Annotated in this window: 53 protein-coding genes and 4 tRNA genes (1 of these 57 cut by a window edge); 15 read left to right on the top strand and 42 right to left on the bottom strand. The window is 72.8% G+C overall.

What is annotated here, in order from left to right; genetic code table 11:
* From AB4Z02_RS12720 to AB4Z02_RS12665, 12 genes are all read right to left on the bottom strand, one after another.
* A protein-coding gene (locus AB4Z02_RS12720) for an ABC transporter ATP-binding protein (protein ID WP_441971330.1) crosses the window boundary here: on the bottom strand, positions 1–966 show its 5' portion. It extends 30 nt beyond the left edge of the window; the window shows 966 of its 996 coding nt (coding positions 1–966); its start codon is at positions 964–966; its stop codon lies off the left edge, out of view.
* Between the two features lie 313 nt (positions 967–1279).
* A complete protein-coding gene (gene rplL / locus AB4Z02_RS12715; protein WP_056882224.1) occupies positions 1280–1666 on the bottom strand; it encodes a 50S ribosomal protein L7/L12 in 387 nt (128 codons plus the stop codon).
* Positions 1667–1761: 95 nt separating this feature from the next.
* Positions 1762–2394 carry a 50S ribosomal protein L10 gene (gene rplJ, locus AB4Z02_RS12710; RefSeq protein ID WP_056882223.1) on the bottom strand — a complete coding sequence of 211 codons (633 nt, stop codon included), beginning with the start codon at positions 2392–2394 and terminating at the stop codon, positions 1762–1764.
* A 298-nt stretch (positions 2395–2692) separates the two neighbouring features.
* Entirely contained in the window at positions 2693–3469 is a 777-nt protein-coding gene (locus AB4Z02_RS12705; RefSeq protein WP_056882222.1) for a hypothetical protein, read from the bottom strand.
* Between the two features lie 176 nt (positions 3470–3645).
* The gene (gene rplA / locus AB4Z02_RS12700; protein WP_056882221.1) at positions 3646–4365 is read right to left on the bottom strand and encodes a 50S ribosomal protein L1; all 720 of its coding nucleotides are present in this window, start codon (positions 4363–4365) and stop codon (positions 3646–3648) included.
* Positions 4366–4477: 112 nt separating this feature from the next.
* Positions 4478–4915, bottom strand: a complete 438-nt coding sequence (gene rplK / locus AB4Z02_RS12695; protein WP_056882220.1) for a 50S ribosomal protein L11 — start codon at positions 4913–4915, stop codon at positions 4478–4480.
* A 92-nt stretch (positions 4916–5007) separates the two neighbouring features.
* Positions 5008–5895, bottom strand: coding sequence for a transcription termination/antitermination protein NusG (nusG, locus tag AB4Z02_RS12690; protein WP_441971326.1), 888 nt, complete (start codon positions 5893–5895; stop codon positions 5008–5010).
* 65 nt (positions 5896–5960) lie between these two features.
* Complete coding sequence (gene secE, locus AB4Z02_RS12685; protein WP_162253882.1) at positions 5961–6221, bottom strand: preprotein translocase subunit SecE; 261 nt, start codon at positions 6219–6221, stop codon at positions 5961–5963.
* Positions 6222–6289: 68 nt separating this feature from the next.
* Positions 6290–6362, bottom strand: a tRNA-Trp gene (locus tag AB4Z02_RS12680).
* A 162-nt stretch (positions 6363–6524) separates the two neighbouring features.
* Positions 6525–9074, bottom strand: a complete 2550-nt coding sequence (locus AB4Z02_RS12675) for an ATP-binding protein (protein ID WP_441971324.1) — start codon at positions 9072–9074, stop codon at positions 6525–6527.
* A gap of 143 nt (positions 9075–9217) precedes the next feature.
* Positions 9218–9358, bottom strand: a complete 141-nt coding sequence (locus AB4Z02_RS12670) for a hypothetical protein (RefSeq protein WP_156399770.1) — start codon at positions 9356–9358, stop codon at positions 9218–9220.
* Positions 9355–9660 (bottom strand): DUF4242 domain-containing protein, encoded by a 306-nt coding sequence (locus tag AB4Z02_RS12665; RefSeq protein ID WP_441971323.1) that lies wholly within the window; start codon positions 9658–9660, stop codon positions 9355–9357. Before AB4Z02_RS12665 ends, AB4Z02_RS12670 begins: the two co-directional genes overlap by 4 nt.
* Positions 9661–9936: 276 nt before the next feature.
* Here AB4Z02_RS12665 and AB4Z02_RS12660 point away from each other — a divergent pair, with 276 nt between their 5' ends.
* The 3 genes from AB4Z02_RS12660 to AB4Z02_RS12650 all read left to right on the top strand — a co-directional run bounded on the left by AB4Z02_RS12660 (position 9937) and on the right by AB4Z02_RS12650 (position 12956).
* The gene (locus AB4Z02_RS12660) at positions 9937–11247 is read left to right on the top strand and encodes an aminotransferase (protein ID WP_441971321.1); all 1311 of its coding nucleotides are present in this window, start codon (positions 9937–9939) and stop codon (positions 11245–11247) included.
* 93 nt (positions 11248–11340) lie between these two features.
* Entirely contained in the window at positions 11341–11841 is a 501-nt protein-coding gene (locus AB4Z02_RS12655; RefSeq protein ID WP_056882214.1) for a DUF5709 domain-containing protein, read from the top strand.
* Between the two features lie 89 nt (positions 11842–11930).
* Positions 11931–12956 carry an adenosine deaminase gene (locus tag AB4Z02_RS12650; RefSeq protein WP_441971319.1) on the top strand — a complete coding sequence of 342 codons (1026 nt, stop codon included), beginning with the start codon at positions 11931–11933 and terminating at the stop codon, positions 12954–12956.
* Here the strand turns inward: AB4Z02_RS12650 and AB4Z02_RS12645 are convergent, their stop codons facing one another.
* From AB4Z02_RS12645 to AB4Z02_RS12565, 17 genes are all read right to left on the bottom strand, one after another.
* Positions 12957–14030 (bottom strand): UDP-N-acetylmuramate dehydrogenase, encoded by a 1074-nt coding sequence (locus AB4Z02_RS12645; protein ID WP_056882212.1) that lies wholly within the window; start codon positions 14028–14030, stop codon positions 12957–12959.
* Between the two features lie 10 nt (positions 14031–14040).
* The gene (locus AB4Z02_RS12640; RefSeq protein WP_082589967.1) at positions 14041–14469 is read right to left on the bottom strand and encodes a MaoC family dehydratase; all 429 of its coding nucleotides are present in this window, start codon (positions 14467–14469) and stop codon (positions 14041–14043) included.
* Complete coding sequence (locus tag AB4Z02_RS12635) at positions 14466–14912, bottom strand: FAS1-like dehydratase domain-containing protein (protein ID WP_056882211.1); 447 nt, start codon at positions 14910–14912, stop codon at positions 14466–14468. The genes AB4Z02_RS12640 and AB4Z02_RS12635 overlap by 4 nt, the downstream gene beginning before the upstream one ends.
* 85 nt (positions 14913–14997) lie before the next feature.
* Positions 14998–15168, bottom strand: coding sequence for a 50S ribosomal protein L33 (rpmG, locus tag AB4Z02_RS12630; protein WP_056882210.1), 171 nt, complete (start codon positions 15166–15168; stop codon positions 14998–15000).
* 123 nt (positions 15169–15291) lie between these two features.
* A tRNA-Met gene (locus AB4Z02_RS12625) sits at positions 15292–15365 on the bottom strand.
* A 33-nt stretch (positions 15366–15398) separates the two neighbouring features.
* Positions 15399–15471 (bottom strand) — tRNA-Thr (locus tag AB4Z02_RS12620).
* A gap of 136 nt (positions 15472–15607) precedes the next feature.
* Positions 15608–16801 (bottom strand): acyl-CoA dehydrogenase family protein, encoded by a 1194-nt coding sequence (locus AB4Z02_RS12615; RefSeq protein WP_056882209.1) that lies wholly within the window; start codon positions 16799–16801, stop codon positions 15608–15610.
* A gap of 28 nt (positions 16802–16829) precedes the next feature.
* Positions 16830–17288, bottom strand: a complete 459-nt coding sequence (gene aroQ / locus AB4Z02_RS12610; protein ID WP_056882208.1) for a type II 3-dehydroquinate dehydratase — start codon at positions 17286–17288, stop codon at positions 16830–16832.
* Between the two features lie 84 nt (positions 17289–17372).
* The gene (locus AB4Z02_RS12605) at positions 17373–18107 is read right to left on the bottom strand and encodes an SRPBCC family protein (RefSeq protein WP_056882207.1); all 735 of its coding nucleotides are present in this window, start codon (positions 18105–18107) and stop codon (positions 17373–17375) included.
* A 4-nt stretch (positions 18108–18111) separates the two neighbouring features.
* Complete coding sequence (locus AB4Z02_RS12600; protein ID WP_056882206.1) at positions 18112–18966, bottom strand: FAD binding domain-containing protein; 855 nt, start codon at positions 18964–18966, stop codon at positions 18112–18114.
* Positions 18963–21455 carry a xanthine dehydrogenase family protein molybdopterin-binding subunit gene (locus tag AB4Z02_RS12595; RefSeq protein ID WP_441971317.1) on the bottom strand — a complete coding sequence of 831 codons (2493 nt, stop codon included), beginning with the start codon at positions 21453–21455 and terminating at the stop codon, positions 18963–18965. Before AB4Z02_RS12595 ends, AB4Z02_RS12600 begins: the two co-directional genes overlap by 4 nt.
* Positions 21452–21958: a (2Fe-2S)-binding protein gene (locus AB4Z02_RS12590; RefSeq protein WP_056882204.1), complete on the bottom strand. Its 507-nt coding sequence runs from the start codon at positions 21956–21958 to the stop codon at positions 21452–21454. Before AB4Z02_RS12590 ends, AB4Z02_RS12595 begins: the two co-directional genes overlap by 4 nt.
* Before the next feature lie 88 nt (positions 21959–22046).
* Positions 22047–23249: an XdhC family protein gene (locus tag AB4Z02_RS12585; protein ID WP_056882203.1), complete on the bottom strand. Its 1203-nt coding sequence runs from the start codon at positions 23247–23249 to the stop codon at positions 22047–22049.
* On the bottom strand, positions 23242–24369 hold the full coding sequence (locus AB4Z02_RS12580; RefSeq protein WP_056882202.1) for a vWA domain-containing protein: 1128 nt from the start codon (positions 24367–24369) through the stop codon (positions 23242–23244). The genes AB4Z02_RS12585 and AB4Z02_RS12580 overlap by 8 nt, the downstream gene beginning before the upstream one ends.
* Positions 24366–25259, bottom strand: coding sequence for an AAA family ATPase (locus AB4Z02_RS12575; protein ID WP_056882201.1), 894 nt, complete (start codon positions 25257–25259; stop codon positions 24366–24368). The genes AB4Z02_RS12580 and AB4Z02_RS12575 overlap by 4 nt, the downstream gene beginning before the upstream one ends.
* A 115-nt stretch (positions 25260–25374) precedes the next feature.
* On the bottom strand, positions 25375–25971 hold the full coding sequence (locus AB4Z02_RS12570; RefSeq protein WP_235531299.1) for a nucleotidyltransferase family protein: 597 nt from the start codon (positions 25969–25971) through the stop codon (positions 25375–25377).
* A gap of 2 nt (positions 25972–25973) precedes the next feature.
* Positions 25974–31487 (bottom strand): ATP-binding protein, encoded by a 5514-nt coding sequence (locus AB4Z02_RS12565; RefSeq protein WP_441971314.1) that lies wholly within the window; start codon positions 31485–31487, stop codon positions 25974–25976.
* A 143-nt stretch (positions 31488–31630) separates the two neighbouring features.
* Here AB4Z02_RS12565 and AB4Z02_RS12560 point away from each other — a divergent pair, with 143 nt between their 5' ends.
* From AB4Z02_RS12560 to AB4Z02_RS12515, 10 genes are all read left to right on the top strand, one after another.
* Positions 31631–33064 carry a cryptochrome/photolyase family protein gene (locus AB4Z02_RS12560; RefSeq protein WP_441971312.1) on the top strand — a complete coding sequence of 478 codons (1434 nt, stop codon included), beginning with the start codon at positions 31631–31633 and terminating at the stop codon, positions 33062–33064.
* Complete coding sequence (locus tag AB4Z02_RS12555; RefSeq protein WP_441971311.1) at positions 33061–33783, top strand: CPBP family intramembrane glutamic endopeptidase; 723 nt, start codon at positions 33061–33063, stop codon at positions 33781–33783. The genes AB4Z02_RS12560 and AB4Z02_RS12555 overlap by 4 nt, the downstream gene beginning before the upstream one ends.
* A 4-nt stretch (positions 33784–33787) precedes the next feature.
* Positions 33788–35212 (top strand): tryptophan-rich sensory protein, encoded by a 1425-nt coding sequence (locus AB4Z02_RS12550; RefSeq protein ID WP_441971309.1) that lies wholly within the window; start codon positions 33788–33790, stop codon positions 35210–35212.
* A gap of 279 nt (positions 35213–35491) precedes the next feature.
* On the top strand, positions 35492–36466 hold the full coding sequence (paaA, locus tag AB4Z02_RS12545) for a 1,2-phenylacetyl-CoA epoxidase subunit PaaA (protein WP_441971307.1): 975 nt from the start codon (positions 35492–35494) through the stop codon (positions 36464–36466).
* Positions 36463–36801: a 1,2-phenylacetyl-CoA epoxidase subunit PaaB gene (gene paaB, locus AB4Z02_RS12540; RefSeq protein ID WP_082589966.1), complete on the top strand. Its 339-nt coding sequence runs from the start codon at positions 36463–36465 to the stop codon at positions 36799–36801. Before paaA ends, paaB begins: the two co-directional genes overlap by 4 nt.
* 7 nt (positions 36802–36808) lie before the next feature.
* Positions 36809–37768 carry a 1,2-phenylacetyl-CoA epoxidase subunit PaaC gene (gene paaC / locus AB4Z02_RS12535; protein ID WP_441971305.1) on the top strand — a complete coding sequence of 320 codons (960 nt, stop codon included), beginning with the start codon at positions 36809–36811 and terminating at the stop codon, positions 37766–37768.
* A gap of 2 nt (positions 37769–37770) precedes the next feature.
* Positions 37771–38298 (top strand): 1,2-phenylacetyl-CoA epoxidase subunit PaaD, encoded by a 528-nt coding sequence (gene paaD, locus AB4Z02_RS12530; RefSeq protein WP_441971303.1) that lies wholly within the window; start codon positions 37771–37773, stop codon positions 38296–38298.
* Complete coding sequence (gene paaE, locus AB4Z02_RS12525) at positions 38299–39399, top strand: 1,2-phenylacetyl-CoA epoxidase subunit PaaE (RefSeq protein ID WP_082589964.1); 1101 nt, start codon at positions 38299–38301, stop codon at positions 39397–39399.
* 50 nt (positions 39400–39449) lie between these two features.
* A complete protein-coding gene (locus AB4Z02_RS12520; RefSeq protein ID WP_441971301.1) occupies positions 39450–40628 on the top strand; it encodes a thiolase family protein in 1179 nt (392 codons plus the stop codon).
* 1 nt (position 40629) lies between these two features.
* The gene (locus tag AB4Z02_RS12515) at positions 40630–41514 is read left to right on the top strand and encodes a 3-hydroxyacyl-CoA dehydrogenase family protein (protein WP_441971299.1); all 885 of its coding nucleotides are present in this window, start codon (positions 40630–40632) and stop codon (positions 41512–41514) included.
* Here AB4Z02_RS12515 and AB4Z02_RS12510 read toward each other — a convergent pair.
* Entirely contained in the window at positions 41502–42143 is a 642-nt protein-coding gene (locus tag AB4Z02_RS12510) for a TetR/AcrR family transcriptional regulator (protein WP_056882192.1), read from the bottom strand. The two genes, AB4Z02_RS12515 and AB4Z02_RS12510, sit on opposite strands and share 13 nt — an antisense overlap.
* 68 nt (positions 42144–42211) lie before the next feature.
* On the bottom strand, positions 42212–43459 hold the full coding sequence (locus AB4Z02_RS12505; protein ID WP_441971297.1) for an FAD-binding protein: 1248 nt from the start codon (positions 43457–43459) through the stop codon (positions 42212–42214).
* A 96-nt stretch (positions 43460–43555) separates the two neighbouring features.
* Here AB4Z02_RS12505 and AB4Z02_RS12500 point away from each other — a divergent pair, with 96 nt between their 5' ends.
* Positions 43556–44020 carry an SRPBCC family protein gene (locus AB4Z02_RS12500; protein ID WP_056882190.1) on the top strand — a complete coding sequence of 155 codons (465 nt, stop codon included), beginning with the start codon at positions 43556–43558 and terminating at the stop codon, positions 44018–44020.
* Positions 44021–44084: 64 nt separating this feature from the next.
* On the opposite strand, the gene AB4Z02_RS12495 is transcribed toward AB4Z02_RS12500, so the two are convergent.
* Both AB4Z02_RS12495 and AB4Z02_RS12490 read right to left on the bottom strand, forming a co-directional pair.
* Positions 44085–45149 (bottom strand): NAD(P)H-binding protein, encoded by a 1065-nt coding sequence (locus AB4Z02_RS12495; protein ID WP_441971296.1) that lies wholly within the window; start codon positions 45147–45149, stop codon positions 44085–44087.
* A gap of 176 nt (positions 45150–45325) precedes the next feature.
* A tRNA-Tyr gene (locus tag AB4Z02_RS12490) sits at positions 45326–45406 on the bottom strand.
* A gap of 89 nt (positions 45407–45495) precedes the next feature.
* On the opposite strand from AB4Z02_RS12490, the gene AB4Z02_RS12485 reads away from it, so the two are divergent.
* Complete coding sequence (locus AB4Z02_RS12485) at positions 45496–45996, top strand: YajQ family cyclic di-GMP-binding protein (RefSeq protein ID WP_056882188.1); 501 nt, start codon at positions 45496–45498, stop codon at positions 45994–45996.
* Between the two features lie 74 nt (positions 45997–46070).
* Here AB4Z02_RS12485 and AB4Z02_RS12480 read toward each other — a convergent pair whose 3' ends face one another.
* From AB4Z02_RS12480 to AB4Z02_RS12440, 9 genes are all read right to left on the bottom strand, one after another.
* On the bottom strand, positions 46071–47021 hold the full coding sequence (locus tag AB4Z02_RS12480; RefSeq protein ID WP_082589960.1) for a serine/threonine-protein kinase: 951 nt from the start codon (positions 47019–47021) through the stop codon (positions 46071–46073).
* A gap of 151 nt (positions 47022–47172) precedes the next feature.
* Positions 47173–49647 (bottom strand): aminopeptidase N, encoded by a 2475-nt coding sequence (pepN, locus tag AB4Z02_RS12475; protein WP_441971293.1) that lies wholly within the window; start codon positions 49645–49647, stop codon positions 47173–47175.
* 128 nt (positions 49648–49775) lie between these two features.
* On the bottom strand, positions 49776–49979 hold the full coding sequence (locus tag AB4Z02_RS12470; RefSeq protein ID WP_056882186.1) for a cold-shock protein: 204 nt from the start codon (positions 49977–49979) through the stop codon (positions 49776–49778).
* 236 nt (positions 49980–50215) lie between these two features.
* Positions 50216–51091, bottom strand: a complete 876-nt coding sequence (htpX, locus tag AB4Z02_RS12465) for a zinc metalloprotease HtpX (RefSeq protein ID WP_056882185.1) — start codon at positions 51089–51091, stop codon at positions 50216–50218.
* A 38-nt stretch (positions 51092–51129) separates the two neighbouring features.
* On the bottom strand, positions 51130–52638 hold the full coding sequence (locus AB4Z02_RS12460) for a proton-conducting transporter transmembrane domain-containing protein (protein WP_441971290.1): 1509 nt from the start codon (positions 52636–52638) through the stop codon (positions 51130–51132).
* Positions 52635–54110 carry a complex I subunit 4 family protein gene (locus AB4Z02_RS12455; RefSeq protein ID WP_441971288.1) on the bottom strand — a complete coding sequence of 492 codons (1476 nt, stop codon included), beginning with the start codon at positions 54108–54110 and terminating at the stop codon, positions 52635–52637. Before AB4Z02_RS12455 ends, AB4Z02_RS12460 begins: the two co-directional genes overlap by 4 nt.
* Entirely contained in the window at positions 54104–56008 is a 1905-nt protein-coding gene (locus AB4Z02_RS12450; protein WP_441971286.1) for an NADH-quinone oxidoreductase subunit 5 family protein, read from the bottom strand. Before AB4Z02_RS12450 ends, AB4Z02_RS12455 begins: the two co-directional genes overlap by 7 nt.
* On the bottom strand, positions 56005–56304 hold the full coding sequence (gene nuoK / locus AB4Z02_RS12445) for an NADH-quinone oxidoreductase subunit NuoK (protein WP_056882181.1): 300 nt from the start codon (positions 56302–56304) through the stop codon (positions 56005–56007). Before nuoK ends, AB4Z02_RS12450 begins: the two co-directional genes overlap by 4 nt.
* Positions 56301–56929: NADH-quinone oxidoreductase subunit J family protein (locus AB4Z02_RS12440; RefSeq protein ID WP_441971284.1), on the bottom strand; the 629-nt coding region annotated here is incomplete at its 5' end. The genes AB4Z02_RS12440 and nuoK, both read right to left, overlap by 4 nt.

Raw genomic sequence — 56929 nt, 5'->3', positions numbered from 1 at the left:
GTCCGCGCGGACGCCGGGGACGCCCGCGTTGTGCGACTGGAAGGACCCGGGCGGCGGGGTGACGCCGTTCTCGCGGCACCACTCGCCCGGCGGTCGCTCACCTCGGCGGGTGGTGCCGTCGCTGGTGCCCAGCTGCAGCGGGATGGGCGGGAGCGGGGGCAGCTCCTGGCCGGACTTCGCCTCGGCCGCGAGCTCGTCGGCGTCCTTCTCCTCGGACATCCCGATCGGGCCGATGGTCTGGGCGTTGAGGAACTGGCGGACCACCGGCTCCTCCGAGCTCAGCAGCATCTCCCGGGGCCCGAACATCGCCAGGTGCTTGTGGTAGAGCAGCCCGATGTTGTCCGGGACGGTGCGGGTGGAGTTGATGTCGTGCGTGACGATGAGGAACGTCGCGTCGATCTGGGCGTTGAGGTCGATGAACAGCTGGTTGATGTAGGAGGTGCGCACCGGGTCCAGGCCCGAGTCGGGCTCGTCGATGAGCAGGATCTCGGGGTCGAGGACCAGGGCCCGCGCGAGGCCGGCGCGCTTGCGCATACCGCCCGAGATCTCGCCCGGCAGCTTGGACTCGGCGCCGGACAGGCCGACGAGGTCCATCTTCTCCATGACGATCGACCTGATGTCGGACTCGCTCTTGCGGGTGTGCTCACGCAGCGGGAAGGCGACGTTGTCGTAGAGGTTCATCGAGCCGAAGAGCGCGCCGTCCTGGAAGAGGACCCCGAACAGCTTGCGGATCTCGTAGAGGTCGTGTTCGCGCAGCTGGGTCAGGTCGCGCCCCTGGATCATGATCGACCCGGCGTCGGGCTTGAGCAGCCCGACCAGCGTCTTGAGGAACACGGACTTGCCGGTGCCGGAGGGCCCGAGCATCACCGAGATCTCCCCGGCGGGGAGCGTGAGGGTCACGTCGTTCCAGATCACCTGGGACCCGAACCGCTTGGTCAGTCCCTCGACCTTGATCTCAACGCCCACTGCTCACCTCGTCGTGTTCCTGGGGTGGTGCTGCGCCGACCGCAGGTGGCGGTCGGCCGTTCGCAGGGAACAACGAGGGGCGCGGTCGGAGGTTACGGCCGGCCACGCACCAGCCGCGGACTGGCCGGGCCACGCGCCATACCCGTGACTTGTTGCCCGCCGAGCACCGGAACCGGCCCGAATCCACCCCCAGACGGTGCTTGCCGGGCAAGAAGTCGGGGCAGTCCGGGCATGCGAAAGGCGGGCCCGACCGGAGTCGGGCCCGCCTTTCGCGGAGTGCTGTGCTCCCCCGCCGGAGCGGGGAAGCCTCAGGTCACTTGAGGGTGACGGTGGCCCCGGCGCCCTCGAGGGCCTCCTTGGCCTTGTCCGCGGCAGCCTTGTCGACCTTCTCGAGGACGGGCTTGGGGGCGCCGTCGACGAGGTCCTTGGCCTCCTTCAGGCCGAGGGAGGTCAGCGCGCGGACCTCCTTGATGACCTGGATCTTCTTGTCGCCAGCAGCCTCGAGGATGACGTCGAACTCGTCCTGCTCCTCGGCAGCGGCGGTGTCGCCGCCGGCCGGGGCGCCGGCCGCAGCAACGGCCACGGGGGCAGCAGCGGTGACGTTGAAGGTGTCCTCGAACTGCTTCACGAACTCGGAGAGCTCGATGAGGGTCATTTCCTTGAAGGCCTCAAGGAGCTCGTCGGTGGAGAGCTTCGCCATGATGGGCGTCCTTTCGTGTGTTTCGTATGCCGTGAGTGGCGGTTTGGTGTGTGAGCCGAGCTCGACCGGGGTCACCGTGGTGGCCCCGAGCGGGATCAGCTCTCGTCGCCACCCTCGGCGACGTCTGCGGTTGCCTCGGCCTCGGGGGCCTCGGCGGGGGTCTCCTCGGCCGCGGCCTCGGCAGCGGGGGCGGCGGCGGCAGCCACCGGTCCCTCGGCCTCGACCTTGGCACGCAGCGCGTCGACGACCCGAGCGGTCTGCGACAGCGGTGCGGCGAAGAGGTAGACAGCCTGGCTGAGCGACGCCTGGAGGGCACCGGCCAGCTTGGCCAGGAGAACCTCGCGGGACTCGAGGTCCGCAAGCTTCGTGATCTCCTCGGGGGTGAGGGCCTTGCCGTCGAGGACGCCGCCCTTGATCACGAGGAGGGGGTTCGCCTTGGCGAAGTCACGCAGGCCCTTGGCAGCCTCGACCGGGTCGCCGTCGACGAAGGCGATGGCGGACGGCCCGACGAGCTGGCCGTCGAAGGCCGTGACTCCGGCCTCCTTGGCGGCAAGCTCGGTCAGCGTGTTCTTCACGACGGCGAAGGTGGCGTTTCCGCGCAGCGAGGTGCGCAGGGCGGTGATCTGCTTCACCGAGAGCCCGCGGTACTCGGTGAGCACGGCCGCGCCGGAGGTGCGGAACTTGTCCGACAGCTCGGCGATGGCGGCAGCCTTGTCAGCCTTGGCCATGTGGCCTCCCTTCCGTGTGTGCGACCGTCCGGAGTGAGTGCCCCACATGGGAAGAGCCCCGGGCACAGGGCACGGGGCTCGCACGCGGACCAGCTCGAGAGCGGGTCCTGCGGGTGAATCGTGGCCTGCGCTGGATGCCCACCTGGTGGGACCTTCGGTCACGTGCTGCCTCTTGCGGTGGCACGCGACAACCGAGCGGTCTTTGGTCAGGTGACAGCGTAGGCGCTCACCCCGGCCCCGACCAAATCGCGCCGCCCCCTCGGGATGCGAGGAGGCGGCGCGACGGAAGTCGGGACCGTCAGCTGGTGGGCATCTGGAAGGTGCCGACCTGGCTCGCCGGCGGCACGGCGATCTTGACCGTCTTGCCCCAGTCGGAGAAGGCGATGGTGATGGTCTGGCCCTCGGCCTCCACCGTCATCTTGGTCGGGCGGTCCTGGGCGTCGAGGGTGTAGCGGGCCTTGACCGGCTTGGCCGACGGGGCGGCGGTCTGGCCGCTGGAGCCGAGCAGGGTGTTGGGGTCGATGGTCACGTCGTAGACGTTCTCGTCGGCCGACGAGCTCACGACCGTCGCCTTGGAGCCCTTGAGCGCCTTGGCCAGCTGGCGCGGGTCGCCCATGTCACCGGTGAGCCCGGCGAACATCTTGCTCAGCGGGTCGTTGCCCTTGGGGTCGATCTTCACCCACGGCTTCTGCGAGCCCGGCAGGCCCTTCATGTAGATGACGCCTCCCGCCGACACGACCTCCAGGGTCTGGCCCTGGATCTCCATGGTCATGTCCTGCTCCATCTTGCCGCCGTTCATGGTGAACTCGCCCTTGGCGCTGCCCGAGGAGCCGAGGTCCATGGTGACGGCACCCGAGCCGGCCTTGACCATGGCGTCGGTCATGCGGGTCGCGAGCTCGGCACCGTCGACGGTGTCACCCGCCTTGAGGGAGGGCGCCGAGGTGGTGGAGCTGCTCGAGCTGCTCGAGGTCCCCGAGGACTTCGAGGCTGCGCCCGAGCCGGAGTCGGAGCTGCCGCAGGCGCTCAGGCCCAGGGCCGCTGCCAGCGCGACGGCAGCGATCGAGGTGGTCTTCATGCGTCCCCCAGGGAGTGTGGCACGGCGCGTCGTCGCCGCAGTGGTGTGGTGCGCACGCGGTGGCATGGGGCCGGTGGAGCTCGTGGTGCGTACCCCTCAACCATAACCGCCGGAGCTCGCAAGAGCCCGCCGTCCCCGGGAGGGGATGGCGGGCTCCGTACGGCGTGTGCGGGACGTCAGGCGGTGGCCTCGTCCTCGACCAGCAGGTTGCGCGTGCGGTTGTAGTCCAGCGGGATGCCGGGGCCCATCGTCGTGGTCATGGTCGCCTTGAGGATGTAGCGGCCCTTGGACGCGGACGGCTTGAGGCGCAGGACCTCCTCGAGCGCGGCGCCGTAGTTCTCGACGAGGGACTTCTCGTCGAACGAGGCCTTGCCGATGATGAAGTGGAGGTTCGCGTGCTTGTCGACGCGGAACTCGATCTTGCCGCCCTTGATGTCGGACACGGCCTTGGCGGTGTCCATGGTGACGGTGCCGGTCTTCGGGTTGGGCATGAGACCACGCGGGCCCAGGACCTTGCCGAGGCGACCGACCTTGCCCATCATGTCGGGCGTCGCGACGACGGCGTCGAAGTCGAGCCAGCCGCCGGCGACCTTCTCGAGCAGGTCGTCGGAGCCGACGTGGTCGGCGCCGGCCTCACGGGCGGCCTCGGCCTTGTCACCGTTGGCGAACACCAGGACGCGGGCGGTCTTGCCCGTGCCGTGGGGGAGGTTGACCGTGCCGCGGACCATCTGGTCGGCCTTGCGGGGGTCGACCCCGAGGCGCATGGCGACCTCGACGGTCTCGTCGTACTTGGCCTTGGCGTTGGTCTTGGCGAGGCGGACGGCCTCGAGGGGGGCGTAGGCCTTCGAGCTGTCGATGCTCGAGGCGGCCTCGCGGTAAGCCTTGCTGCGCTTCATTTCTGCTCCTGGATGAGGTGTTTCGGTGGAGTTGTGGTCTCGCGGACCAGCGCGGTCCTGCCACGGTCCCCGGTACGCCGCCGCAGCGGCGTACCGGGGGGGTTCGGTGGTGTTACTTGAGCTCGGTCTCGACGCCCATGGAGCGGGCGGTGCCGGCGATGATCTTCATGGCCTGCTCGACGTCGTTGGCGTTGAGGTCCTCCATCTTCATCGTGGCGATCTCGCGGACCTGGTCGGCCGACAGCTTGGCGACCTTGGTCTTGTGCGGCTCGCCCGAGCCCTTGGGCACGCCGGCAGCCTTCTTGATGAGCTCGGCCGCCGGGGGCGTCTTGGTGACGAAGGTGAACGAGCGGTCCTCGTAGACCGTGATCTCGACGGGGATGACGTTGCCGCGCTGGGACTCCGTCGCAGCGTTGTACGCCTTGACGAACTCCATGATGTTGACGCCGTGCTGACCGAGGGCGGGGCCGACGGGCGGGGCGGGCGTCGCGGCGCCGGCCTGGATCTGCAGCTTGATGAAGCCGGAGATCTTCTTGCTCTTGGGAGGCATGTCCTGGTGTTCCTTCTGTGGTGGTTGGGCCTACGCCGTGGGCGATGACCCGGTTGCAGTACCCCCGCGGACCGGGGGCAGGAGCCGCTCGCTCAGATCTTGGCGACCTGGTTGAACGACAGCTCGACCGGGGTCTCCCGGCCGAAGATCGAGACCAGCACCTTGAGCTTCTGGGTGTCGGCGTTGATCTCGGAGATCGTGGCGGGAAGGGTCTCGAAGGGCCCCTCCATGACGGTGACGGACTCGCCGACCTCGAAGTCGACGACGGCGGTCTCGCGCGGCTTGGCGGCGGAGCCGGACGCGGCCCCGGCGGCTGCCGAGCTCTCCAGGTCGGCAGGGGCCAGCATGGTGAAGACCTCGTCGAGGCTCAGCGGCACGGGCTGGTGGGCGTTGCCGACGAAGCCGGTGACGCCCGGGGTGTGGCGGACGGCGCCCCAGGACTCGTCGGTGAGGTCCATGCGCACGAGGACGTATCCGGGCATCCGGACCCGCTTGACGAGCTTCTTCTGCCCGTTCTTGATCTCGGTGACCTCTTCCATGGGCACCTGGGCCTCGAAGATGTAGTCCTCCATGTTGAGGGAGGTCGTGCGGTTCTCGAGGTTGGCCTTCACGCGGTTCTCGTAGCCGGCGTAGGAGTGCACGACGTACCAGTCACCGAACTTGCTGGCGAGGGCGTCCTTGAACTCCTTGACCGGGTCGGCCGGGGGCGCGTCGATGTCGGGGAGGTCGGCGGCGGCCTCGTCGGAGCCCTCGTCCGCGCTCGACCCGGCGTCGCTGAACGCGACGTCAGCGGCGGCATCGGTCGTCTCGTCGGCGGAGGCGTCGGTCGCCTCCTCGGAGGCGTCGTCGGCGGTGTCCACGGAGTCGTCGACAGAGTCCGTCCCGGCCTGCTCGAGCTCGGCGGAGGCGTCGGCGCCCTGGACGACCGTGTCCTGGTCGGTCTCCGGCTCCGCGTTGTCGGTGGTCCACTGGTCGGACACGCTGATGACCTACTTCCTTCTGGTGTTCACCGGGTGTGCCCCGGGTCAGTGCGGGAGGGCGGCGACTAGCCGCCGAAGACCCACAGGACGAGCTTGGTGAAGCCGAAGTCCACCGAGGAGACCAGCGCCATCACGAACGTCACGAACACGATCACGACGATCGTGTAGTTGACCAGCTCGCTACGCGTGGGCCGCACGACCTTGCGCAGCTCGTCGAGGATCTGGCTGACGAACAGGGACAGCGAGCGGAAGAACCGGGAGACCGGGTTGCCGCCGCGGCCGCCCTTGCGGCCGGTGCGACCAGAGCCGCGGGTCTGCGCGCTCACGTCCGTCACGATGTCTCTGCTTTCACTGTGTCTGCCCTGGGCCGGGGTCGGCCGCAGGTCCTGCAACGCAGGGCAGGAGGGACTCGAACCCCCAACCGCCGGTTTTGGAGACCGGTGCTCTACCAATTGAGCCACTGCCCTACGGAACACCTCGCGGGGGGCGGGGAGTTCCGAGGAAGTCCCTGGCCGCGCACCGGCGACCCGTTGGAGGGCACGCAGGAAGCATGGTCAGAGTCAACCGAGGAGCAAGCATACGTGAGCCGCGGCCTCGAATGCGAACTCGCTGCCGACGCGGCCGGCCGCTCACACGAGGCCGAGGTCCGCGGCCTGCCTGACCACGTCCCTGCGGGTGGCGAGGCCGAGCTTGGCCAGCACGGCCGAGACGTGGTGGTCCGCCGTGCGGGTGGAGATGTAGAGCCGCTGGGCGAGCTCGGAGTTGGTCAGGCCCTCGGCCACGAGCCGTGCCACGTCGAGCTGGCGGGAGGTCAGGCCGGCCGGGTTGGCCACCGTCGTCACGCGCCGGCGAGCCGGGACCTTCGCCAGGCCGCGCGCCCGAAGTACGTCGCGACCCCGCTGCGCGGTCGCCCAGGCGCCCATCGTCTCCAGGTCCGCCAGGGCGGCGACCGCGGTGCCCTCGTCGAGCGAGTCGAGGGCGGCCAGGGCCCGCTCGTAGGGCGCGCCGAGGGCACGCCAGTGCTCGGCTGCCTCGTCCGTGCGGCCGTCCAGCTGCAGCCTGGCGGGCTCGGCGACCCCGACCGCCCCCGGGTCGAGGCCCAGGCGCCCGAGCCAGAGCGCCAGCTGCCCCGACGCCCACTGCACGCCGGGAACCGACCCTGCGTCGCGCACCAGCGTCGCCGCCATCTCGAGCCTGGGGTCGCCGGACCCGAGCAGCCACGCCCGCTCTGCCAGCGCCGTCGTCACGGCGAGCAGCGCGAGGGGCTCGTCGATCTCCTGCGCGAGGCGCCAGGCCCGCTCGAGGTGGTCCTGCACACCGTCGTCCGGCGCGTCCCCGCGGCGCAGCGGGACCAGTGCGCTCACCAGGTGCGGCCACAGGCTCGCGATGGGTGCGCCGCCGTCGAGCACCGACCTCGCGTCCTCCAGGGCCGCCTCCCACCGGCCGCGCTCGAGCTGCAGCCGCGAGCGGACGCCGGTCTGCCACTGGTTGCAGATCGGGATGTCCCGCTCGACCGTGAACGGCAGCGACCGGTCGAGCAGCCGCTCGGCGTCGCGCAGGCGCCGCTGCTCGACGTCGATCGCGGCGAGCTGGGACCAGCCGGTCGACGCGGTCTCGTCGAAGCCGCGGCTCGCGGCCTCGGCCGACAGGTCGAGCAGGCGCTCGCGGGCGTCCGCGCTCCCGTCCACCAGGTCCGCCGCGGCGCCGACGATGTCGGCGCGGAGCCGCAGCTCCTCGTCGCGCCGCTCGGAGGCGATGGCCCGGACCACCGCACCGCTGGAACGAGCCTCCCTCAGCGCGTTGCGGCGGTAGGCGAGGAACATCTGCATGGCCCGCGCGGAGCCGTGGGTCGGCGACGAGGCATGGGCGACGGCCGCCTCGACGTGGCACTGCGCCTCGGCCCGCCGGGCGAGGTAGTACTCGATCAGCGCCCGGCGGTTGTGCGCCGCCGACAGCCCGTCCTGGTCGCCGACCTCCTCCCACAGCCGGCTCGCCTCGATGATCACCGCGAGCGCCTCCGGGAGCCGGCTCACCATGTAGAGCTGGAAGCTCAGCCGTTCGAGCAGCGCAGCCCGGTCCTGCGGGTCGGACGTGCTGGCTGCCGCGAGCTCCAGGAAGGACACCGCCTCCCGGTGGGAGCCGGCCAGCGCGGCGTCGAGGGCCGCCCGGTCGGCGTAGCGCAGCGTCCGCCCCTCGTCACCCGACGCGTGGGCGTGGTGGGCGAGCACGGCCGGGTCACTGCCGCCGAGGCGTTCGAGGGCCTCCAGCACCCGGGCGTGCAGGGATGCGGCCACCCCGGCCGGGATGGCCCCCTCCACCGCGAGCCGGGCCAGCTCGTGGCGGTAGACGACCCCGCGTCGTGACCTCCTCAGCAGCCCGGTGCCCTCGAGGCGGCGCAGCTGGGGGACGTCGACACCCAGGTGCGGGAACAACCTGTCGTCGACCCCGTCCGGGGCCGTGGCGAGCAGCTGGAGCACCTCGAGGTCGTCGGCGTCGACCGCGCTCGTACCCGCCAGCACCGCGTCGCGCACCGACGTCGGCAGCCGCTCGGCGGGGTGGCGCGCGATCTCGGTGACGAAGAACGGGTTGCCGGCGGTGAGGGCCCAGACGGTGACGGCGTCCAGGGGCGTGCCCTGCAGGAGGCCGCGTATGGCGTCGACGGACAACCCGGCGAGGTGGATCGTCGCGGCCGAGTCCAGCCTGGCCAGGTCGCCCAGCAGGGGACGCAGCGAGTGGCGCGGACCGATCTCTCCCTCGCGGTAGGTGATGACGAGCACCAGGGGCACCAGCTCGATCCGGCGGGCCACGAAGCGCAGGACGTCCACCGAGGCCTCGTCGATCCACTGCGCGTCCTCGATGACGACGGTCGTGGGCTCGTCGGCAGCCGCCGACAGCAGCCGCTCCCCGAGCGCGGCGAGCGCCACGGGGTCCTGGCCCGGCGCCGTACCGAGCTCGGACAGCACGTCCCGGACCGGACCCAGCGGGCGCGGGGTGTCGAGGGGGTCGCACAGACCCCGGGCGACCCGGGACCAGGGCTGGTCGGACGTCGCCGCGCGGACCAACGCGGACTTGCCCGCCCCGGCCTCCCCTGCGACGGCCACCACGCTGCCCTCGTCGGTGGCGCGGCGCAGGGCTGCCCTGAGCTGCTCCAGCTGCGGCTCCCTCTCCACGAGGTCCACCTCGTCAGGGTACGAGCCGCCGGAGCGTGGGAGGAAGGGGTTTTGAGGGGCACGACGAAGCCGGGGACGCCGGGGCACCTGGCCCCTGCCGTCCCCGGCCGTCGCGCCACCACCGGATCGCGACCCGGTGGTGGCGGGTGGGGTCACCTCGCGTCCGCCCGGCGGCGCTGACGGACGTCGAGGATGACCTGACGGGCGCTCCGCGGGCCGACCGGGCGAGCCGCCCCCCGCCGCCCACCGACGAGCACCTCGGTGAGGTAGGCGTGCATCTGCACCTCGTTCACGTCGTGGCCCCCGCTCGCTGTCGTTCGTGCTCCGTCGCGGTGTGGGCGCCGAACTCGGCCGCCACCTCGGCGACCAGGGTGCACGGAAACCCGCCGCGCCGGGCGTGCTCGCGCACGGTCTCGGCGTCGTCGGCCTCGTGGAGGCAGTAGATCTTGTCGCCGGCCACGAAGCTGGTGACCCAGGTGTACGGGACCCCCAGGGAGTCCACCGCCGCGTTGGAGGTCCGGGAGATCTCGGCGAGCTGCTCGGTCGTCAGGTCGCTGGCGCCCGGGAACACCCGCTCGATCATGAATCGCTTCATCGTCATTCCTTCGGTGAGTGAGCCGGCCCACTGCCGGCTGCCCTCCAAGAGTGGGATCGGGGCGGGGTGGGCGGCATCGGTGCCACCTGCCCATCTGCGCCGCTCCCCCTGCCCATGTCCGCACCGGTCCGGCGGGTGCGACCGGGTAGGCATGACCGGCGGACGGCGGGGTCAGGTGGGCATGACGAACCGGTGGCCCGCGTTGCCCACCGACGTCGGTGACCGGGCTGCGGACGGCGACTGCGTCCCGCCGCGCCGCTCTGGGACCATGGCAGCGTGACCGAGCAGACCGCCGCCGACCGCCCCCTCCCCCTCGCCGAGCGCTCCGCCGACGACCTCGCGTCGTTCGTCCGTGAGCAGCAGGTGGCGTATGCCGCGCTCAAGCAGCGCGGGCTGAAGCTCGACCTCACGCGGGGCAAGCCGGCCAGCGAGCAGCTCGACCTCGCCAACGACCTGCTGACCCTGCCGAAGGGCTGGACCGACGCCACCGGCACCGACACCCGCAACTACGGGGGCCTCGAGGGGCTGCGCGAGCTGCGGGAGATGTTCGCCGAGCTGCTGTGGGTCGAGCCCGAGCAGATCGTCGCCGGTGGCAACTCGAGCCTGACGATGATGAAGGACGCCCTCGTCGACCTGCTGCTGCACGGCGGCGTCGACTCCCCCCGGCCGTGGAGCAAGGAGGAGAAGGTCACCTTCATCTGCCCCGTCCCGGGCTATGACCGGCACTTCACGCTGCTGCAGTCGTTCGGGATCGAGATGGTGACCGTCCCGATGCGAGAGGACGGTCCGGACGCCGAGGCGGTCGCGGCGCTCGTCGCCGAGGACCCGAGCGTCAAGGGCATGTGGATCGTGCCGACGTACGCCAACCCGTCCGGGTCGGTCGTCAGCCAGGAGGTGGCTGCCCGGCTCGCGTCGATGGAGACGGCCGCCCCCGACTTCAAGATCTTCTGGGACAACGCCTACGCGCTGCACCACCTCACGGCCGACGAGGCCAAGAGCGCCGACATCCTCAGCCTCGCGGCAGCCGCGGGGCACCCGCACCGGCCGATCATGTTCGCGTCGACGTCGAAGATCACCTGGGCCGGCGCGGGGGTAGCGTTTCTCGCCGGGTCGGTCGAGACCGTGAAGTGGTACCTCGGCCACCTCGGCAAGGGCTCGATCGGCCCCGACAAGGTCAACCAGCTGCGCCACGCCCAGTTCTTCGGCTCCCCCCAGGGCGTCCGCGACCACATGGTCAAGCACCGCGAGATCATCGCCCCCAAGTTCGCCGAGGTGCAGCGCGTCCTCGACGAGCGCCTCGGCGGCCTCGACGTCGCGACGTGGACCCGTCCCACGGGCGGCTACTTCGTCAGCCTCGACGTGCTCGACGGCACGGCGTCCCGCGTCGTGCAGCTGGCCAAGGAGGCCGGCGTCGCGCTGACCCCGGCCGGCTCGTCGTTCCCGCTCGGCGACGACCCCCGCGACCGCAACATCCGCCTGGCGCCGACGTTCCCGCCGCTGGAGCAGGTCACGGCCGCGATGGAGGCCGTCGCCACCTGCGTCCTGCTGGCGGCTGCCGAGCAGGCCGGCGCAGCCCGCACCGCCTGAGAGGACCGGGCGCCGTACCGGGCGGTATGGCGCAGGAGGCCCCGACCGGGGCCTGGCCTTGCGGCTCCCCTCCCCCTGCCGCAGGGTGGTCACATGAGCGATCAGCCGGGAACCGAAAGCATCGAGGACGACCTCGGCAGCTACAGCGTGGACGACGCCGTCGACGCCGGCAGCGGCCAGGAGCAGCTGCTGGACTCCAGCGAGGGCGACAACGAGCCCTGGTCACCCCCGGACCAGCAGCCCCGCAACACCGAGTGGGGCACGACGGCCACCGAGCAGGGCCTCGACGAGACGATCGACCAGCGGGTCATGCAGGAGGTCTCCGACCCCGACTCGGCCTACGGCGCGCCGGACAACGAAGGCGGACTGGACCCCGAGCCGCGGGTCGGTGGCGACGACCCCGACAGCATCGACGCCAGCCAGGACTTCCTCGGCGACGCCGAGGTGGGCGAGGGCGCCGTCGGCCAGCTCGCGGACCCCGACGAGGGCACGCGCGAGGACGACGAGCCCGAGCTGGTGGGCGAGGAGCTCGGCTCCGGGGACGGGGACCAGAGCCCCGAGGAGCAGGCCATGCACGTGGTCGAGGGCGACTGACCCGGTCCACCACGCGGCAGCATGCCGAGGCGCCGACCCCGAGCGGGTCGGCGCCTCGCTGCGTCCTATGCGGTGCCACACTGCACCGCATGCCCCGGCCCGTCGACGCGCTCCCCAAGGCCCACCTGCACCTGCACTTCACCGGGTCGATGCGGGTGGAGACGGTGCGCGAGCTCGCCGCCAAGCACGGGATCCGGCTGCCGGACGCCCTCACGAGCGGCTGGCCGCCGCGGCTGAGCGCCCGCGACGAGCGGGGCTGGTTCCGGTTCCAGCGGCTGTACGACGCGGCCCGGGCCTGCGTCCGCGACGAGGCCGACCTGCGGCGGATCGTGCGCGAGGCGGCCCGGGATGACGCGGCCGAGGGGTCGCGCTGGCTCGAGCTACAGGTCGACCCGACGTCCTACGCGCCCTTCGTCGGCGGCATCACCCCGGCGCTGGAGATCGTCCTCGACGAGGCCGCGGCAGCTTCTCGGGAGGAGGCGACCCAGGTCGCCGTCGTCGTCGCCGCGAGCCGCATCCGCCACCCGTTGGACGCCCGCACGCTGGCCCGGCTCGCGGTGCAGTACGCCGGGGAGGGCCCCGGCTCGGTGGTCGGGTTCGGGCTGAGCAACGACGAGCGGCGCGGCGACACCGCCGAGTTCGCGGCCGCCTTCCGGATCGCCCGCCACGCGGGGCTGGCGCTCGTCCCCCACGCCGGCGAGCTCCTCGGCCCGGCGGCGGTCGAGGCGACCCTGGACGCCATCGAGCCCGACCGGCTCGGCCACGGCGTGCGGGTCGTGGAGGAGCCGCGCGTCCTCGAGCGCGTCGCCGACTCGGGCATCGCGCTCGAGGTGTGCCCCGGCAGCAACGTCGCCCTCGGGGTCTACGCCACCCCCGACGAGGTGCCGCTGCGCACCTTGGTGGAGCACGGCATACCCGTGGCCCTGGGGGCCGACGACCCGCTGCTGTTCGGGTCGCGGCTCGCGGCGCAGTACGACGCGGCGCGCGGGCTGGGCTTCTGCGACGAGGAGCTGGCGGACCTGGCCCGCGCCTCGTTGCGGGCCAGCCGGGCGCCCTCCGACGTGCGCGACGCCGCGCTCGCCGAGGTGGACGCCTGGCTGGACGCGCCGGCCTGACTAGAGCGCGTGGCCGACGAACACCGGCTCGTTGACGAGGGTGACGCCGAACGCGTCGTGGACGCCGTCGCGGACGGCCCGGGCGAGGTCGGCCACCTGGGCGGCGGTCGCACCGCCTCGGTTGGTGAGGGCCAGGGTGTGCTTGGAGGAGATGGCCGCCGAGCTGCCGGGGAGCGCGAAGCCCTTGGTGAAGCCCGCCTGCTCGATGAGCCAGGCCGCGCTGGTCTTGGTGCCGCCGGCGTCCGGGAAGCGCGGCGGGGTGGGCCCGTCCGGCCCGAGCCGGGTGGCGGCGCGGGACTCCAGCGCCGCGAACCGGGACGCCGACAGGATCGGGTTGGTGAAGAAGGAGCCGCACGACCACGTGTCGTGGTCGTCGGCGTCGAGCACCATCCCGCGGCGACGGCGCTGGGCCAGCACGGCCTCGCGGGCGTCGGCGAGCGGCACGCGGTCGCCCACGGCCACGTCGAGCTGGCGGGCCAGGTCGGCGTACCCCACCGGCTGGCTCAGGTCACCCGGGACGAGCTGGAAGAGCACGTCGAGGACGACGAAGCGCGAGGTGCCCTTGAAGATCGAGTGGCGGTAGGTGAACCGGCACTCGGCCGAGGCGAACGTGCGCACCCGCTGCTCGCCCCGGTCCCAGACCCGCACGGAGGCGATGGTCTGGGCGACTTCCTGGCCGTAGGCGCCGACGTTCTGCACCGGGGTCGCACCGGTGCCCCCGGGGATGCCCGACAGCGCCTCGATCCCCGACCACCCCTCGGCTACGGCCCGCGCCACGAGCTCGTCCCACGGCACACCGGCCGCCACGCGCACCATGGCGCCGCCGCACAGGTCGAACGACTCCACCTCCACCCCGTCGGAGGCGATGCGGACGACGGTGCCCGCGAAGCCCTCGTCGGCGATGACGACGTTGCTGCCACCGGTGACCACCAGCAGCGGCTCGTCGGCGTCGTCGACCTCGCGGACCGCGTCGACGACCTCGTCGGTCGTCGTGGCGGTGACGAGCCGGGCGGCCGGACCGCCCACCCTCATCGTGGTCAGGCCGGCCAGGGGGACGTCGTGCTCCTCACGCATGCAGCGGCGCTCAGTCGAGCTGGACGACGGCGACGCAGCGGCCGAGGACCTTGTCGCCCCCGCTGGTGGCGGTGAGCTCGACCGTGGCGCGGCGGGTCTGCTCGTCGACGGCCTTGACGACGCCGCCGACCTCGATGGCGCCACCGTCCTGGGGCACGACGACCGGCTTGGTGAAGCGGGTGCCGAACTCGACGACCCGGCCGCCGTCACCGGCCCACTCCTCCACGACCGACCCGGCCGCGCCCATGGTCCACATGCCGTGGGCGATGACGTCGGGAAGGCCCACGGAGCGGGCGAACTGCTCGTCCTGGTGGATGGGGTTCTGGTCGCCCGACGCCGCCGCGTAGGCGACGAGGGTGTCGCGGCCGACGGCGATGGTGCGGGACCCGATGGTGTCGCCGACGCTGGTGCCGGCCAGGGTGCGCACGGCCACGGTCACTCCCCTCCCCTGATGACGATGGTGGACGTCGAGGTGCACAGCGCCTCTCCGGCGCTCGTGGCGAGCTCGGTGCGGGTGGTGACCATCGAGTGGCCGCCCGCCGCACGCACCGAGTCGACGGTCAGGGTGCCGAGCACCTCGTCGCCGGCGGTGATCGGCCGGTGGTGGACGAAGCGCTGCTCGCCGTGGACCACGCGGCTGTAGTCGATGCCGGCCTCGGGGTCCTGCACGAAGACGGCGTCACACTGCTGGGCGATGGTCACCGCGAAGGTGGGCGGCGCGATGACCTCGGCGTAGCCAGCAGCCCTGGCCGCCTCGCTCGACGAGTGCACGGGGTCGGACGAGCCGACCGCGGCGGCGAACGCGGCGATGGCTTCCGCGCTCACGGGGTACGGGCCGCTGGGCGGGTAGCTGCGCCCCACGAAGTCTGCGTTGACGGGCATGGAGCCCACCCTATGGGGCGCGGCTGCGGACACGACAAAGCCGCCCGTGGACCGGGGTCCGGGGCGGCTGTCGAAGCGGTTCAGCTCAGCGGGTCTCGCGGTGGACCGTGTGCTTCCCGTCGCGAGGGCAGAACTTCTTCATCTCCAGGCGGTCGGGGTTGTTCCGACGGTTCTTCTTGGTGATGTAGTTGCGCTCCTTGCAATCCACGCACGCCAAGGTGATCTTGGGGCGGACGTCTGCGCTCTTGCTAGCCACGGGGCAACCTGCTCTCGGAACTGACGGTGGTGATGTCTGGGGCGCCGCGCCAAGACATCCGGGGACATCAGGCGGCGACACATCAGGGTACGCGGATTCAGGCTGATCCTGAAATCGCGGTTGTAGCGGGAGCGGGGCTCGATCCCGCGACCTCACGATTATGAGTCGTGCGCTCTAACCAGCTGAGCTACCCCGCCATGGGGTGCAGCGCCTTGCGACGCCTTTCCCAGAGCCCCCTGTCGGAATCGAACCGACGACCTTTTCCTTACCATGGAAACGCTCTGCCGACTGAGCTAAGGGGGCCTGCACACCCACGGCTCACGGAGCCGTGCGGAAGTGCGACGGTGAGACTACACGCTCGGGTGCCCGGACCGAAAATCGAGGTCCACGCACCGCTCCGGGCCCCTGCCGACGCCGGTCGAGCGCCCCTCCCGGGCGTCTACCGGAAGGCCTGCTGGCCCGTCATCGCCTGCCCGATGACGAGCGTGTGCATCTCCACGGTGCCCTCGTAGGTGAGCACGGACTCGAGGTTGTTCATGTGCCGGATGACGGGGTACTCGAGGCTGATCCCGTTGGCGCCCAGGATCGTCCGGGCGGTGCGGCAGATGTCGAGGGACTCGCGGATGTTGTTGAGCTTGCCGAGGCTGACCTGCTCGGGGCGCAGGGTGCCGGCGTCCTTGCGGCGGCCGAGGTGCAGGGCGAGCAGCTGGCCCTTGACGAGCTCGAGCGCCATGTCGGCGAGCTTCTGCTGGGTGAGCTGGAACCCGGCCAGTGGGCGGCCGAACTGCTCGCGCTCCATGGAGTAGCGGCGTGCGGTGTCGAGGCTGGAGCGCGCGGCGCCGAGCGATCCCCACACGATGCCGTACCGCGCCTCGGAGAGGCAGGAGAGCGGCCCCTTGAGGCCCCGGACCTCGGGGAGGACCGCGTCGGCGGGCAGCCTCACGCCCTCGAGGACCAGCTCGCTGGTCACGGACGCCCGCAGGCTGAGCTTGTGCTTGATCAGCGGCGCGGAGAAGCCGGGGGTGTCGGTCGGCACTACGAAGCCCCGGATGCCGCCGTGCTCCTCCCCCGCCTGCGCCCACACGACCGCGACGTCGGCGACGGAGCCGTTGGTGATCCACATCTTCGCGCCGTCGAGGACCCAGTCGTCGCCGTCCCGCCTCGCCCGGGTGCGCATGGAGGCCGGGTCGGAGCCGTGGTCGGGCTCGGTGAGGCCGAAGCAGCCGATCGCCTCGCCGGCGGCCATCCGTGGGAGCCACTGCTGCTTGTGCTCCTCGCTGCCCCAGCGGTGGATCGCGAACATCGCCAGCGACCCCTGCACCGACACCAGGCTGCGCACCCCCGAGTCGGTCGCCTCCAGCTCGAGGCAGGCCAGGCCGTAGTCGACGGCGCTCATGCCCGCGCAGCCGTAGCCGTCCAGGTGCATCCCGAGCAGCCCGAGGGCGCCCAGCTCCTTGGTCAGGCCGCGGACGTCGTCGAGCTCACCGCGCTCGAACCAGTCGGCGACGTGGGGCTCGACGCGCTGGTCGAGGAAGGTGCGCACCGTGCTGCGGACGGCCTTCTCCTCGTCGGAGAGGAGGTCGTCGATGCCGGCGAGGTCCATGGGGTCGAGCGGCTTGCGTGCGGTGGCCATGGCCCCCAGTCTGCCGCCTCGACGGACCTCAGGGGCGGTGCTGGACGAGCTCGGAGATGCGCGCGACGGCGTAGGCGTAGCCGCTCGGGCCGCAGCCGACGATGACACCGGTGGAGACGGCGGAGAGGTAGGAGTGGTGCCTGAACTCCTCGCGGGCGTGGACGTTGCTCAGGTGCACCTCGAAGACCGGCGCCTCGACCGTCGCGAGCGCGTCGCGCAGCGCGATGGAGGTGTGGGTGAGGGCGCCGGCGTTGACCACGAACCCGACTGCGGTCCGGCGCGTCTCGTGGATAGCGTCGATGAGCACGCCCTCGTGGTTGCTCTGGCGGAAGTCGACCGCGAGACCGGCGCGGCTGGCCGCCTTGCGGCACAGGGCCTCGATGTCGGCCAGCGTGTCGTGGCCGTAGACCTCCGGCTCACGCTCGCCGAGCAGGTTGAGGTTCGGTCCGTTGAGGACGACGACGGTGGGCTCGCTCGGGCCGGTCATGGGCCCAGCGTAGGTGAGCAGGCACGCCGCAGGGACCCCACCGTCGCGGTGGGACCCCTGGGGGTCGTGCGTCGTCGCGCGCTGTCAGCCCCTGCGCCTGCGCAGGCTGCGGACCACGACCACGAGGACCACCAGGGCCGCGACGGCGCCGGCGATCTGGGTGGCGTAGGACCTGAGCACGACGGGGAGGACCGTCGCCCCGAGGTCGAGGGACTCGGCCTCGCGCGCCGGTGTGGGCGTCTTGCCGGCCACCGGCGACGAGGGCACGGGCGCCGGCCCCGCCCCGGTGGACCCGTTGACGACGGGCGTCGCAACCGTCGGGGCGGCCGCCACCTCCTCGTCCGACGGGGATGCCGGCGCCGCTGCTGCCGGTGGCCCGGCGACCTTGCCCTCGATGCAGCCGACGAACTGGCCGAGCAGCTTGTCCGAGACGTCCTGCATGACGCCCCGGCCGAACTGCGCCGGCTTGCCGGTGACGTTGAGGTCGGTCTGCACGTCAGCCCTGGTCGTGCCGTCACCGGCGTCGGTGAGCTGGATCGTCACGGTGGCGCCGGCGGTGCCGTTGCCACGCTTGTCCTTCCCCTTGGCGTCGATGACCGCACGGTGCGCCTCGTCGTCGCGTTCCACGAAGGAGCCGCTTCCGGAGTACACCAGGGCGATCGGTCCGAGCTTGACCTTGACCGTCCCCGCGAAGCCGTCGCCGGTGACGTCGGTGACCGTCGCCCCGGGGAAGCAGCTGCCGACCTCCTGCAGGTCCATGAAGGTCGCCCAGGTGTGCTCGACCGAGGCCGGGACGGTGAACGAGTGGGTCAGCTCCACGGGCTCACGCCCCTGCCGCGGCGAGCACCGCGCGACGGGTGAGGACGGTCGCGAGGTGCTTGCGGTAGTCGGCGTCGCCGTTGAGGTCCGAGGGCGGGTTGGTGCCCTCGGCGGCTGCGGCGCACGCCTCCCGCACCGCGTCCTCCGTGGCCGCCTTCCCGACGAGGGCCTGCTCCACCGCGGTGGCCCGCAGCGGCGTCGAACCCATGTTGGTCAACCCGATCCGGGCCTCCGCGATCGCGCCGCCCTCGACCCGTACCGTCGCCGCGACGGCGACGATGGACCACTGGTGGGCCACGCGCACGAACTTCTCGTAGCGGCTGCCCCACCCGGTGTGCTTCGGGATGCGGATCGCGGTGAGCAGCTCGCCCTCGCCCACCGCCGTCTCGAAGAGGTCGCGGAAGAACTCGGCGGCCGGCACCGTGCGCTCACCGCCCGGCCCGGTGACCACCAGCTCGGCGTCCAGGGCGAGCACCGGGGCCCCGACGTCGCCGGCCGGGTCGGCGTGCACCAGCGCACCGCCCACCGTGCCGCGGTGCCGGATCTGCGGGTCGGCCACCTCCTCGATGGCGTCGGTGAGCACCCCCGCGTGCTGGCGGACGAGGTCGCTCGCCAGCACGTCGGCATACGTGGTCATGGCGCCGATGACGACGTGGTCGCCCTCGTCGCGGACCCCGCGCAGCTCCTCGATGCGACCGAGGTCGACCACCGTCTCCGGGGCGTTGAGGCGCATGCGCAGGATGGGAAGGAGGCTCTGCCCTCCTGCCATCACCTTGGCGTCGTCGCCGGCCTCGGCCAGCGCGCTGAGCGCGTCGGCCACCGAGGTGGGGGCGACGTAGTCGAACCGGGCCGGGATCACTGGTCCGCTCCTTCCGCGGAGGCGCTGCTACTGGGGTCCGGTGGGGCCTGGTTGGGTGCCCCCGCGTCGAAGTGCGGCTGGGCGTCACCGGTGGTGGCGTCGGCCTGGTCGGAGCCGGCGGACCGGATGGCTTTCCAGACCCGCTCGGGGGTGCAGGGCATCTGGATGTCGTTGATGCCCATTGGCCGCAGGGCGTCGACGACGGCGTTGACGACGGCCGGGGTGGAGGCGATGCAGCCTGCCTCGCCGACCCCCTTGGCGCCGAGGTCGTTGGTCGTCGACGGCGACACGGTGTTGTCGGTGACGAACGAGATCGTGTCGGCCGCGGTGGGCAGGGTGTAGTCGACGAACGAGCCCGACACGAGGGTCCCCTGGTCGTCGTAGACCGCCTCCTCCCACAACGCCTGCGCGATGCCCTGGACGAGACCGCCGTGCACCTGCCCCTCGACGATGAGCGGGTTCATGATGTTGCCGATGTCGTCGACGCAGACGTACTTGCGCATCGACACCTGACCCGTCTCGGTGTCGACCTCCATGGCGCACAGGTGGGTGCCGTGCGGGAAGGAGAAGTCGACGGGGTCGTAGGTCGCGTCGGCGTCCAGGGTGGGTTCGAGGCCCTCGGGCAGGTCGTGCGACGAGAACGCCGCCCAGACCACCTCGGCCATGGCCTTGCCCTTGTCGGTGCCCTTGACCTTGAACTGGCCGCCGGAGAACTCGATGTCGTCGACCGAGGCCTCCAGCAGGTGCGCGGCGTGCGGCTTGGCCTTCTCGATGACCCGGTCGGCAGCCATCACCAGGGCCTGTCCACCGACGACCAGCGAGCGTGAGCCGTAGGTGTCGAGGCCGCGGTTGGCGATCTGGGTGTCGCCGTGCAGGACCTCGACGTCCTCGAACGGGACGCCGAGCTTGTCGGCGATGATCTGGCTCCAGACCGTCTCGTGGCCCTGGCCGTGCGGCGAGGTGCCCGTGACCACCTCGACCTTGCCGGTCGGCAGCATCCGGACCGTGGCGTGCTCCCACCCGCCCGCGGCGTAGCGCAGCGCACCGAGCACCCGGGAGGGGGCGAGCCCGCACATCTCGGTGAAGGTGGAGACGCCCAGGCCCAGCTGGACCGGGTCCTTGCGGTCGCGGCGCTCCTGCTGCTCGCGGCGCAGCCCGTCGTAGTCGAAGAGCTCTCGTGCCCTGGCCGTCGCCGCCTCGTAGTTGCCGGAGTCGTAGGTCATCCCGGCCACCGTGGTGAACGGGAACTCCTCGTGCTTGATCCAGTTCTTCTCGCGGATCTCCAGCGGGTCCACGCCCACCTCGGCGGCGAGCTCGTCCATGAGCCGCTCGATGGCATACGTCGCCTCGGGGCGCCCGGCTCCGCGGTAGGCGTCGGTCCACGTCTTGTTGGTGAACAGGTTGGTGCAGTTGAACTGGTAGGCCGGGAACTTGTAGATGGCGTTGAACATGAACGCCCCGAGGACGGGGATTCCGGAGGTGACGAGCCCCAGGTAGGCGCCCATGTCGGCCAGGAGGTCGACCTTGAGCCCGGTGACCGTGCCGTCCTTGGTGGCGGCCAGGGTGAGCTTCTGCCACTGGTCGCGGCCGTGGTGCCCCGAGAGCAGCGACTCGCTGCGGGTCTCGGTGTACTTGACGGGCTTGCCCGTGTGCCGCGCCGCGAGGACGGCGATGACCTCCTCGGGGGTGTGCTGGAGCTTGCCGCCGAACCCGCCGCCCACGTCGGGGGCGATGACGCGGATCTTGCTCTCCGGGATGCCGAGCACCAGGGCGGTGAAGATGCGGACGAAGTGCGGGACCTGCGTGGCCGTCCAGATCGTCAGCTGCTCGCCGGTCGGGTCGCACACCACAGACCGCGGCTCCATGAACGCGGGGATGAGCCGCTGCTGGCGGTACTCGCGCTCGATGACGATGCCGTCGGCCCGCGCCTTCTCGATCGCCTCGTCGACGGGCCCGCCCGTCCCCGCACCTGCCGAGTCGAACTGCCAGAACGCGCTCTTGTTGGTACCCAGGCTGGGGTGCGCCAGCACCGCGTCCTTGGCGGCCTCCTTGAGGTCGAGGACCGGCGGCAGCTCGTCGTAGTCGACGTCCACCAGCTCGGCGGCGTCACGGGCAGCGGCGGCGGACCTGGCCACGACGACGGCGACGATCTCACCGGCGAAGGCCACGTGGTCCACGGCGATCGCCGGGTGCACCGGCGCCTTCTGGTCCTCGGTGATGGGCCAGGCGTTGGCCATGCCGCCCTGGATGTCCTTGACGTCCTCACCGGTCAGGACCGCCAGGACCCCGGGCGACGACTTCGCCGCCGAGGTGTCGATGCCGGTGATCGTGGCGTGCGCGAAGGGGCTGCGCACCATGGCCAGGTGCTGCATGCCCGGGAGCTGGATGTTGTCGGTCCACTTGGTCCGGCCGGTGATGAGGCGCTGGTCCTCCTTGCGCTTGCGGGCCGCACCGATCTCGGTCTTCGGCCGGTCCTCGACGGCGGTCACTGGGCACCGCCTGCAGTGGCACCTGCGGAGGCACCCGCGGTGGATCCCTCGTCAGCCGCCTGCTGCACGGCCTTGACGATGTTGTGGTAGCCGGTGCAGCGACACAGGTTGCCCTCGAGGCCGACGCGGATCTGCTCCTCTGAGGGGTGCGGGTTGTCGTTGAGGACGTCGATGGCCTGCATGATCATGCCGGGGGTGCAGTAGCCGCACTGGAGCGCGTGGCAGTCGTGGAACGCCCTCTGCATCGGGTGCAGCTCGCCGTCCTGGGCGAGGCCCTCGATCGTGGTCACCTCGTGGCCGTCGGCCTGGACGGCGAGGACGTTGCAGGACTTCACGCTGCGCCCGTCGAGGTGCACGGTGCAGGCCCCGCAGTTGCTCGTGTCGCACCCCACCACCGTGCCGGTCTTGCCCAAGGTCTCCCTCAGGTAGTGGACGAGCAGCGTGCGCGGCTCCACCTCGTCCTCGTAGCCGACACCGTCGACCGTGACGTTGATCCGGGTCATCCAACACTCCTTTGTGTTCGAGGGGCACCTGCCGGCGCCTCTGCGGATTACTGCTGCACTGCCCTGCTTCGACAACCCCGCGGACCGGCTAGGTCCTCGCCCCACCTCCCGCGTGCTCTGCCATGTCGGCTGACACCGCCGGCGGCTCCGGACCGGTGTCGGCGTGGTGGTGGATGGGCCCCTCGCGGTCGGCGAGGCGGTCGCCGCGCCCGCCCCACTGCAGGGCCACGATCTCGGCGGCGATGCTCACCGCGGTCTCCTCCGGGGTGCGGGCGCCGAGGTCGAGGCCGACCGGGCTCGACAACCTCCCGAGCTCCTCGTCGGTCAGCCCTGCCTCCCGCAGCCGCGCGAGCCGGTCGTCGTGGGTGCGGCGCGAGCCCATCGCCCCCACGAACGCCACCTCCGGCAGCCGCAGCGCGATCTCGAGGACGGGCACGTCGAACTTCGGGTCGTGGGTGAGCACGCAGACGACGGTGCGCCCGTCGATGCGACCGGCGTCGCGCTCGGCCTCGAGGTAGCGGTGCGGCCACTGCACGACGACCTCGTCGGCCGAGGGGAAGCGGCTGGCGGTGGCGAAGACGGGCCGGGCGTCACAGACCGTCACCTCGTAGCCGAGGAAGTGACCCACGTGGGCGACGGCCGCCGCGAAGTCGATGGCGCCGAAGACCAGCATGCGTGGGCGCGGGGCGAACGAGGAGACGAAGACGCGCATGCCCTCGCCGCGCCGTTCGCCGTCCGGACCGTAGGTGAGCGTCTCCGTGCGCCCTGCCGCGAGGAGACCCCGGGCGTCGTCGGTGACGGCATCGTCGGCGCGCGTCGAGCCGAGCGACCCGCTGTCGCCGGGCTCGGAGCCCTCCGGTCGCACCACCAGCCGGCGCCCGAGCCACGAAGGGTCGGGGTGGTCGATGACGGTGGCGACGGCCACCGGCCGTCCGGCCTCGACGTCCTCGGCGACCCCACCGAGCTCGGGGAACGTCTCGCGGCTCACCTTCTCGACGAAGACGTCGAGGATGCCGCCACAGGTCAGGCCCACGGCGTACGCGTCGTCGTCGCTGACGCCGTAGCGCTGCAGGACCGGCGTCCCGTCGGCGACGACCGCCGAGGCCAGCTCGTAGACGGCGCCCTCCACGCACCCGCCGGACACCGATCCGACCGCCTCGCCACCCGGGCCGACGAGCATGGACGCGCCTGCGGGGCGCGGGGCGGAGCGCCAGGTCGCCACGACGGTGCCGACGCCGACGGTGGCCCCCGCCTCCCACCACCGCACCAGCTCCGGCATCACCTCACGCACAGGCCACCACCTCCACCAGCTCCTCGAAGGCAGCCATGGAGTGTCCTGCCACGAAGTCGTCGATGTGGGGCAGCGCGGCGACGATCCCCTGCTGCACGGGCGCGTAGCCCTCCTTGCCCCGGTGCGGGTTGACCCACACCACGCGGTGGGCGAGAGCCCTCAGTCGACGCATCTGCTCACCGAGGGCCTCCGGCGCGTCCCGCTCCCAGCCGTCGCTGAACACCACCACCACAGCGCCCCGTGCCATGCCGCGCCGCCCCCAGCGGTCGAGGAAGGCCTTGAGCCCCTGGGCCAGGCGGGTGCCCCCGGACCAGTCGGGCACCACGTCGCCGCACGCCACCAGTGCGCGCTCCGGGTCGCGCTGGCGCAGCGGCCGGGTCACGTGGGTCAGCCGGGTGCCGAGGGTGAACACCTCGACGGGCAGCCCGGTCGCGGCGTACGTGTGCGCGAGCCGCAGCAGGGCGTCGGCGTAGGCGCTCATGGACCCCGACACGTCGACCAGCAGCACGACCCTCCGTGGGCGGGTGCCTCGGCGGCGCCACGCGATCGGGCCAGGCTCGCCCATCCGGCGCAGCTGCTCGCGCAGCGTCCGGCGCGCGTCCACGGCACCCCGCCGGGACGGGGTCGCGCGGTGCGCCGGACGCCGCGGCGCGCGGGGGCGCAGCTGGGCGAAGAGCGCGGCGAGGTGGGCGCGCTCGGCGCTGCCCAGGGTGGCGATGTCGCGGTGCCGCAGCACCTCGGTCGCACTCGCCCGGGCCTGGACGGTGTCCTGCTCCTGCCCCCCGGCCTCCCCAGAGGCGCCGTCGGTGTCGAGCGAAGCCATGGTCACCGTGGGGGGCTGGTCCTGCCGGGGGCGGGTGCCGGCGCGCTCGAGGCCGAACCACGCGGCGTACACCTGGTCGTAGCGCTCGAGGTCGGCCGGTGACGAGCACAGCGTCGCCCGGCCGGCCCAGTAGACCCCGGCGGGGTCGAGCAGGCCGACCTCTGCGGCCGCCTCGAGGTAGGTGCGCTCACGGTCGGCCGTGACCGCCACCCCGGCCGCCCGCAGCGCCCGCGCGAACCCGAGCAGGACCGCATCGGGGGCGTGGGGCCGCAGGGCGACCGGGGCGGCGCCGGTCATGACGCCAGGATCCGGTCCAGGGCCGAGCGGACGCGCTCGGCGTCCTCGCGGTACTTCACCGCGACGCCGAGGGTCGCCGCGGCGGTGTCGAGGTCGAGCGTGGGGCTGCCCAGCTCGTGCAGCGCCCGCACCCAGTCCAGCGTCTCCGCCACCCCCGGTGGCTTGATCAGCTCCTGGTCCCGGCGCAACGCCTGCACGGTCGAGACCACTTGTGCCGCAAGGGTTTCGGACACCTGAGGCGCGCGGCTCCGGACGATCTCGAGCTCGCGCTGCAGACCGGGGTGGTCGATCCAGTGGTAGAGACAGCGTCGCTTGAGGGCGTCGTGCAGCTCGCGGGTGCGGTTGGACGTCAGCACGACGACCGGAGGGGTCGCGGCCGCCACCGTGCCCAGCTCGGGGATGGTGACCTGCCAGGTCGAGAGCACCTCCAGGAGGAACGCCTCGAACTCGTCGTCGGCGCGGTCGACCTCGTCGACCAGGAGGACGGCGGGGGCCTCGCGCAGCGCCCGCAGGACGGGGCGTGCCAGCAGGAAGCGCTCGTCGAAGAGCTGGTCCTCGACCGCCTCGACGTCCTTGGCCCGGTCGGCCGCCACGGCCTCGACGGCGCGCAGGTGGAGGATCTGGCGCGGGAAGTCCCAGTCGTACAGCGCCTGGGTGGCGTCGATCCCCTCGTAGCACTGGAGCCGGATCAGGGGCAGGTCGAGCGCCTCGGCGACGGCCTCGGCGAGCGCGGTCTTGCCCGTGCCCGGCTCGCCCTCGAGCAGGAGCGGGCGCTGCAGGCGCAGGGCCAGCCAGGCGACCGTGGCGAGGGACGCGTCCGCGAGGTACCCCGTCCGGCCGAGGCCCTGCGCCAGCTCCCCGGCCGACGCAAAGGCCTCCCGTGGCTCCATGTCCTGATCATCACCCACGCCGGTCCGCAGCGAAAGGGCGCCGACGGACCGGGCGCGACGAGAGGTCCGTTCGCGCCGTCCAGCGGTGCTCACCCGCGCGTGGACCGGGTGTGCGTCAGGACAGGTCGGCCGGGGTGTCCGCGTCCGCGCCGGTGGCGAGGTCGCCGCACTCGACCACCGTGTGCGGGTGGGCCGCGAGGTAGTCCCGCGCCCCCCGGTCCCCCGCCAGCAGGTCGAGGACGCCTGCCCAGTGGTCGCGTCCGAGGACGACGGGGTGGCCCGGCGCGCCACCGTAGGCCGCGCGCCCGAGGGCCGCAGGGCCCTCACCGGCCGTGGCCTCACGTACGCGGCGCACGACGTCGGCGCCCACGTCGGGGAGGTCCACGAGCAGCACGACCACGGCATCGGCCGGACCGGCCGCCACCGCCTCGAGTCCCGCCCGCAGCGACGTGCTCTGTCCCTGCGCCCAGTCCGCCGCCTCCACGACCGTGTCGGCAGCGGTCACGAGCGGCCGGACCTGCGCCGCCCCGGCCCCGAGGACGACCACGACCGGGTCGCACCCCGACTCGCGGAGCACCTGCAGTCCCCGTTCGACGAAGCTGCCGCCGGAGGGGTCGTCGAGCATGGCCTTGGGCCGTCCCATCCGGCGACCGCCGCCGGCCGCGAGGAGCAGCCCCGCCATCCCGCGGAGCTGCTCCTCGGACGGGGGCACCGTCAGCCCTTCAGGCCGGCCTCGATCGCCGCGATGATCCGCGGCCGCAGCTCCTGCGGGGAGATGACCGCGTCGACCGACCCGACCGAGACGGCGCGGTGGATGCTGTGGACCCGGTCGAACTCGGCCGCCACCTCGCCGAGCTTCTCGCTGCGGACAGCGGTGCGGACCTCGGCGAGCTCGGTCGCCAGCTCGGCCCGGCGGGCCTGGTCGGCCTCACCCATCGCGGCCTCGAGGTCGCGCACCCGCGGGTCCGACGCCGTGCGGGCGTCGACGTCGCGGGAGAACACGACCGCCGCGGCGGGGGCGCCTCCGAGGACGGAGGCGAACGAGCCCTCCACGGCCAGCACCGTCATCCGGGGGTTGAGCACCTTGGAGAACACCACGAACGCGCCACCGTGGTAGCGGGACACGACCGTGAAGACGATCGGGCCGTCGAAGTTGACGATCGCGCGACCGATCTCCGCGCCGTACTCCAGCTGCAGGCTGCGCATCGACTCGGGCGAGCCGTCGAAGCCGGACAGGTTGGCGAGCACCACGAGGGGTCGGTTGCCGCTGGCCGCGTTGATGGCCCGGGCCGCCTTCTTGGACGACCGCGGGAAGAGCGTGCCGGCGGTGTAGGTGTCTGGACCGTCGGTGGGCGGGAACCCGCGCCGCGCAACGGTTTTCGACTCGATACCGAGCAGGCACACCGGGATGCCACCGAGGTGTGCGTCCTGCACCACAGCCGTCTCGGCGTCGGCCATGCCGGCCCAGCGCTCGAGCGTCTCGTGGTCCTGGTCGGCGACGGCGGCCATGAGCGTGCGGATGTCGAACGGCTTCTTGCGGTCGGGGTTGGTCTCCGGGGAGAAGATGTCGCCCACCGTGGTGAAACCCGAGTCGGCCAGCGTGTGCGGGTAGCTCGTGACGTCGCGGTCCACCGGGTCCGTGGTGCGGGCCCGGCGAGGACCGTCCTCGCCCGGGTGGACGTAGGTGTGGTCGTAGTGCGCCATGAGGACGTCGCGCGCGCCCGCGAGGTCGGGCGCCCAGTACTGCGCCTGCCCGTTGGGGCCCATGACGCGGTCGTAGCCGCCGATGCCGAAGTTGTCCTCGGCGGAGACGCCACCGGAGAAGTCCAGCGACTGCTTGCCGGTGAGCACCATGGCGCTGTCGGGAGTCATGACGAGGATGCCCTTGGTGTGCATGAGCATCGTGGCCTCGGCGTTCCAGTAGGGCTGGGCGCCGACGTTGATCCCGGCGACGACGATGTTGATCTCGCCGCCGTCCTGGGTGAACTCCACGATCCGCTTGAGCGCCCTCGCGACCCAGTCCATGTTCTCGGTGCCGGAGTCCATGGAGATGCGGGCGCCGGCCGACAGGGCGAACCACTCGACGGGCACGCCCATCTCCTGGGCCAGGTCGAGCGCCGCGATGATCCGGGTGCACTCCGCCTCGGAGACGGCGCCCAGCGCCTTGAGCGGGTCGCCGCAGAGCAGCACGCGGGTGATGCCCTCGGGGTAGCGCTCGGTGGGGCTGGAGATGACGCCCGCGATGATGCCGGCCTTGTTGTGGCCGTAGGGGCGGTCGACCGGCACGAGGCTGCCGCGGTCGTCGAGGTCGTACTCGGTGGCGGTGCCCCCCGGACCGGCGATCATGGCCTGCAGCTCGTACGGGTAGACGACACCACGGCGGCGTGCGCGCACGACCTTCTGCGCGTAGTCGTCGAGGGGCTTGAGCAGGTCGGCCGGGGGCTCCTCGACGGAGGTCACGACACCGGACCCCGGCTGGTAGTGGAACCTGGCCGCGAGCGGTGCGCTCTCGCCGTCCGGGCCGGCGATGCGGCCCTGGACGAGCACCTCCTCGATGCCCGCGCCGGCCGTGAGCGGGGAGATCTTGGCCTGCAGCGCGGTCAGCTGGTCCAGGTCGGCCTCGACCGGCGGCCAGATGTGCACCCACACGTAGTTCATGTCGAGGCGGGCACCGGCGGCGCCCCGCTCGGCCCGCGCACGGCGGATCGCCTCCAGGCAGTTGGCGATCGCCCGCTCGGCGTGCGGCAGGGCCGTGACCCGGCCGGACTCGTCGCGCACGACGGCCAGCTGGCGCACCTGGGCCAGGGCCACCAGTCGCTGGTCGGACTCGTTGCCGGGGGCGACGCAGCGGTAGAGCAGCACGTCCTCGGGCGCCTCGAGCCGGGTGACGTCGAACGCGCGCAGCCGCCACAGGTTGAGGCGGCGGCCCACCATCGGGTGGACGCCACGGACCAGGTCGTCCTCGACCATGGCCCCGTCAGCGGGACGGAAGGTGAAGTAGCCGACCGGGCGCCCACCGCCGGGGCAGACGGCAACGGCCACACGGCGTACCTCCTGCGACCAGGGCAGCTCCGCGAGCCGCGCGGCGAGCAGGGTCGAGGCCTCGTCGTGGGTCGCGGGCTCGTCGGGCCACGAGAGGTAGAGGTCGACCACGGCCTCCTGGCCGGACGTGCGCTCGTCGAGCTGGGCCGCGACCGCGGACACGAGGTCGGACCCCGGGTACAGCTCGTCGACGCGCCCCACGGTGGTGACGAGGTGCGTGGCCCGGCCGTCGAGGGAGTAGTCGGCGACGGCGAACGGGCGGTCACCGCTCTGGAGCTCGCGCAGGCCGGTGAGCTCGTGGTCGCGGTAGTGCCGCTTCACGAGCACGGCGAGCATGGGCTCGCGGGCCGGTACGCCGCCCTCAAGCCGGTCGGCGAGGAAACGGACGATCTGCTCGGGGATGGCGGCCAGGGCGTCGATGCGGCGGGCGCGCTCCTCCCCGCCCGGGATGCCCTCGAGCGCGGCGAGCTCGTCGTGCACGCCACCCAGCACGCTGGCGCGGTCGGCGTCGACGAGCGGCTGGTCGAACCAGCGGAACCGCACGCTGCGCGCGAGGTCGCCGATGACCGGGTGGCGGAGCTGGGTGGCGACCACGAGGCGGTCGAGCACCTCGCGGGCGGCGGCGTCCAGCGGCGGCGCGGGGCACGGCTCGACGATCCAGCGCTGCAGCAGGGCCGTGGCCAGGACGACCTCGGGGGCCGAGCGCTGCTGGGCGAGGAACACGCGGAAGACCGCCTCCTCGAGCTGCGGCGTCCGGTCGAGGCTGTCGAGCCCGTAGTGGCGCAGGACCTGCGAGAGCTTGGTGCGGAACTGCTCGGGCAGGGCGCCGCGCTCGACGTCCAGGCTCTGGAGGTAGGTGTGGAAGTGCTCGCGCGGGCTGTGGACGCGGTTCTCGACGTGGTCCTCCTCACCCGCGGGCCGGTTGCGGCTCAGCTCGGCGAAGTCGGCGAACACCTCGAGCACCGAGATCTCGGCACCGACCTGGGAGGCGCCGGCGGCGGACAGCTCGGCGCGGGCGCCGAGGTAGGACCGCAGGGTGTCGCCGTCGTCGCGGGGGTCGACGTCGTAGCCGAGGAGCATGGCGCACAGCGCGGCACGCGAGCGCGCGGCCACCTCCGCCGTCCCGGCGCCACGGCCGTCCGAGGTGGGCAGGTCGAGGTCGACCGTGTCCTGCGCACCCACCTCGGCGACCTCGTCACCGTCGCCGAGGGGCTCGAGGCGCACCAGGGGCGCACCCGTCTCCACCTGGCTGCCGGTGGAGACGAGCAGCTCCTTGACCCGGGCCGCGAACGGCGCGGGCAGCACCGTCTCCATCTTCATCGACTCGAGCACCAGCACCGGTGCGCCCGCGGCGACCTCGGCCCCGACCTTCGCGGGGGTCGCGACCACCAGGGCCGGCGCGGGTGAGCGCAGCACGCCACCCTCGTCGCGCGACACCCGGTGGGTGACGCCGTCGACCTCGACGAGCTGCACGGGTCCGTGGGTGGCCGTGATGAGGCGGTGCGTGCGGCCGGCGATGGTGACGCGGCTGGTGTACTCGTCGAGGCGGTCGAGCTCGGCGTCGACGGTCTGCTCGGTGGCGCCGCCGACGACGGTGACCCGGAAGAGGTGCGGCCCGATGCGCCAGACGGTCACCTTGTACGCCGTGCCGCGGAGCTTGAGGTCGATCGCCCGGCCGGTGCGGTGCTGCACCTGGGGCCGGCCGCCGCGGGAGGTCTCGAGCAGGCGGGTGCGCTCGACGCCCTCCTCGTCCTCGTAGCCCTCGATGCCGGCGACGACGAGCGCGACGCCGGAGTGGCGGTGGGACACGAGGCGGCCCTCGCCGCGCACCCGGTCGATCCAGCCGGTGTCGGCGGTGCCGTCGACGACCTCGGGCTGGTCGAGCAGGTCGAGGATGAAGCTCTTGTTGGTCGAACCGCCCTCGATGACGACGGTGGTCTCGGACATGGCGCGCCGCAGCCGGGCGAGCGCCTCGTCCCGGTCGGCACCGACGGCGATGATCTTGGCGATCATCGAGTCGAAGTCGGCGGGGATCGAGTCGCCCTCCCCCACCCCGGTGTCCACCCGGATGCCGGGGCCTGCCGGGAGGTTGAGCAGGGCGATCCGGCCCGGCGAGGGGGCGAAGTCGCGGTCGGGGTCCTCGGCGTTGAGCCGCGCCTCGACGGCGTGGCCCTCCTCGACGGGCCGCTCGCCCTCGAGGCGGCCGCCGGAGGCGACGTGGATCTGCAGCTTGACCAGGTCGGTGTCGGTCGTCGCCTCGGTGATGGGGTGCTCGACCTGCAGGCGGGTGTTGACCTCGAGGAAGGCGAAGAACTTCTCGCCCGGGTGGTAGAGGAACTCGACCGTGCCGGCGCCGGCATACCCGACCGCGACGGCGAGGCGCTCGGCGGCCGTCTTGACCTCCGCGACCTGGTCGGGCCCGAGGACGGGTGAGGCCGACTCCTCGATGACCTTCTGGTTGCGCCGCTGGACCGAGCAGTCGCGGACGCCCAGCGCCCACGCGGTGCCCTGCCCGTCGGCGATGACCTGGACCTCGACGTGGCGGGCCCCGGTGACGAGCTTCTCGAGGAAGACCACCCCGGAGCCGAACGCGCGCTGCGCCTCGTCGCGGGTGCGCTCGTAGGCGTCGGTGAGGTCGGCGTCGGAGGCGACCATGCGGATGCCGCGGCCACCACCGCCGGCCGTCGCCTTGAGCATCAACGGGTAGCCGATCTGCGCGGCGGCGGCCTTGGCGTCCTCGAGGGTGTCGACGCCGCCCCGGCTCCACGGTGCCACCGGCACGCCGACCTCCTCGGCGATCAGCTTGGAGCCGATCTTGTCGCCGAGCTTGCGCATCGCCTCGGGGCTGGGGCCGATGAACGTCACCCCGATGCGCCCGCACAGCTCGGCGAAGTCGGGGTGCTCCGCGACGAAGCCCCAACCCACCCAGGCGGCGTCGGCGCCGGTCTCGCGCAGCGCCTTCTCCAGCACGGCGTAGTCGAGGTAGGGCCGGTCGGCGGCGGGGCCGAGGTTGTAGGCGTGGTCGGACTCGCGCACGAACATGGCGCGCTTCTCGCCCTCGGTGTGCAGCGCGACCGTCTCGATGTGGTGCCCGCCGGCGCCGGCCTGCGCGTTGAGGTCGCGCACGGCGTGGATGAGCCGCATCGCAGCCTCACCCCGGTTGACGATGGCGATGCGCGAGAACATCGAGTGGGCCTCCCAGCACGGACGGACGACGGGCGGGGCGCGGACAGCACGCCACCGAGGCCCGAGCCTGCCACCGATCGTCGGTGACTCGCGAGTAATGCTCGCCGAGGCATCCCCGCGCCACCCCACCTAGGGTTGGTGGCATGCCCCGCGCCGCCTCGGTCCTCTGGCTCCGTCGCGACCTGCGCAGGGGCGACCTCCCCGCCCTCGGCGCAGCCGCCTCGGCCGCCGACGGTGGCAACGTCCTGGTCCTGTTCGTGCTCGACCCGGCCCTGTGGGACGGCGGCGGCCCGGCACGGCGCGCGTGGCTCGCCGCAACGCTCGAGGCCACTCGTGAGGCGTACGACGGACGGCTCTGCCTGCGCGTCGGCGACCCGAGGAAGGTCGTCCCCGCCGTGGTGCAGGAGGTCGGCGCCGGATCGGTGCACGTCTCCCGCGAGACCACGCCGGCAGGCGTGCGCCGCGACAAGGCGGTCGCCGCCGCGCTGGGGAAGGCGGGCGTGGACTGGGTCGAGACCGGCACGCCGTACGCCGTGGGGCCCGGATCGGTGCGGAACGGCAGCGGCGACCCCTACAAGGTGTTCACACCGTTCAGCCGCGCCTGGCGCGACCACGGCTGGCCGGCCCCCGGCACCGAGCCCAAGGACCTGTCGCTGGCCCGGGTGGGGTCGGACGACGACGGCTGGAAGACGGTGCGCGAAGCCCTCTCGGTGGACGGCCTGCCGGCGATGCCGGAGGCGGGTGAGGCGGCAGGTCTCGCCCGGTGGCGTGACTTCCTCGACGAGGCCGTCACGGCCTACAAGGACGAGCGCGACCGGGCCGACCACCCCGGGACGTCGCGGATGTCGCCGTACCTCAAGATCGGCGCGGTGCACCCGCGCACGCTCCTGGCCGAGCTGAAGGGGCGCACCGGCCAGGGGGCCCAGACCTACGCGACCGAGCTGTGCTGGCGCGAGTTCTACGCCGACGTCCTGTGGCACCACCCGCGCTCGTCGTGGCACGACCTGCGGCCCGCCCTGTCCGGCATGACCTACGAGGACCACCCCGAGCTCGTCGACGCCTGGAAGCAGGGGCGCACCGGCTACCCCGTCGTCGACGCGGCGATGCGCCAGCTGCTCACCGAGGGGTGGATGCACAACCGGATGCGGATGGTGACCGCGAGCTTCCTCACCAAGGACCTGCACGTCTGGTGGCCCGTCGGCGCCCGCCACTTCCTCGACCACCTCATCGACGGCGACATCGCCTCGAACAACCACGGCTGGCAGTGGGTCGCCGGCACCGGCACCGACGCCTCGCCGTACTTCCGCGTGTTCAACCCCGTCACCCAGGGCCAGCGCTTCGACCCCCAGGGCGACTACGTCCGCCGCTACGTGCCCGAGCTGGCGCACATCCCGGGCAAGGCCGTGCACGAGCCGTGGAAGCACGACGCCGGCTACGACCACGACTACCCCGAGCGCGTCGTCGACCACGCCGAGGAGCGCCTGGAGGCCCTGCGCCGTTACGACGCGGTGCGGGGCGGTGCGGGGTCGGGCGGTTCGGGGTCGGGCGGTACGGAGTCGGGGTCGGGGTCGTCGTGATCGACCCCGTCGCCGAGGTCCGCTCGTTCGTCCGGGCCGCCCTGGTCACCCCCGTCCCCCGCGACCACACCGAGTCCGACGCCGCCTTCCGCCRCCGCCGGGTCGTCGCCGTGCTCACGCTCGTCGTCGGCAGCGCGGTGCTCACGCTCGCGCTGCGCATCCCACCGGGCGACCCCCTGTTCTACGGCGCCACCGTCGCGCTGGCGGCCATCTGGACCGTCGGGGCGCTGGTGTCCGGACCGCTGCACCTCGGCCGCGCCCGCACCCGCTCCGGCGGCGACGCCCGGCCCCTGGTGCAGTCCCTGGCCCTGGGCGCGATCCTGCTCACGGTGTTCCTGCTCGGCGGGTTCGTCATCGCGCACATCCCCCCGCTGCGCGACCCCGTCACCCACCTGCTCGACCACGCCCGGCTCGGGTCGCTGTCCCTCGTGGCGGCCATCACCGCCGTCAACGGCATCGCCGAGGAGCTCTACTTCCGCGGCGCCCTGTACGCCGCCGTCGGCCGACGGCACGCCGTCCTCGTCACGACCGTCGTCTACGCCCTGACGACCGTCGGCTCCGGGATACCGCTGCTCGTCCTGGCCGCCGCGTTGCTCGGGGTCCTCACCGGCCTGCAGCGCCGGGTCACCGGCGGCATCCTCGGCCCGATGGTCACCCACCTCACGTGGTCCCTCGGGATGCTCCTGCTCCTCCCCCTCGTCCTCTCGTCAGGAAGCTGATCGCATGCCCTCATCCTCCGGCACCTCCCGCACGGTCCTGGTCACCGGCGCCACCGGCTACGTGGGCGGCGTCCTCGTCCCGGCGCTGCTCGAGCGCGGCTGGACGGTGCGGGTCCTCACGCGCAGCCGCCGCGGCCTGGACCGCAAGCCGTGGGCCCACGACGTGGAGGCGGTCGAGGGCGACGCGACCTCGGCGGAGGACTGCCGCCGCGCCATGGAGGGCGTCGACGTCGCCTACTACCTGCTGCACTCGATGGACGGCAAGGGCGACTTCATGGAGCGCGACCGCTCCATGGCCCGGACCTTCGCCCAGGCCGCGGCCGACGCCGGGGTGGGCCGGGTGGTCTACCTCAGCGGCCTGCACCCGGAGGGCCGGCTCTCCGACCACCTGGCCTCACGGGTCGAGGTCGGCGACATCTTCCTGGCCGGCACCGTGCCCGCCACCGTGCTCCAGGCGGGGATCGTGCTCGGGGACGGCTCGGCGTCGTTCGACATGCTGCGCCACCTCACCGAGCGGCTGCCGGCCGTGGTCGCGCCCCGCTGGCTCCGCAACCGGATCCAGCCGATCGCGGTCGACGACGTCGTCCACTACCTCGCCGGCTCTGCCGAGATGGGGCCAGAGGTCAACCGGACGTTCGACATCGGTGGCCCCGAGGTCCTCACCTACGCCGAGATGATGCAGCGCTACGCCGAGATCGTCGGGCTGGGGCGTCGCTTCATCACCACCGTGCCCGTCCTGACGCCTCGCCTCGCCGGGCTGTGGATCGACATCGTCACCCCGATCTCCCGCGGCATCGGCCGGCCCCTGATCGGCAGCCTCGTGCACGAGGCGGTATGTCGCGAGCAGGACATCGTCGACGTCACCGGTCCGCCGCCCGGTGGACGCACCTCCTTCGAGGACGCGATCCGTGCCGCCAACCGCGGCATCGACCCGTTCCGCTGGCGCCGTACCCTCGCCCGCACGAGCGCCATGGTCGGGGCGGCCGCCGTCACCGGCTCGGTCCTCACCGACCCGGCCTCACGCTGGTACCGCAAGCTCGACAAGCCCTCGTGGGAGCCGCCGCCGGCGGCGTTCCCCGTCGTCTGGACCGGCCTGTACGCCGACGTCGCCCTGGTCAGCGCCGTGTCCTCCTCCTACCTCGCCGAGTCGGGCCGCGAGGGCGAGGCAAGGCAGCTCGAGCAGGCCCTGGCCCTCAACATGGCGCTCAACACCGCCTGGACGGGCTTGTTCTTCCGCGCGAAGCGCCCCTGGCTCGCGACCGCCGAGTGCGCGGTCCTCACCCTCTCCTCGGCCGACCTCGCACGCCGCGCGGGCGCAGCCGGGCGAGGCAAGGCCGTGGCCGTCGGGGCGTACGCCGCCTGGTGCGGGTTCGCGACGGTGCTGTCCGGCACGATCGCCGCCAAGAACCGGCGGGGCCGCCGCCGCTGACCCTCCCGCGGGCCCTACCCGCGCAGGCCCTCCGGGGCCGACGCCGCGGGCCTGTGCCGACTCTCCTCACCCCGTTCAGTGAGCGCGAAGTGTCGGTATGGCGTCCGCGAATCGACATTTCGCGCTCACTCAGGGAGCGGGTGCGACGTGGGCCGGCTCTTGGGGGCACGCCGTGGTTGCCAAGGGTGGGCACACCCTGAGAAACTATTACCAACCGTTCGGTCAGTAATTGGCTGCGCGCCCCGACTCCAGCCCCGTCACCAGCCCCGTGGAGGACGCATGACCGACACCGCCACCGACACCGCAGGCACCGACCCGCTGCAGGCCGGCTTCGACGCGACCATCGGGCACGGCGACCGGATCGAGCCGCGTGACTGGATGCCCGAGGGCTACCGCCGGACCCTGGTCCGCCAGGTCGCCCAGCACGCGCACTCCGAGATCATCGGCATGCAGCCCGAGGGCAGCTGGATCGGACGCGCTCCCTCGTTGCGCCGCAAGGCGATCCTGCTCGCGAAGGTGCAGGACGAGGCGGGCCACGGGCTCTACCTGTACTCCGCCTGCGAGACCCTCGGGGTCAGCCGCGGCGAGCTCACCGAGAAGCTCATCTCGGGGGCCCAGAAGTACTCCTCGATCTTCAACTACCCGACGCTGACCTACGCCGACGTGGGCACCATCGGCTGGCTCGTCGACGGTGCCGCGATCTGCAACCAGGTGCCGCTGTGCCGCACGTCGTTCGGCCCCTACGGCCGCGCGATGATCCGCATCTGCAAGGAGGAGTCCTTCCACCAGCGGCAGGGCTACGAGCTGCTCATGACGATGATGCGCGGCACCGACGAGCAGCGGGCGATGGTGCAGGAGTCGGTCAACCGCTTCTGGTGGCCGGCGCTGATGATGTTCGGGCCGCCGGACGACGAGTCGCCCAACTCGGCGCAGTCGATGGCGTGGGGCATCAAGCGCAACAGCAACGACGACCTGCGCCAGCGGTTCGTCGACATGTCGGTGCCGCAGGCGCAGGCGCTGGGCGTGACCTTCCCCGACCCCGAGCTGCGCTGGAACCCCGAGCGCGGCCACCACGACTTCGGCCAGCCCGACTGGGACGAATTCATGCAGGTCGTCAAGGGCAACGGCCCGTGCAACACCCAGCGGATCGCCCACCGCCGCAAGGCGCACGAGGACGGTGCGTGGGTGCGCGAGGCCGCCACCGCGTACGCCGCGAAGCAGGCCGCCATGGCGACCGCCGGGGGTGCCGCATGAGCGCGGAACAGGGCCCCTCGCAGGCCGTGCCCGGCAGCGGGACCGGGGGCGTGCGGGCCGAGTGGCCGCTGTACGAGGTGTTCGTGCGCGGCAAACGCGGGCTCAACCACGTGCACGTCGGCTCCCTGCACGCCGCCGACGACGACATGGCGCTGCGTCACGCTCGTGACGTCTACACGCGGCGCAACGAGGGCGTGAGCATCTGGGTGGTGCAGTCGAAGGACATCGCCGCGTCGAGCCCGGACGAGAAGGACCCGATGTTCGCGCCGAGCAACGACAAGGTCTACCGGCACCCGACGTTCTACGAGATCCCCGACAACGTCCCCCACATGTGAGGCAGCGATGACCGACCACGTCGAGCCCGCCTCGCACCCCGCCCCCGACCCCTCCGACGCCCACGGCTCCGTCTACCACGGGCTGCTCGGCGGCGACCCCTCGCACTGGGCCTTCGGCACCGACTTCGAGGACCCGCTCGCCGGCGTCGACACGACCATCCCCGAGGGCGTCGACGCCCACGACCTCGCCACCTACTGCCTGATGCTCGCCGACGACGCGCTCATCGCCTCGCAGCGGCTGTCGCAGTGGACCAGCCGGGCGCCCGACCTCGAGGAGGACATCGCGCTGGCCAACATCGCGCTCGACCTGCTCGGGCAGGCGCGGCTGCTGCTGGCCCGCGCGGCGGCAGCCGACCCGACCCTGGTCCCGGCGCTCCCCGAGGGGTCGCCCGTGCCGCCGGAGGACGCCTTGGCGTTCTTCCGCGAGTCGGGCGAGTTCCGCAACGTGCGGCTGGTCGAGACCGACAACGGCGACTTCGCCGTCACCATCGTCAAGCTCCTCGTCTTCGCGACCGCCCGGCTCGCGCTGCTCGAGCGCCTGGCCACGAGCAGCGACCACGTGCTGGCCGCCGTTGCCGCCAAGGGCGTGAAGGAGCTGACCTACCACCGCGACTACGCGGGGCGCTGGTTCCTGACCCTCGCGCGGGGCACCGAGGAGTCCCGGCGGCGCCTCGAGGCCGCCCTGGCCGTGGTGTGGCCGCTGCAGGCCGAGCTGTTCGCGACCCACGAGGTCGAGCGCCGGGTCGCCGCGGCCGCCGTCGGCGTCGACCCGGCCACCACGGCCGACGACGTGGCCGTGGTGCTGGCCCAGGTGTTCGCCGTCAGCGGCGTCGAGCAGCCGACCCAGGCTGCGTTGGCCGGTGTGCAGGGTCGGCAGGGCCGTGACGGCCTGCACACCGAGGCGCTGAGCCTGCTGCTCGCGGAGATGCAGGTGGTCGCGCGTGCCCACCCGATGGGCCGGTGGTGACGGTGTCGACGACCACCGCCGTCGACCGAGCGGCGCTGCAGGACAAGGCCTTTGCCGTCGCGCGTACCGTGACCGACCCCGAGATGCCGATGCTGACGCTGGAGGACCTCGGCGTCCTGCGCGCGGTGGAGGCCGACGAGCGCGGGCACGTCATCGTCTCGATCACGCCCACCTACACCGGGTGCCCGGCCATGGCCACGATGCGCGACGACCTCGTCCGCTCGCTGCAGGACGCCGGCCTGCCTGGTGCCACGGTCCGGGTCTCCCTGACCCCCGCGTGGTCGAGCGACTGGATCACCGAGCGCGGCCGCCGCTCCCTGGCCGAGCACGGCCTGTCCGCGCCCGGTCGAGCGCCTGCCCGCAGTGGCCCGGTCGCCCTGTCCCTGATGCCCACACGGCGCGAGATCGCCTGTCCCCGTTGCGGTTCCGCGCACACCGAGCTGACCTCTGAGTTCGGGCCCACGGCCTGCAAGGCGCTCTACCGGTGCACCAGCTGCCTCGAGCCCTTCGAGCACGTCAAGGAGATCTGAGTGACCTCGGCCGCCCCCTCGCTGCTGCTCAAGAAGCCCCGCCGCGCCGCCCCCACGTTCCACACCCTCACCGTCCACAGCGTCGAGCCGTTGACCGACGACGCTGCCGCCGTCTCGTTCGAGGTCCCGGGCGATCTTGCCGAGGCCTACGCCTTCGCCGCCGGACAGTCCCTGACCCTGCGCCGCTACGTCGACGGCGTCGAGCACCGCCGCACCTACTCCATCTGTGCCACCGTCGGTGACCGTCCTCGCATCGGCGTGCGTGAGATCCCGGGCGGCCTGTTCTCCCAGTGGTTGCTGCACGAGCTGCGCCCCGGCGACGAGGTCGAGGTGCAGACGCCGCACGGCACGTTCCGCGCCGACCCCGACGAGGGCGGGCGACACCTGTGCATCGCGGCGGGGTCCGGCATCACGCCGATGCTGTCGATCGCGAGCACCGTGCTCGCCAACCCCGAGACCGAGGTGACCCTCCTCTACGGCAACCGCACGACGGCGTCGGTGATGTTCGCCGAGGAGCTCGCCGACCTCAAGAACCGCCACGGCAGCCGCTTCCAGCTCGTGCACGTGCTGTCCCGCGAGCCCCGCGACGTCGAGCTGTTCTCCGGGCGCCTCGACGCCGACCGCCTGCGCCGGCTCTTCGACGTCCTCGTGCCCGTCCACGACGTCGACCACGTCTGGCTCTGCGGACCGCTGGCGATGATCGAGTCGGCCCGCGAGGTGCTCATCGAGCTCGACGTCCCCGCCGACAAGGTCCACTTCGAGCTGTTCTACGTCGACGAGCCGCCGCCGGAGCTGCACCGGGCCGACGCGGTCGTCGAGGGTGAGACCAGCGACGTCACGGTCGTCCTCGACGGCGTCAGCTCGACCACCCCCATGCCGCGCGGACGCTCCATACTCGACTCCGCCCAGGCGACCCGCACGGACGTGCCGTTCGCCTGCAAGGGCGGCGTCTGCGGCACCTGCCGCGCCCTGGTGCGCGAGGGTGAGGTCGACATGCGCCGCAACTACGCCCTCGAGCAGCGCGAGGTGGAGCAGGGCTTCGTCCTCACCTGCCAGAGCCACCCCGTCAGCGACACCGTCACCGTCGACTTCGACGCCTGACCTTCCCCTCCCCGCCCACCACGCACCCCACCCCGCCAAGGAGCACCCCTGTGACCGAGGCCTTCCTCCTCGACGGAGCCCGCACCCCGATCGGCCGGTATGCCGGTGGGCTGGCGACCGTGCGCCCCGACGACCTCGCGGCCCTCGTCGTGCGCGAGGCCGTGCAGCGTGCCGGCGTCGACCCCGAGCTGGTCGACGAGGTGGTCCTCGGCGCCGCCAACCAGGCGGGTGAGGACAACCGCAACGTCGCCCGCATGGCGCTGCTGCTCGCCGGGCTGCCGCAGTCGGTGCCGGGGTTCACGGTCAACCGGCTCTGCGCCTCCGGCCTGACCGCCGTCGCGACGGCCCGCCAGATGGTCGCCTCGGGCGACGCGGACCTCGTGGTCGCCGGCGGGGTCGAGTCGATGACGCGCGCGCCGTGGGTCACCGAGAAGCCGACGAAGGCCTTTGCCCGCCCGGGCGCGACGTTCGACACCTCGATCGGCTGGCGCTTCACCAACCCGAGGTTCGACGCCGACACGACGCTGTCGATGCCGCAGACCGCCGAGGTCGTCGCCGAGCGCTGGGGGCTGACGCGCGGCGAGCTCGACGCGTTCGCCCTGCGGTCGCACCAGCGGGCGGTGGCGGCCATCGAGGCGGGACGCTTCGCCGACGAGATCGTCGCGGTCCCGGTGGGCGACGGTGAGTTCTCCGTCGACGAGGGGCCACGTGCCGACACCTCGCTCGAGCGTCTCGCGAAGCTCCGCCCGGTCAACCACCCGCAGGGCCTGGTGACCGCCGGCAACGCCAGCTCGCTCAACGACGGTGCCGCCGCGGTCGTCGTGGCCAGCGAGGCGTTCGTCGCCCGCCACGGCCTGCAGCCGCGCGCCCGCCTCGTCGCGTCGGCGAGCGCCGGGGTGGCGCCCGAGGTCATGGGCATCGGCCCCGTGCCGGCCACGCACAAGGCCCTAGACCGGGCCGGCTGGTCCGTCGGGGACCTCGACGCCGTCGAGCTCAACGAGGCGTTCGCGTCGCAGTCGCTCGCCTGCATCCGCGACCTCGGTCTCGACGAGGAGGTCGTCAACGCCGACGGCGGTGCCATCGCGCTCGGCCACCCGCTCGGCGCCTCGGGCACCCGCATCCTGCTCACCCTGCTCGGCCGGCTCGAGCGCGAAGGAGGTCGCCGCGGGTTGGCGACCCTGTGCGTCGGCGTGGGCCAGGGCGCCGCACTCCTGGTCGAGAGGGCCTGACATGACCGCGCACGACCAGACCGACGTCACCGACTCCGCACCCGCCGAGCTGCCCGAGGTCGTCGGCGTCCTCGGCGGGGGCCGCATGGGCGCCGGGATCGCCCACGCGTTCCTCGTCCGCGGGCCCCGCGTCGTGGTGGTCGAGAACGACGAAGCCGCCGCCGAAGCCGCCCGCGCCCGTGTCGTCACCAGCGTCGGGCGCGCCGCCGAGCGCGGCCTGCTCACCTCGACCGTGGACGAGGCGCTCGGCCGCCTCAACGTGACCACCGCTGCCGACGACCTGGCCGGGGCCGGGCTCGTCGTCGAGGCGGTGCCCGAGGACACCGACCTCAAGCTCGAGGTGCTGCGCCGGGCCGAGCGCGTCGCGCCCGGAGCCGTGCTCGCCACCAACACGAGCTCCCTGTCGGTGAGCGGCATCGCTGCCGGCTTGAAGGCGCCCGAGCGGTTCATCGGGCTGCACTTCTTCAACCCCGTGCCGGCCAGCGACCTCGTGGAGGTCGTGGTGGGCGAGCAGACCGGCGACGACCTCGTCGAGCAGGCCCGGGGCTGGGTCACGGCACTGGGCAAGACGGCGATCACCGTGCAGGACTCCCCGGGGTTCGCGAGCAGCCGCCTCGGTGTGGCCATCGCGCTCGAGGCCATGCGGATGGTGCAGGAGGGTGTCGCCTCGGCGCAGGACATCGACACCGCCATGACGCTGGGCTACCGGCACCCCGTCGGTCCGCTGCGCACGACCGACATCGTCGGGCTCGACGTGCGGCTGGCGATCGCCGAGCACCTCACCCGCGAGCTCGGTCCGCGCTTCGAGCCGCCGCAGGTGCTGCGGGACAAGGTCGCTGCCGGCGAGCTCGGCCGCAAGACCGGGCGTGGCTTCTACGACTGGTGAGCTGACCCACGGTCGGCGGGCACCAGGGCGAGCCCGTCGAACGCGATGGTGGTGATCGCGTCCGAGAGCTGGGCGGCGTCGACGGTGCCGCCCGGCCGGTGCCACTCCACGAGCGAGTTGACCATGCCGAAGAGCAGGCGGCTCACCAACACCGGGGAGACGTCGGAGCGCAGCGACCCCTCGTCGACGGCCTCCCGCACGAGCGCCGCGAACCGGGCGTCGAGGTCACGGCGGCGGCGCAGGGCAGCCACCTCGACCTCGCTGTTGCCCCGCACCCGCAGGAGCAGCGTGACCGCCGGCTGATGGTCCACGAGCACCTCGACGCTGCGTCGCACCGCTCGCCGCAGGCGCTCGTACGCCGTCGTGCCCGCCTTCTCGCGGCTCGCCTCGTCGAGGACCTCCGTGAGCCCGTCGAGGGCCTCGTCGAGGGCCTGGGACAACAGGTGCGTCTTGCTGGGCACGTGGTGGTAGATGGCCGACTTGCTGAAGCCGAGGGCGCGCGCGAGGTCGCCCATGCTGGTGCCGTCGTAGCCCTGCTCGATGAACAGGTCGACGGCCTTGCGCAGCACCGCCTCCTGGTCGTGCCCGGGACGACCGCGGCGGGGTGCGCCGACCTCCGCGTCACTCACGCGGCCACCTTCTCACAGAGGCACCTCGGCCCAGCACGGTCAGCCCCGGAGGGTCAGCCCAGCACGGGTCAGCCCAGCACGGTGTCGAGGAAGGTGTTGCCGAACACGCGCTGCGGGTCGAGCTCGTCCCGCAGCCGCCGGAAGTCGTCCCAGCGCGGGTAGAGGGGCGCGAGGTCGACCGCCGTCGCCACGAAGCACTTGCCCCAGTGCGGCCGGGCCCCGAGCGGCAGGAGGGCGGCCTCGACGACCGGCAGCACGGCATACACGGCGGCCTCGTCGAGGACCCACGTGAAGTGGAACCCGACCACGTCCTGCTCGAAGGAGCTGCTCAGCCACAACGCGTCTGCGGCGACGGTCCGGATCTCGGCGTTCTGCATGATCGGTGCCAGCGACGGCTGGAGACCACGCAGGGCCTCGATGGCGGCCGGTGCGTGGCGTCGCGGGACGAGGTACTCGCTCTGGAGCTCGGCGCCCCGGCTGGGGGTGAGCTCCATCCGGAAGTGCGGGAGCCGTTCGAGCCACGGCCCGGGCACCCCGCTCTGGTCGGTCACCGACTCGGTGGGCGCACCGTCGAGCATGTGCAGGGTCGTCGCGGACCTCGGCGCCCCGAACAGGTCGGCCGGCGCGTCGGCCGAGCGGCTCTTGCACCACGCCTGGAGGACGCCGCGGTCGTCGAACCGCGTGAACAGGCTGACGCTGTCGGCGACAGCGGTCAGGTCGTCGAACCGGTCCTCCACCAGCGACCACGGCAGGCCGGTGTAGACGTCCTGGCGCACGGGGTAGGTCGACTCGACGTCGAGGGTGACCCGGGTGAGGACGCCGAGCGCGCCGAGGGCCACGACGAGGCCGTCGAAGCCCTCCTCGCCCCGCGACGACCGGACCAGCTCACCGTCGGCGCGCACCATCTCCATGCCGGCGACCGCGGCCGACAGCGACGGGGTGCGGTCGCCGGAACCGTGCGTCCCCGTGGCCACCGCCCCGGCCACGCTGATGTGCGGCAGCGACGCCAGGGCCGCGAGCGCCCAGCCCTGCCGCTCCAGCTCGGCGGCCACGACGCCGTACGACGCGCCGGCCGGGACCGTGGCCGTGCGCGCCTCGGGGTCGACCACGACCGCGCCCTCCGCCGGGGCGGCGAGGTCGGCGACCGACACGAGCACCCCGTCGGTGTCGGCCAGGCCTGTGAAGGAGTGCCGCGACCCCAGCGCCCGCACGTGCGCCGCACCGGCCACGAGCTCCTGGAGCTCCTCGACGGTACGGGGCCGGGCCAGCGACGAGGCCCGGTAGACGTGGTTCCCCGCCCAGTTGCGCTCGGTCATGCGCCCAGTCTCCCCTCCGGCACGGATCCCGCTTCCGAGGTGGCCGCACACCGGCCGGCGACGCGCGCGCTCCACCCATGGCCCACAATCGAGCCCATGACGGTCTTCTCGGCTTCCAAGCGCTCCACGGCCGTGGTGCCGTTCGCCCGCGAGGCGGTCTGGGACGTGTTGCGCGACGCCGGCCAGGTCGCCCGGCTCACCCCGATGGTGCGCTCCATCGAGGACCAGGGCGGCACCTGGCTGTGGAAGCTCGCTCCCATCGAGGTCCTCGGCAAGAGCGTCGGGCTGTCGTTCACCGAGAAGATGGAGCTGCACCCGGTCGAGCGCATCGAGTTCACCCACGTCCCACAGGGCGACGAGCGGGCCGGGGTGGAGGGCACCTACCTGTTGCAGGAGAGCAGCAGCGCCACGCGCCTGTCGATCGACCTCGAGGTCAACGTCCACCTGCCGTTCCCCAGGCTCGCCAAGCCCGCGGTGCAGACCTCCATGCAGGCGGTCATCGCGGCCATGGGCGCCGGGTTCGCGCACAACCTCGACCGGCACCTCAAGTCGCGCCACTGAGGCCGGTCCGACCAGCGGCTGTCCCCCGTCGCTCTCCCCCACCACGGGCGGTGGGACCCCTGCGTCAGCGCGCCGGGGGCGGGCCCAGCAGCACGTCGCGCCAGCCGCCGACCCGGTGGTGCACCGGCCGGCCGTCGGCCCGGGAGACCCGCCCACCGGCCCAGGCCGCGTCGGAGTGCAGCGGACCCAGGATGTCGCGCTCGCGGTCGGGCACCGAGCCGTCCGGCACGGCCAGGGCCCGGTCGAGCGCCTCGCCGACGCCCACCAGCCGGTGCCCGTGTGGCAGCAGGTCGGCCCGGAAGTCCTCCTCGCGGCACACCATGTCGTGGTGCAGGCTCTCGACCAGCGTCTGCACGGTCGCAGCCGGCGCCGCGGTGAGCACCGGCGCCAGCCGGGCCACCAGCCCGGTCGGCACGAACGGCACGCTCACCTGCACGCGCGTGAGGCCGGCGAGCCGCGCATACCGACGCAGCAGGGCCGAGTACGCCAGCGGCTCCCCGCTCCCGATGTCGTAGGCGCGGCTCACCGTCGGCGCGGTGAGGGTGCCGACGAGGGCCGTGACCACGTCGGTGACGGCGACCGGCTCGACGCGGCTGCGCATCCACGTGGGCAGCGTCTGCACGGGCATGCGCTCGCTGATCTGGCGCATGATCTCGAAGGACGTGGAGCCGCTGCCGATGACCATGGCAGCGCGCAGCGCGTGGGTCGTGACGCCGGAGTCGGTGAGCACCTGCTCGACCTCCAGCCGCGAGCGCAGGTGCGGCGAGAGGTCGCTGTCGTCGAGGTCCGGGACGAGGCCGCCGAGGTAGGCGATGCGCCCCACGCCCTCGCGCACGGCGGCGTGCCCGGCGTTGTAGGCCCCCTGCCGGTCGGTCGTCGCGAAGTCGTCGCCGCCGAGGCCGTGGATCAGGTAGTAGAGCGCCTCGGCGCCCCGGCAGGCGGCGCGGACCGAGGCCCGGTCGAGGACGTCCATCCCCACGACCCGTACCCGGTCGGCCCACCAGAACCGGGCTGCGGACGCGGGGTCGGTGAAGGTGGCGGTGACGTCGTGGCCGGCGGCGAGCAGGGCCGGGACGAGCCGGCTGCCGACGTAGCCGCCCGCTCCGGTGACGACGACGCGCACAGACACCTCCGACTCGACCGGCACCGGCGGGACCGGCGGCACCGCTCCTGCGAACCTACCCGCGCTCACCGAGGACGGCGCGCCGTACCGCGAGCGACGGGTTGGCCCCCGCTCCGGCACCCGCGTGGGGGACATGGCGAAGGGCCCCCGACCTGGTGGTCGGGGGCCCTTCGTGGCACGGGTGGCAGGTGAAGGATTCGAACCTTCGTAGCTTTCGCGATGGATTTACAGTCCACTCCCATTGGCCGCTCGGGCAACCTGCCTGGGTGCGCGTGGAAGGATAGCAAGGACACCCGCGATTGCCGAAACCGGCGCCCACCGCACCTCGTGGCGCCCAGGAAGGACACCCCCCATGGCCGACAGCTCGTTCGACATCGTCAGCAAGATCGACCACCAGGAGGTCGCCAACGCCCTCAACAGCGCCGCGCGCGAGGTGGCCACGCGCTACGACTTCAAGAACGTGGGCGCCTCCATCGAGGCCAGTGGCGAGGACAAGGTCATCATCAAGGCCAACACCGAGGAGCGCGCCAACGCCGTCCTCGACGTCTTCCAGACCTGGCTCGTCAAGCGCAAGGTCTCGCTCAAGCACCTCGACGTCCCCGAGCGCGGGCCGCAGCTCTCCGGCAAGGAGTACCGACTCGAGCTCGGGCTCAAGGAGGGCATCTCGCAGGAGAACGCCAAGAAGATCGGCAAGATCATCCGCGACGAGGGGCCCAAGTCGGTCAAGAGCCAGATCCAGGGCGACGAGCTGCGCGTGACCAGCAAGTCGCGCGACGACCTCCAGGCCGTGCAGGCGCTGCTCAAGGGCAAGGACGACCTGGACTTCGCGATCCAGTTCACCAACTACCGCTGAGCACCCTCATCGCGACGCACCGACGCCGCCGTACCCGGTCCGGGTGCGGCGGCGTCGTCGTGTGTCGGTGCGGGTCAGGCCTCGATGGCGAGGGTGGGACCGCCGAGGTCGGGGAACCGCAGCACTGAACCGTCGGAGTCGGTGTCGGGCGAGTCGTCGGACCAGCCGTCGAGGGCGATCGCGAGGCCGAGGGCCAGCCCCGCCATCTCGTGCTCGCCGATGCCGACGCGGCGGGCGACCTCGCGGGCGTTCTCGGGACGGGCGGCGGGGTCCTTGGACAGGCAGTCGGTGACGAGCTCGGCGAGATCGGTGGGGACGTCGTCGGGCAGCGGCGGAGGGGGCTCGTTGACGTGGCTGAGGGCCGTCGCGACGGGCGTGCCGCGGTCGAACGGGCGTTGGCCGCTCAGCATCTCGTGGGCGACCACGCCGAGCGCGTAGAGGTCGCTCGCGCCCGTGGCCGCCTCACCCATCGCCTGCTCCGGGCTGATGTAGTGCGGCGTCCCGAGCATCTCCCCCACTCGGGTGTGGCCGGCGGCGTCGAGCGCCCGCGCGATACCGAAGTCGGTGAGCTTCACCAGCCCGTCGGGCCGCACGAGGATGTTGGCGGGTTTGACGTCGCGGTGGACGACGCGGGCCTCGTGGGCGACGCCGAGAGCGAGCGCCGCCTGGCCGAGCAGCGAGCGGACCTCCGGCGCCGGCAGGGCGCCACGGCGGCGCAGCAGCAGCGACAGGGGCTCACCCTTGACGAGCTCCATGACGAGGAACGCCAGGCCGTCGTCCTCGCCGTAGTCGAACAGCGTCGCGATGTTGGTGTGCAGCAGGGCGGCCGAGTGCACGGCCTCGTCGCGGAAGCGCTTGGCGAACAGCTCCTCGTGGCCGGTGTCGGGTCGCATCACCTTGACGGCGACGGAGCGCTGGAGGACCTGGTCGGTGCCGGCCCAGACGTCGGCCATGCCACCGGACGCGATCCGTGCGCCGAGCACGTAGCGGTCGCCGAGGACGAACCCCTCAGTCAACCTGTTCATGCCGCGAGCTCCACGTGGAGGCCTTCCGTCGACCGAGGTGGGCGTCGATTGACATCTCAAGAACCTCGCGACTGCATCGTACGCCCACTCCGGACAAAGCGCGCGGACGAGCAGACCGCTCACCCCACCTGACCTGCGACGACGCAGCCGGTCAGCCGAACGTCGCCCGCGAGCGCAGGGCCTCCTCGAGCTGCGACTGGGCGTCGACGATGGAGCGGCGCACGGCGGCCGTGAGGTCGTCGCGGCCGAGGGCCGCCCGGCTCAGCGCCGCCGTCTCCTCCTCGACGACCTTGGACGGGTAGGCCAGCGTGGCCACCCGGGCCAGGGCGTCGTCGCCCACCCACGCGGACATCGCCGGCACGTCGGTGAAGTAGCGGGCGGCGTACGGGCGCAGCACGTCCGGCTCACCCGAGGCCCAGAACCCCTGCGCGAGGGCGTTGAGCTCGTAGTTGGACCGCTCGCGGTTGGTGGTGAGCTCGCCCCAGGCCCAGGCCTTGGCGTCCGCCGACGGCATCGAGGCCCCGGCCATGAGCGCGCTGAGCCGGCCCTGGAGGGTGTCGTCCTGCTCGCGGGTGCGCTCGACGAGGTCGCGGCCGGCGAGCCCGCGGGCGGCCAGGTTCCGCACGACGATCCAGCCGAAGTCGGAGTCGTCCTCGAGTCCCTGCGGGCGGTCCTTGCCGGCGGCCCAGTCGCGCAGGAGCGCCTCGTCGGCGCTGGTGCGCGCGACCGTCCGCGCGGCGACGACGGCGCGCGTCGACCCGGGCACGGCCCGGGCCAGCACCGCGGCAGCCGCCCGGGCGACGACCTGCTCCGCGTCGTCCTGCTCCGCGTGCGGAAGGAAGGTGGGGATGACGCGCCCGAGCAGGCTCATGACGGTGCGGTTGAGCACCGAGTCGTTGTCCTCGTGGGGCCAGGCCTGCCCGAAGGTGCGGACCATCACGCGCGGGTCCACGGTGCCGAGGCAGACGCCGTCGATCAGCGACACCCACACCACGGCGCGGGCCTGCGGGTCGGGCACCAGGGCCAGCTGCTCCGGCACGGCCGCGATGGACTTCTCGTCGAGGGTGACCGTCGCCCACGTCAGGTCACCGGCGTTGGGCACCACGAGGTCGGCGTCCGGCGCGGCAGCCAGCTCGGGCACGACGGTGGAGTCGCCGACGGTCGTGACCGGCACCCGGAACGTCTCGGCGCCCCCGCTGAACCCGGCGACGTCGAAGGTGTGCGGACGGTCGGCCGGGAAGGCCTCGGGCACGGTGCGGTGCACGGTGCCGGACGCCGTGTCGAGGGTGATGACGTCGACCCCGGCGGTCAGCAGCCACGCGCGCGTCCAGGCGCCGAGGTCGGTGCCGCTCGCCTTCTCCATGAAACCCATGAAGTCGGCGAGCGTGCCGTTGCCGTAGGCGTGCTCGCGCAGGTAGTCCGAGACACCGGCGATGAACGCGTCGTCGCCGATGTGGGCGATGAGCTGGCGCAGCGTGGCCGCGCCCTTGGCGTAGGAGATGCCGTCGAAGTCCTGCAGCGCGGCCTCGGCGTCCAGCGCCTCCGACCCGGCCACCGGGTGGGTCGAGGGGGTGCGCTCCGCGGCATACCCCCACGCCTTGCGGGCCATGGTGGAGTCCACCCACGCCTCGGTGCCGAACTCGGTCGACGCGGCCACGGTCCGGTGCGACATGTACTCGGCGAAGGACTCGTTGAGCCACAGGTCGTCCCACCACTGCATGGTGACGATGTCGCCGAACCACATGTGCGCCATCTCGTGCGCGATGGTGTTGGACCGCGTCAGCACCTCGTCGCGGGTCGCCCGGCCGCGGAACACGTAGACGTCGCGGAAGGTGACGCAGCCGGGGTTCTCCATGGCGCCGGCGTTGAACTCGGGCACGAAGACCTGGTGGTACTCCCCGAACGGGTACCGGATGCCGAACAGCGAGTGGTAGTAGTCGAAGCTCGCGCGGGTCACCTCGAGCATCTGCGGCGCCTCGCGCTCGAGCGCCTCCTTGAGCGAGGCTCGGGCGTGGATGCCGAGCGGTATGCCGTCGTGCTCGCTGCGCACGGAGGCGTAGGGCCCGGCGCAGACGGTGACGAAGTAGGTGGCCAGCGGCCTGGTCTCGGCCAGCTCCCAGCGACCGGGCGCGGTGCGGGTTGCGGCCCCGTTGCCGAGGACGGTCCACGCCTCCGGCGCGGTGACCCTGACGGCGTACGGCGCCTTGAGGTCGGGCTGGTCGAAGCACGCGAAGACGCGCGGACCCGCGTCGAGGAAGAGGTGGCCGTACACGTAGTGCTCACCGTCGGCGGGGTCGACGGCGCGGTGCAGGCCCTGGCCGTCACGGCTGTAGGCCATGACCGCCTCCGCCTCCAGGACGTTGTCGGCAGCGAGGCCGTCGAGCTGCACGCGGCCGTCGGCGAGGCCCGACACGTCCACGGCGGTGCCGTTGAGGACCAGGGACCGGAGCTCGACCGGCTTGACGTCGACCCAGGTCGAGGCGCCCGGCTCGGCGCAGGAGAAGGCGATGCGGGTCCGGGAGGTGAAGTGCTCCTCCCCCTGGTCGAGGTCGAGGTCGACCTCCATCCGCGTCACCCCCAGCAGGGCTGAACGGGTGCGGGCCTCGGACCTGGTGAGCGACGGCATGGGTGCGATCTAACCAGCCCGGCCGTGGGACGCGCGCCGGCCCGGACCTCTCGAGCGGCCCCGGACGGACCGAAGCCCCCGACCAGTGCTGGTCGGGGGCTTCGGTGCAGATCACCGGTTGCGGTGGATCAGATGACGCGGACCTTCTCGGCCTGCGGGCCCTTGGGGCCCTGCGTGATGTCGAACTCCACGCGCTGCGCCTCGTCGAGCGAGCGGTAGCCGGAGGAGTCGATCGCGCTGTAGTGCACGAAGACGTCGGGGCCGCCGCCGTCCTGCTCCACGAAGCCGAAGCCCTTCTCAGCGTTGAACCACTTGACTGTTCCCTGTGCCATGGGATTTCTCGTTCCTGTTGGCCGAGGTGGGCGCGGTCGCGACCCACCAGCTGCGCACACCACCACGACACGGAACAAGCCGCTGAAGAAAAAAGGCCCGCACACTGGCGGGCCCACTCAGACGAGGAACTGCAACTGCAACTGCGACAACCATACCGTGTCCCGGACCGTTTGCCGACATCGCTCCCCAGCGGCCTGTCGGACGCACCCACCGGGGTGCGCCCGACGGCCACGGGTCAGCGCTGGCGGAAGCCGTAGGCCTGCTGCTCGAGGCGGGCGATGCGCTCGGTCATCGGCGGGTGCGTCGAGAAGAACCGCGACACGTCCTGCGGCCGGAACGGGTTGGCGATCATCATGTGGCTGGAGTTCTGGATGGCCGGGGTGGGCTGCAGCGGTGCGCGCTGGACGCCGACCTCGAGCTTGCGCAGCGCCGAGGCGAGCGCGAGCGGGTCGCCGGTGAGGCGGGCGCCGTCCTCGTCCGCGTCGTACTCACGGGTGCGGCTGATGGCCATCTGGATCATCATCGCGGCGAACGGCGCGAGCAGCGCCATGGCGAGCATGGCCAGCGGGTTGGGCCGGTCCTCGTCGTTGCCCCCGCCGCCGAACATCCCGGCGAACATCAGCATCTGCGCGACCGAGGTGATGACGCCGGCGATCGCAGCCGCGACCGAGCCGGTGAGGATGTCGCGGTTGTAGACGTGCATGAGCTCGTGGCCGAGGACGCCGCGCAGCTCCCGCTCGTCGAGCAGCCCGAGGATGCCCTCGGTGCAGCAGACGGCGGCGTGCTCGGGGTTGCGGCCGGTCGCGAACGCGTTGGGCGCCGCGGTGGGGCTGATGTAGAGCTTGGGCATCGGCTTGCCGGCGCCGGTCGAGAGCTCGCGGACGATGCGGTACATCGCCGGCGCCTGCGCCTCGCTCACGGGGTAGGCGTGCATGGCCCTGATGGCCAGCTTGTCGGAGTTCCAGTAGCCGTACGCCGTCATGCCGACGCCGAGCAGCCCGAACAGCCAGATGTAGCGGCCGCCGCTGATGACCGACCCCATGGCCAGGAGCAGGGCGAAGATCGCGCCGAAGAGCGCAGCGGTCTTGAGCCCGTTGAAGTGGTTGTGCATGCCTGGGTCAACGCCGGCTCGAGGCGCGGCGTTCCCACCTACTCCAGCAGCCCGAGCAGCAGCTGGGGCAGCACGCTGGTCGCCACGAGCAGACCTCCGCTGAGCACCAGCGCGACGAGGACCGGGCGCGCCACCCGGCCGCCCAGCAGGCCAGCGCCCGGAGCCTCCCCCCCTGCCTGCGGCTGAGCGGCCTCGACGCCCTCCTGGGCCACCGGGTCGCGCAGCAGCACCGCGAACCAGCGCAGGTAGACGGCGATGCCGACCACCGCGTTGGCGACGGCGACCAGTGCCAGCAGCCACTGTCCCTCCGCCACGACCGGGCGCAGGGCGAGCACCTTGGCCACCAGGCCCAGGACGCCGGGCGGCAGCCCCGCCAGCGACAGCAGGGCCAGGCCGAGCGCACCACCCAGCAGCGGCCGCGAGCGCAGCAGCCCGGTGGACGCCGCGAGCGTGCGCGGCGCACCCCCGACGGCAAGGACGTGGACCACGACGAAGGCGACGAGGGTGGCCACGACGTAGGCGAGCAGGTAGGCGCCCGAGGCCGCGGTGGAGCCGGGCGAGGCCGCGGACAGCGGGAGCACGACCCACCCCGCCTGGGCCACGGTCGACCAGGCCAGCAGCCGCACCGGGTCGTCCTGGGCGAGGGCGAGCAGGTTGCCGACCGTCATCGTCACGGCGGCCACGACCCCCACGGCCACGAGGACGGGGGCGCCGGCGAGCACGAGCGGCTGCAGGACGACGACGAGGGCCGCGAGCGCCGCGATCTTGGAGGTGGCGGCGAGGAACGCCGCGACGGCCTCACTGCCCCCTGCATACGCCTGGGGCGTCCACACGTGGAAGGGCACCAGGGACAGCTTGAAGCCGACGCCGGCCAGCAGCAGGAGGACCCCGAGCAGCAGCACGGCCCGGCGCTCGGGGTCGTCGAGGGCGGCGGACACCGCCTCGGGGGCGAACACCGCCTGGCCCGTGGCCAGCAGCCAGAGGGCCGCGCCGAGGACGACGAGGGCGAACGAGACCAGCGACGTCGTCAGCAGCGCCAGCGCGCCGCGCCCCGCCTCGGCCGTGCCGCGCAGGGCCACCAGGGCGATGACCGGGAGGGTCGCGAGCTCGAGGCACACCAGCCAGGACCCGAGGTCGTGCGCAGCAGCGACGCCGGAGGCACCGGCGGTGGCGGCGAGGACGAGGGCGACGAGGACCGCGGGCCCCCCGCGCAGCGACGCCCGCCGGTCGGGCCAGAGCAGCAGGAGGACGACGAGCGCGGAGGCCAGCGCCCCGAGCTGCAGGGCGGCCGCGACCGGTCCCACCTCGTAGAGGCACGCGGCGGCACGACCGGACAGGCACAACGTCCGCACCGGCGCACCGGTCGACGACACCGCCCCGGGAAGTGCGACAGCGAGCCCGACGACCAGGGCGGCGAGGCCAAGGGCGTGGTGAACCCGCACGAGACGAGGCGCTGCGGCGTCCACGACGAGGACCACCACGGCCCCGAGTGCGGGCGCGAGCACCGGTCCCAGAGCCACCCAGTCGAGGGTCGCCACGGCGCTCACCGGGCTGCCCCGACGAGCAGGGAGACCGTGTCGTGGGTCAGCGCCAGCAGCGGGCCGGGCACCACGCCGAGCGCCACGACGGCGACGAGCAGGACCACCACGACGTCCCACTCGGTGTCGCGGCTGTCCTGGATCGCCGGGGTGCGGCGCTCCCCCGCCCAGATGGTCCGCAGCACCCGCAGGGCGTACGCAGCGGCGAGCACCGTCCCGAGCGCTGCGACCACCGCGAGGGTGCGGAACAACGCCAGGGGGCGGTCGGGCGCCGGCGACCACGCGGAGTACACGCTGAGGAACTCACCCCAGAAGCCGGCGAGGCCCGGCAGCCCGAGGGAGGCGGCGAAGCCAACGACGAGCGCGAACCCCAGCCGCGGCGCGACCTCGCGCAGCGCTGCCCGGGCCGTCTCGAGGTCGGCGCCACCCCAACGCTCCTTGAGGCCGCCGACGACGACGAAGAGCAGGGCCGAGATGACGCCGTGGGCGACGTTGGCGAACAGGGCCGCCTGCAGGCCGGTGCGGGTGCCGCTGGCGAGGCCGATGGCGACGAAGCCCATGTGGGCGACCGAGGAGTAGGCGACGAGCCGCTTGAGGTCGCGCTCGACGAGGCAGGCGAGCCCTCCCCAGACGATGCCGACGGCGCCGAGCACGCCGAGCACGGGCGCGACGCGGGCGAACCCGTCCGGCACGGTGGCCAGCGGCAGCCGGACCAGGCCGTAGGTGCCCATCTTGAGCAGCACGGCGGCGAGGAGCACCGACCCGGCTGTCGGGGCGGTCGTGTGGGCGGGCGGAAGCCATGTGTGCAGGGGGAAGACCGGCACCTTGACCGCGAGGCCGGCCACGAGCAGGGCAGCCACCACCAGCTGGGTGGACGCCGGGATGCCGCGGCCGCCGGCCTCGGCCATCGCAGTCAGGTCGGAGGTGCCGGCCGCCGCGACGAGCGCGAGGATCCCCACGAGCATCAGGGTCGAGCCGAACGCGGTGTAGAGGACGAAGCGGCCCCCGGCGTCGGCGCGGACGGCTGGACGGTGGGCGTCGCCGAAGCGCGTGATGAGCACCCACATCGGCACCAGGACGACCTCGAACGAGACGAAGAAGAGCAGCGCGTCGCGGGCGAGGAACGTGGCCAGCGCCCCGAGCTCGACGAGCAGGAGGCAGGCGTGGAAGGCGGCGCTGGTGCCGCCGACCGGGGGGCGGTCGCGCGTGTGCAGCACCACGACGACGCCGAGGACGGCGGTGAGCAGCAGCAGCGGTGCGCTGATGCCGTCGACTGCCAGGTGCCACCGCAGGCCGAGCGAGGGCACCCACGCCCGGTCGACCTCGGGGCGCAGCACCACCGCCAGCACCACCGCTGCGAGGCTGAGGACGGCCGCGGCGGCTGACAGGAGGTTGACCGCACGGTGGCTGAGGCCGCGACCGGCCGTGAGCAGCCAGGTGGCCACGGCGGCCGGCACCAGCAGCGCGACGAGCGTCACCACAGCGCCACCCCCGCGAGCGCCACGGCCACCGCGCCGGCGACGACCCAGGCGAGGCCGGTGGCAGCGCGCTCGGCCCGGTGCGCCCGGTCGCCACCGCGCCCCGCCATGGCGGCGCCGACCGCGGCACCGCGGACGTAGGCGTCGACGACCTCGCGGTCGAGGAAGACGACGAGCCGGGCCAGGGCGAGCACGGGAGTCGCGACCAGCGCGACGTAGAGACGGTCCACGCCGAAGCCCTCGTCGAACCGGCGCACCCGCGGGCCGACGAGCCGCACGGCCGGGTCGGCCCCTCGGGCGTGGCGGCGGACGAGCAGCCCGGTGCCGACGACCAGCAGCACGCTGACGACCGCCAGGAGCCAGCCGATGTGGCCGCCGAGGTCGACGAGGGGGGTCAGCACCACGACTCCCCCCACGACGGTGAGGACCGCGAGGACCGCCACCGCCGACCGCACGGCCGGGGTCGCGGTGTCGCCCTCGTGGCGCTCGGCGTGGAAGGCCGTGACGTCGTCGAGGACGAGCCAGGCGCGCATGCAGTAGGCGGCGGTGAGGACCACGGTGACGAGCCCTGCCACCAGCACCAGCCACGCCCGGGCGACTCCCTGCGAGGCGCCGGCCTCCGCCGCCGCGAGGACGTGCTCCTTGGAGACGAAGCCGACGAGCGGGGGCACCCCGGCGAGCGACAGCAGGCCGACGAACATCGCGGGACGCACGAGCAGGTGTCCGCGCAGGCCGCCGCGCATGGTCGCCGCCGCGGTGCCGCCGACGGTGACGCTGAGCCACCCGATCGCGAGGAACAGCAACGCCTTGAAGAACGCGTGCGAGTAGAGGTGCAGCACGCCCGCGCCCGGCCCCTCCTGCGCCGGGGCGACCGCGATCGCCGAGAGCATCAGCGCGACCTGGCTGAGGGTGGAGTAGGCGAGCAGCCGCTTCAGGTCGCCCTGCCCGAAGGCCAGCACCGCGGCGTACACCATCGTCACGGCGGTGCTCACCGCGAGCAGCCAGCGGGCGCCGTCGGCCGCGGCGAGGACGTCGAAGAGCTGGGCCAGCACGAAGGTGCCGGCCGCGACCATGGTCGCCGCGTGGATGAGTGCCGAGGCGGGGGTCGGGCCCTCCATCGCGTCGGGCAGCCAGTCGTGGAAGGGCACCATGCCGGACTTGCCGAGGACGCCGATGACGAGCAGCACCATGGCCGTCGTGCGCAGCGCGCCGCTGGGTGCCGCGGCGCAGGCCGCGACCGCGGTGTCGGCACAGCCGGCCCCGTCACGGGCCGCCCACGTCGACAGCACCTGCCGGTATGCCGTGGAGCCGGCCCCCACGGCCAGGACCACCACACCGAGGACGAAGCCGACGTCGGCGAGCCGGGTGACGAGGAACGCCTTGACCGCGGCACGACGGGCGGACTCCTTGCGGCTCCAGTGGCCGATGAGCAGGAACGAGCACCAGCCCATCACCTCCCAGCCGACCAGCGTCAGGACGAGGTCGGCGGACTGGACGACGAGGAGCATGCCTGCGGTGAACAGGGAGACGGTGGCTGCGAAGGTGCCGTAGCGGTCGTCGTCGCGCAGGTACCACCCGGCGAAGGCCTGTACCGCCCACCCGACGACCGCCACGACGATGGCGATGAGGGCGGTGGCGGTCGTCGTCTGCAGCTGCAGCGGGATGCGCAGCTCACCGGCGTCCAGCGCGGGCAGGGTGCCCACCGCGGTCGAGGCCGAACCGCTGTGGACGCCTACCAGCTGCACCAGCGCGACGAGGACCGTCAGGGCGGAGGCACCCACCGCCAGCCCCCGAGCGGGCACGACCCGGCCGGCGTCGACGCGGGGGCGGGCGAGGAACAGTCCGAGCACTGCGGCCAGGGCGGGCAGGAGGACGACCAGCCTCGCGGCGGTGGCGCTCACGACCGGGGCTCGCTGAGGTCGACGTCGCCGCGCAACCGGAAGACGGCCAGCACGACGGCCAGGGCCACGCACACCTCCGCGGCGGCGATGGTGATGACGAAGAGGGTCAGCACGTTGCCCGCGGCCCAGCGGTCCCCCGCCGACGCCCCGACCGCGACGAGCAACAGGGTGGCGGCGTTGAGGACCAGCTCGACCCCGATGAGGACGAGCACGGCGTTGCGTCGGGCGAGCACGCCGTAGGTGCCCAGTCCGGCGAGGACGGCCGCGAGCAGGTAGGGGCCGGCGAGGTGGATCACGACGCGTCCCCCCGGGCTGTCCGCAGCTCCGCCTCGGCTCGGGCCGCCAAGTCGCGCACGTCGCCCGACCGGGCGCCCACCCTCGACACCGCCAGGGCGGCCACGAGCGCCGCGAGCAGCAGGAGCGAGAGCACCTCGAACGGCCACACCCACGTGCCGAACAGCTCGCGCGAGAGCACCGTGGTGTCGGTCTCGTGCCGGTCCACCGGGTGCGCCAGCGGCAGGAGGACGCTCGCGAGCAGGACGGTCACCCCGGCACCGAGGACGGCCGCGAGCGCGCGGTGCAGGCGGCTCGTGGAGATCTCCGCCCGGGGACCGATCGGGGCCCGGGTGAGCATGAGCGCGAAGAGGACCAGCACCACCACGGCCCCGACGTAGACGAGGACCTGCACCAGCGCGACGAGCTCGGCGCCGAGCACGAGGTAGCACCCGGCCACCGACCCCAGGCAGACCACCAGCCACAGGGCGGCGTGGACGACGTGGCGCGTCGTCACCGCGAGGAGCCCGCTGGCCGCGGCGACGAAGCCCACCGCCGCGAAGGCGAGGTCGAGCCCGGTCACGCCTCGCCCTCCGGGGCCGGGGTCACGCGGGTGGGCCGCGCCGGGCGGGCCGTGGGGGTCCGCGC

Source organism: Pedococcus sp. 2YAF34 (assembly GCF_052114585.1).
Lineage (GTDB): Bacteria > Actinomycetota > Actinomycetes > Actinomycetales > Dermatophilaceae > Pedococcus.
Note: the sequence above shows the minus strand (reverse complement) of the source record. Positions and strands in the feature narration are given on the sequence as shown.

Excerpts from the sequence above, each read along its gene's own strand:
- AB4Z02_RS12665 (WP_441971323.1), bottom strand. The coding sequence starts at position 9,660 with ATGAAGCGATTCATGATCGAGCGGGTGTTCCCGGGCGCCAGCGACCTG.
- AB4Z02_RS12515 (WP_441971299.1), top strand. The coding sequence starts at position 40,630 with ATGACCGCGCACGACCAGACCGACGTCACCGACTCCGCACCCGCCGAG.
- htpX (WP_056882185.1), bottom strand. The coding sequence starts at position 51,091 with ATGCACAACCACTTCAACGGGCTCAAGACCGCTGCGCTCTTCGGCGCG.
- AB4Z02_RS12500 (WP_056882190.1), top strand. The coding sequence starts at position 43,556 with ATGACGGTCTTCTCGGCTTCCAAGCGCTCCACGGCCGTGGTGCCGTTC.
- AB4Z02_RS12635 (WP_056882211.1), bottom strand. The coding sequence starts at position 14,912 with ATGCCCGTCAACGCAGACTTCGTGGGGCGCAGCTACCCGCCCAGCGGC.
- AB4Z02_RS12645 (WP_056882212.1), bottom strand. The coding sequence starts at position 14,030 with ATGCGTGAGGAGCACGACGTCCCCCTGGCCGGCCTGACCACGATGAGG.
- AB4Z02_RS12575 (WP_056882201.1), bottom strand. The coding sequence starts at position 25,259 with ATGGAGCCACGGGAGGCCTTTGCGTCGGCCGGGGAGCTGGCGCAGGGC.
- pepN (WP_441971293.1), bottom strand. The coding sequence starts at position 49,647 with ATGCCGTCGCTCACCAGGTCCGAGGCCCGCACCCGTTCAGCCCTGCTG.
- rplJ (WP_056882223.1), bottom strand. The coding sequence starts at position 2,394 with ATGGCCAAGGCTGACAAGGCTGCCGCCATCGCCGAGCTGTCGGACAAG.
- AB4Z02_RS12650 (WP_441971319.1), top strand. The coding sequence starts at position 11,931 with ATGCCCCGGCCCGTCGACGCGCTCCCCAAGGCCCACCTGCACCTGCAC.
- rplK (WP_056882220.1), bottom strand. The coding sequence starts at position 4,915 with ATGCCTCCCAAGAGCAAGAAGATCTCCGGCTTCATCAAGCTGCAGATC.
- paaC (WP_441971305.1), top strand. The coding sequence starts at position 36,809 with ATGACCGACCACGTCGAGCCCGCCTCGCACCCCGCCCCCGACCCCTCC.
- AB4Z02_RS12485 (WP_056882188.1), top strand. The coding sequence starts at position 45,496 with ATGGCCGACAGCTCGTTCGACATCGTCAGCAAGATCGACCACCAGGAG.
- paaA (WP_441971307.1), top strand. The coding sequence starts at position 35,492 with ATGACCGACACCGCCACCGACACCGCAGGCACCGACCCGCTGCAGGCC.
- aroQ (WP_056882208.1), bottom strand. The coding sequence starts at position 17,288 with ATGACCGGCCCGAGCGAGCCCACCGTCGTCGTCCTCAACGGACCGAAC.
- AB4Z02_RS12705 (WP_056882222.1), bottom strand. The coding sequence starts at position 3,469 with ATGAAGACCACCTCGATCGCTGCCGTCGCGCTGGCAGCGGCCCTGGGC.
- AB4Z02_RS12505 (WP_441971297.1), bottom strand. The coding sequence starts at position 43,459 with ATGACCGAGCGCAACTGGGCGGGGAACCACGTCTACCGGGCCTCGTCG.
- AB4Z02_RS12590 (WP_056882204.1), bottom strand. The coding sequence starts at position 21,958 with ATGACCCGGATCAACGTCACGGTCGACGGTGTCGGCTACGAGGACGAG.
- AB4Z02_RS12480 (WP_082589960.1), bottom strand. The coding sequence starts at position 47,021 with ATGAACAGGTTGACTGAGGGGTTCGTCCTCGGCGACCGCTACGTGCTC.
- AB4Z02_RS12615 (WP_056882209.1), bottom strand. The coding sequence starts at position 16,801 with ATGGCCACCGCACGCAAGCCGCTCGACCCCATGGACCTCGCCGGCATC.
- rplL (WP_056882224.1), bottom strand. The coding sequence starts at position 1,666 with ATGGCGAAGCTCTCCACCGACGAGCTCCTTGAGGCCTTCAAGGAAATG.
- AB4Z02_RS12655 (WP_056882214.1), top strand. The coding sequence starts at position 11,341 with ATGAGCGATCAGCCGGGAACCGAAAGCATCGAGGACGACCTCGGCAGC.
- AB4Z02_RS12580 (WP_056882202.1), bottom strand. The coding sequence starts at position 24,369 with ATGACCGGCGCCGCCCCGGTCGCCCTGCGGCCCCACGCCCCCGATGCG.
- AB4Z02_RS12560 (WP_441971312.1), top strand. The coding sequence starts at position 31,631 with ATGCCCCGCGCCGCCTCGGTCCTCTGGCTCCGTCGCGACCTGCGCAGG.
- rplA (WP_056882221.1), bottom strand. The coding sequence starts at position 4,365 with ATGAAGCGCAGCAAGGCTTACCGCGAGGCCGCCTCGAGCATCGACAGC.
- AB4Z02_RS12470 (WP_056882186.1), bottom strand. The coding sequence starts at position 49,979 with ATGGCACAGGGAACAGTCAAGTGGTTCAACGCTGAGAAGGGCTTCGGC.
- paaB (WP_082589966.1), top strand. The coding sequence starts at position 36,463 with ATGAGCGCGGAACAGGGCCCCTCGCAGGCCGTGCCCGGCAGCGGGACC.
- AB4Z02_RS12550 (WP_441971309.1), top strand. The coding sequence starts at position 33,788 with ATGCCCTCATCCTCCGGCACCTCCCGCACGGTCCTGGTCACCGGCGCC.
- AB4Z02_RS12565 (WP_441971314.1), bottom strand. The coding sequence starts at position 31,487 with ATGTTCTCGCGCATCGCCATCGTCAACCGGGGTGAGGCTGCGATGCGG.